48 protein-coding genes are annotated in these 57393 nt (G+C 68.5%); 20 read left to right on the top strand and 28 right to left on the bottom strand.

Features of this window, described 5'->3' with window-relative positions:
* The first annotated feature begins 89 nt into the window (after window positions 1–89).
* Entirely contained in the window at window positions 90–2156 is a 2067-nt protein-coding gene (locus HV701_RS19100; protein WP_175134590.1) for a M3 family metallopeptidase, read from the top strand.
* A 43-nt stretch (window positions 2157–2199) separates the two neighbouring features.
* Here HV701_RS19100 and HV701_RS19095 read toward each other — a convergent pair whose 3' ends face one another.
* Complete coding sequence (locus tag HV701_RS19095; RefSeq protein WP_175134589.1) at window positions 2200–2952, bottom strand: class I SAM-dependent methyltransferase; 753 nt, start codon at window positions 2950–2952, stop codon at window positions 2200–2202.
* Window positions 2953–3200: 248 nt separating this feature from the next.
* On the opposite strand from HV701_RS19095, the gene HV701_RS19090 reads away from it, so the two are divergent.
* Window positions 3201–3815 carry an SCO family protein gene (locus HV701_RS19090; RefSeq protein WP_175134588.1) on the top strand — a complete coding sequence of 205 codons (615 nt, stop codon included), beginning with the start codon at window positions 3201–3203 and terminating at the stop codon, window positions 3813–3815.
* A 142-nt stretch (window positions 3816–3957) separates the two neighbouring features.
* Window positions 3958–4209: a GlsB/YeaQ/YmgE family stress response membrane protein gene (locus tag HV701_RS19085; RefSeq protein WP_175134587.1), complete on the top strand. Its 252-nt coding sequence runs from the start codon at window positions 3958–3960 to the stop codon at window positions 4207–4209.
* A gap of 74 nt (window positions 4210–4283) precedes the next feature.
* Here HV701_RS19085 and adeC read toward each other — a convergent pair whose 3' ends face one another.
* From adeC to HV701_RS19070, 3 genes are read right to left on the bottom strand one after another with little or no spacing between them, the layout of a single operon-like run.
* Complete coding sequence (gene adeC / locus HV701_RS19080; RefSeq protein ID WP_175134586.1) at window positions 4284–5753, bottom strand: AdeC/AdeK/OprM family multidrug efflux complex outer membrane factor; 1470 nt, start codon at window positions 5751–5753, stop codon at window positions 4284–4286.
* Window positions 5750–8932, bottom strand: a complete 3183-nt coding sequence (locus HV701_RS19075; RefSeq protein ID WP_175134585.1) for an efflux RND transporter permease subunit — start codon at window positions 8930–8932, stop codon at window positions 5750–5752. The genes adeC and HV701_RS19075 overlap by 4 nt, the downstream gene beginning before the upstream one ends.
* Window positions 8933–8946: 14 nt before the next feature.
* The gene (locus HV701_RS19070) at window positions 8947–10140 is read right to left on the bottom strand and encodes an efflux RND transporter periplasmic adaptor subunit (RefSeq protein ID WP_236756759.1); all 1194 of its coding nucleotides are present in this window, start codon (window positions 10138–10140) and stop codon (window positions 8947–8949) included.
* Between the two features lie 336 nt (window positions 10141–10476).
* Between HV701_RS19070 and HV701_RS19065 the strand changes: the two genes are divergently transcribed.
* A complete protein-coding gene (locus HV701_RS19065; protein ID WP_175134619.1) occupies window positions 10477–11382 on the top strand; it encodes a LysR family transcriptional regulator in 906 nt (301 codons plus the stop codon).
* 86 nt (window positions 11383–11468) lie between these two features.
* Here the strand turns inward: HV701_RS19065 and HV701_RS19060 are convergent, their stop codons facing one another.
* Window positions 11469–12200, bottom strand: a complete 732-nt coding sequence (locus HV701_RS19060; protein WP_049074441.1) for a pseudouridine synthase — start codon at window positions 12198–12200, stop codon at window positions 11469–11471.
* Between the two features lie 56 nt (window positions 12201–12256).
* Between HV701_RS19060 and HV701_RS19055 the strand changes: the two genes are divergently transcribed.
* Window positions 12257–12877, top strand: coding sequence for a chorismate--pyruvate lyase family protein (locus HV701_RS19055; protein ID WP_175134618.1), 621 nt, complete (start codon window positions 12257–12259; stop codon window positions 12875–12877).
* A gap of 62 nt (window positions 12878–12939) precedes the next feature.
* Here the strand turns inward: HV701_RS19055 and HV701_RS19050 are convergent, their stop codons facing one another.
* The 10 genes from HV701_RS19050 to ggt all read right to left on the bottom strand — a co-directional run bounded on the left by HV701_RS19050 (window position 12940) and on the right by ggt (window position 23993).
* Entirely contained in the window at window positions 12940–14358 is a 1419-nt protein-coding gene (locus tag HV701_RS19050; protein WP_175134584.1) for an MFS transporter, read from the bottom strand.
* A gap of 56 nt (window positions 14359–14414) precedes the next feature.
* Window positions 14415–15113: an SDR family oxidoreductase gene (locus HV701_RS19045; RefSeq protein ID WP_175134583.1), complete on the bottom strand. Its 699-nt coding sequence runs from the start codon at window positions 15111–15113 to the stop codon at window positions 14415–14417.
* Window positions 15114–15241: 128 nt separating this feature from the next.
* On the bottom strand, window positions 15242–15841 hold the full coding sequence (locus tag HV701_RS19040) for a TetR/AcrR family transcriptional regulator (protein ID WP_175134582.1): 600 nt from the start codon (window positions 15839–15841) through the stop codon (window positions 15242–15244).
* 124 nt (window positions 15842–15965) lie between these two features.
* Window positions 15966–16268: a hypothetical protein gene (locus tag HV701_RS19035; protein WP_175134581.1), complete on the bottom strand. Its 303-nt coding sequence runs from the start codon at window positions 16266–16268 to the stop codon at window positions 15966–15968.
* A gap of 79 nt (window positions 16269–16347) precedes the next feature.
* On the bottom strand, window positions 16348–16884 hold the full coding sequence (locus tag HV701_RS19030; RefSeq protein WP_175134580.1) for a YaeQ family protein: 537 nt from the start codon (window positions 16882–16884) through the stop codon (window positions 16348–16350).
* Between the two features lie 108 nt (window positions 16885–16992).
* The gene (locus tag HV701_RS19025) at window positions 16993–18852 is read right to left on the bottom strand and encodes a dipeptide ABC transporter ATP-binding protein (protein WP_175134579.1); all 1860 of its coding nucleotides are present in this window, start codon (window positions 18850–18852) and stop codon (window positions 16993–16995) included.
* A 14-nt stretch (window positions 18853–18866) separates the two neighbouring features.
* On the bottom strand, window positions 18867–19745 hold the full coding sequence (locus tag HV701_RS19020) for an ABC transporter permease (RefSeq protein ID WP_175134578.1): 879 nt from the start codon (window positions 19743–19745) through the stop codon (window positions 18867–18869).
* A complete protein-coding gene (locus HV701_RS19015; protein ID WP_175134577.1) occupies window positions 19742–20686 on the bottom strand; it encodes an ABC transporter permease in 945 nt (314 codons plus the stop codon). Before HV701_RS19015 ends, HV701_RS19020 begins: the two co-directional genes overlap by 4 nt.
* 129 nt (window positions 20687–20815) lie before the next feature.
* Window positions 20816–22330, bottom strand: a complete 1515-nt coding sequence (locus tag HV701_RS19010) for an ABC transporter substrate-binding protein (protein ID WP_175134576.1) — start codon at window positions 22328–22330, stop codon at window positions 20816–20818.
* Between the two features lie 34 nt (window positions 22331–22364).
* The gene (gene ggt, locus HV701_RS19005; protein WP_175134575.1) at window positions 22365–23993 is read right to left on the bottom strand and encodes a gamma-glutamyltransferase; all 1629 of its coding nucleotides are present in this window, start codon (window positions 23991–23993) and stop codon (window positions 22365–22367) included.
* A 111-nt stretch (window positions 23994–24104) separates the two neighbouring features.
* Here ggt and HV701_RS19000 point away from each other — a divergent pair, with 111 nt between their 5' ends.
* On the top strand, window positions 24105–25007 hold the full coding sequence (locus tag HV701_RS19000) for a LysR family transcriptional regulator (protein WP_175134574.1): 903 nt from the start codon (window positions 24105–24107) through the stop codon (window positions 25005–25007).
* 98 nt (window positions 25008–25105) lie between these two features.
* Here the strand turns inward: HV701_RS19000 and HV701_RS18995 are convergent, their stop codons facing one another.
* From HV701_RS18995 to HV701_RS18980, 4 genes are all read right to left on the bottom strand, one after another.
* A complete protein-coding gene (locus HV701_RS18995; RefSeq protein ID WP_175134573.1) occupies window positions 25106–27283 on the bottom strand; it encodes a phosphocholine-specific phospholipase C in 2178 nt (725 codons plus the stop codon).
* A 37-nt stretch (window positions 27284–27320) separates the two neighbouring features.
* The gene (locus HV701_RS18990) at window positions 27321–27491 is read right to left on the bottom strand and encodes a hypothetical protein (protein WP_175134572.1); all 171 of its coding nucleotides are present in this window, start codon (window positions 27489–27491) and stop codon (window positions 27321–27323) included.
* Between the two features lie 20 nt (window positions 27492–27511).
* Window positions 27512–29500, bottom strand: a complete 1989-nt coding sequence (locus HV701_RS18985) for an alkaline phosphatase family protein (protein WP_175134571.1) — start codon at window positions 29498–29500, stop codon at window positions 27512–27514.
* Window positions 29501–29696: 196 nt separating this feature from the next.
* Entirely contained in the window at window positions 29697–31640 is a 1944-nt protein-coding gene (locus HV701_RS18980) for a PhoX family protein (RefSeq protein WP_175134570.1), read from the bottom strand.
* A gap of 253 nt (window positions 31641–31893) precedes the next feature.
* Between HV701_RS18980 and HV701_RS18975 the strand changes: the two genes are divergently transcribed.
* The 11 genes from HV701_RS18975 to HV701_RS18925 all read left to right on the top strand — a co-directional run bounded on the left by HV701_RS18975 (window position 31894) and on the right by HV701_RS18925 (window position 40615).
* A complete protein-coding gene (locus HV701_RS18975) occupies window positions 31894–32340 on the top strand; it encodes a general secretion pathway protein GspC (protein ID WP_175134569.1) in 447 nt (148 codons plus the stop codon).
* A gap of 75 nt (window positions 32341–32415) precedes the next feature.
* Window positions 32416–32844, top strand: coding sequence for a type II secretion system major pseudopilin GspG (gene gspG / locus HV701_RS18970; RefSeq protein WP_336885408.1), 429 nt, complete (start codon window positions 32416–32418; stop codon window positions 32842–32844).
* Window positions 32816–33304, top strand: coding sequence for a type II secretion system minor pseudopilin GspH (gene gspH, locus HV701_RS18965; RefSeq protein ID WP_175134567.1), 489 nt, complete (start codon window positions 32816–32818; stop codon window positions 33302–33304). Before gspG ends, gspH begins: the two co-directional genes overlap by 29 nt.
* Entirely contained in the window at window positions 33291–33680 is a 390-nt protein-coding gene (gspI, locus tag HV701_RS18960; RefSeq protein WP_175134566.1) for a type II secretion system minor pseudopilin GspI, read from the top strand. The genes gspH and gspI overlap by 14 nt, the downstream gene beginning before the upstream one ends.
* Window positions 33677–34291: a prepilin-type N-terminal cleavage/methylation domain-containing protein gene (locus tag HV701_RS18955; protein WP_175134565.1), complete on the top strand. Its 615-nt coding sequence runs from the start codon at window positions 33677–33679 to the stop codon at window positions 34289–34291. Before gspI ends, HV701_RS18955 begins: the two co-directional genes overlap by 4 nt.
* A complete protein-coding gene (gene gspK, locus HV701_RS18950; RefSeq protein ID WP_175134564.1) occupies window positions 34288–35232 on the top strand; it encodes a type II secretion system minor pseudopilin GspK in 945 nt (314 codons plus the stop codon). The genes HV701_RS18955 and gspK overlap by 4 nt, the downstream gene beginning before the upstream one ends.
* Window positions 35229–36221: a type II secretion system protein GspL gene (gene gspL, locus HV701_RS18945; protein WP_175134563.1), complete on the top strand. Its 993-nt coding sequence runs from the start codon at window positions 35229–35231 to the stop codon at window positions 36219–36221. The genes gspK and gspL overlap by 4 nt, the downstream gene beginning before the upstream one ends.
* On the top strand, window positions 36218–36796 hold the full coding sequence (gene gspM, locus HV701_RS18940) for a type II secretion system protein GspM (protein WP_175134562.1): 579 nt from the start codon (window positions 36218–36220) through the stop codon (window positions 36794–36796). Before gspL ends, gspM begins: the two co-directional genes overlap by 4 nt.
* Window positions 36796–37551, top strand: coding sequence for a type II secretion system protein N (gene gspN, locus HV701_RS18935; RefSeq protein ID WP_175134561.1), 756 nt, complete (start codon window positions 36796–36798; stop codon window positions 37549–37551). The genes gspM and gspN overlap by 1 nt, the downstream gene beginning before the upstream one ends.
* A gap of 425 nt (window positions 37552–37976) precedes the next feature.
* On the top strand, window positions 37977–40100 hold the full coding sequence (locus HV701_RS18930) for a TonB-dependent receptor plug domain-containing protein (protein ID WP_254595213.1): 2124 nt from the start codon (window positions 37977–37979) through the stop codon (window positions 40098–40100).
* Window positions 40100–40615, top strand: coding sequence for a TlpA family protein disulfide reductase (locus tag HV701_RS18925; RefSeq protein WP_175134559.1), 516 nt, complete (start codon window positions 40100–40102; stop codon window positions 40613–40615). The genes HV701_RS18930 and HV701_RS18925 overlap by 1 nt, the downstream gene beginning before the upstream one ends.
* A gap of 22 nt (window positions 40616–40637) precedes the next feature.
* Here HV701_RS18925 and gspE read toward each other — a convergent pair whose 3' ends face one another.
* Together gspE and gspD are read right to left on the bottom strand one after the other, a co-directional pair.
* Window positions 40638–42065 (bottom strand): type II secretion system ATPase GspE, encoded by a 1428-nt coding sequence (gene gspE / locus HV701_RS18920; protein WP_175134558.1) that lies wholly within the window; start codon window positions 42063–42065, stop codon window positions 40638–40640.
* On the bottom strand, window positions 42062–44674 hold the full coding sequence (gene gspD, locus HV701_RS18915) for a type II secretion system secretin GspD (protein WP_175134557.1): 2613 nt from the start codon (window positions 44672–44674) through the stop codon (window positions 42062–42064). Before gspD ends, gspE begins: the two co-directional genes overlap by 4 nt.
* Before the next feature lie 173 nt (window positions 44675–44847).
* Here gspD and gspF point away from each other — a divergent pair, with 173 nt between their 5' ends.
* The gene (gene gspF, locus HV701_RS18910; protein WP_175134556.1) at window positions 44848–46053 is read left to right on the top strand and encodes a type II secretion system inner membrane protein GspF; all 1206 of its coding nucleotides are present in this window, start codon (window positions 44848–44850) and stop codon (window positions 46051–46053) included.
* Between the two features lie 198 nt (window positions 46054–46251).
* Here the strand turns inward: gspF and HV701_RS18905 are convergent, their stop codons facing one another.
* From HV701_RS18905 to HV701_RS18895, 3 genes are all read right to left on the bottom strand, one after another.
* Entirely contained in the window at window positions 46252–46590 is a 339-nt protein-coding gene (locus tag HV701_RS18905; protein ID WP_006386376.1) for a P-II family nitrogen regulator, read from the bottom strand.
* A 147-nt stretch (window positions 46591–46737) separates the two neighbouring features.
* Window positions 46738–48804: an NAD(+) synthase gene (locus HV701_RS18900; protein WP_175134555.1), complete on the bottom strand. Its 2067-nt coding sequence runs from the start codon at window positions 48802–48804 to the stop codon at window positions 46738–46740.
* An 83-nt stretch (window positions 48805–48887) separates the two neighbouring features.
* Window positions 48888–50219 carry a mechanosensitive ion channel family protein gene (locus HV701_RS18895; protein ID WP_175134554.1) on the bottom strand — a complete coding sequence of 444 codons (1332 nt, stop codon included), beginning with the start codon at window positions 50217–50219 and terminating at the stop codon, window positions 48888–48890.
* A gap of 214 nt (window positions 50220–50433) precedes the next feature.
* Between HV701_RS18895 and argH the strand changes: the two genes are divergently transcribed.
* Window positions 50434–51855: an argininosuccinate lyase gene (gene argH, locus HV701_RS18890; protein ID WP_175134553.1), complete on the top strand. Its 1422-nt coding sequence runs from the start codon at window positions 50434–50436 to the stop codon at window positions 51853–51855.
* A 91-nt stretch (window positions 51856–51946) separates the two neighbouring features.
* Here the strand turns inward: argH and HV701_RS18885 are convergent, their stop codons facing one another.
* Complete coding sequence (locus HV701_RS18885) at window positions 51947–52366, bottom strand: type II toxin-antitoxin system HicB family antitoxin (RefSeq protein WP_006394354.1); 420 nt, start codon at window positions 52364–52366, stop codon at window positions 51947–51949.
* A gap of 78 nt (window positions 52367–52444) precedes the next feature.
* Entirely contained in the window at window positions 52445–52630 is a 186-nt protein-coding gene (locus HV701_RS18880; RefSeq protein ID WP_175134552.1) for a type II toxin-antitoxin system HicA family toxin, read from the bottom strand.
* Between the two features lie 246 nt (window positions 52631–52876).
* Here HV701_RS18880 and HV701_RS18875 point away from each other — a divergent pair, with 246 nt between their 5' ends.
* Complete coding sequence (locus HV701_RS18875) at window positions 52877–54910, top strand: PEP/pyruvate-binding domain-containing protein (RefSeq protein ID WP_175134551.1); 2034 nt, start codon at window positions 52877–52879, stop codon at window positions 54908–54910.
* A gap of 73 nt (window positions 54911–54983) precedes the next feature.
* Here the strand turns inward: HV701_RS18875 and lpdA are convergent, their stop codons facing one another.
* Both lpdA and HV701_RS18865 read right to left on the bottom strand, forming a co-directional pair.
* Entirely contained in the window at window positions 54984–56387 is a 1404-nt protein-coding gene (lpdA, locus tag HV701_RS18870) for a dihydrolipoyl dehydrogenase (RefSeq protein WP_175134550.1), read from the bottom strand.
* 2 nt (window positions 56388–56389) lie between these two features.
* A partial coding sequence (locus HV701_RS18865; RefSeq protein ID WP_254595212.1) for a dihydrolipoamide acetyltransferase family protein occupies window positions 56390–57393 on the bottom strand: 1004 nt, incomplete at its 5' end.

The following is a 57393-nucleotide window of genomic DNA, read 5'->3' as shown; positions in this document are numbered from 1 at the left end:
TTGCTTTTCAGCGGGCCGCCCCAACCTGAACCTTATGCCTGCCGGCGCGCTCGCATGCCGCCCGCCCCTTTCACGCACTTGGTAACACCATGACCCAGAATCCCCTGCTCGCCCCCGTCTCCGACCTGGTCGACTACCAGGCGGTCAAACCCGCCCACGTCGTGCCCGCCATCGAGGAGCTGCTGGGTATCGCCCGCCAGGCCGTGGACCGCGCCGCCGATCCGGCGCTGGCGCCCACCTGGGAAGCCGTGGTCGAGCCGCTGGATACCGCATCCGAACGGCTGTGGCGCGCGTGGTCGGTGGCCGGCCACCTGAACGCCGTGGTCAACACCCCCGAACTGCGCGAGGCCTACAACGCCGCCCTGCCGCTGGTCACCGAGTTCTCGACCTGGGTCGGCCTGCACGAAGGCCTGTACCAGCAATACCAGCGCCTGGCCGCCGCGCCCGATTTCGCCGCGTGGCCGCCGGTGCGCCGCCGCATCGTCGAGATGGCCCTGCGCGACTTCCGCCTGAGCGGCGTCGAGCTGCGCGGCGCCGACCGCGAACGCTATGCCGCGATTTCCGACCGCGAGGCGCAGGCCTCGCAGAAATTCTCCGAGAACGTGCTGGACGCCATCGACGCCTGGTCGCTGCTGATCGACGACGAGGCGCGCCTGGCGGGCATTCCGGCCGACGTGCGCGCCGCCGCCCGCGCCGCCGCCGAGGAAGACGGCCAGCCGGGCTGGAAGCTGACGCTGAAGATGCCGTGCTACCTGCCCGTCATGCAGTACGCGCAGGACCGCGCGCTGCGCGAGGCGCTGTACCGCGGCTATGGCACGGTGGCGTCCGAACAGGGCGACGCGCAATTCGACAACTCGCCCCTGATCGAGGAACTGCTGGCGCTGCGCGCCGAGGAATCGGCCCTGCTGGGCCTGGGCACCTTCGCCGCGCTGCGCCTGCAGACGCGCATGGCGCGCGACGCCAAGGAGGTCACTACCTTCCTGCGCGACCTGGCCGCGCGCGCCAAGCCCTACGCCGAGCGCGACCTGGCCGAACTGCGCGCCTACGCCGCCGCCGAACTCGGCCTGGCCGAGCTGCAGCCGTGGGACGTGGCCTATGCCTCCGAGCGCCTGCGCGAGTCGCGCTACGCCTACTCCGAGGACGAGGTCAAGCAGTACTTCACCGAGCCGCGCGTGCTGTCCGGCCTGTTCGAAGTCATCGAGACGCTGTTCGACGTGCGCCTGGCGCAGACGCCGGTGTCATCGTGGCATGCCGACGTGCGCGGCGTGCGCGTCGAGAGCCCCAAGGGCGAGCTGATCGGCTACCTCTACCTGGACCTGTACGCCCGCGCCGGCAAGCAGAGCGGCGCCTGGGTCGACAGCGAACGCACCCGCCGCGTGGTCGCCGGCCGCGTGCAGACGCCGATCGCCTACCTGACCTGCAATTTCTCGCGCCCCAACGGCGACCGCGCCGCCGTGCTGACGCACGATGATGTCATCACGCTGTTCCACGAAACCGGCCACGCCCTGCACGCACTGCTGTCGGAAGTGGACGAGCCCGGCGCCGCCGCCTTCGCCAGCGTCGAATGGGATGCCATCGAACTGCCCTCGCAGTTCATGGAGAACTTCTGCTGGGAATGGGCCGTGGTGCAGAAGCTGTCGGCCCACGTCGACAGCGGCGAACCGCTGCCGCGCGCGCTCTACGACCGCCTGGTCGCGGCCCGCAACTACCAGAGCGGCATGCAGACCGTGCGCCAGATCGAGTTCGCGCTGTTCGACATGCTGATGCACGACCGCGCCAAGGGCGCCAGCATCGCTGAAGTGCTGGCGCTGCTGCAGGAAGTGCGCGCCGAGGTCGCGGTGCTGTTCCCGCCGGCCTGGCACCGCCTGCCGCATGCCTTCTCGCACCTGTTCGCCGGCGGCTACGGCGCCGGCTACTACAGCTACAAGTGGGCCGAGGTGTTGTCGGCCGATGCCTACGAGGCCTTCGAAGAAGCCGCCGCCCGCCAAGCCGGCAACGCTCTCGGTACGCTCGATCCGGCCACCGGCGCGCGCTTTCGCCGCGAAGTGCTGGCTGTGGGCGGTTCGCGTCCCGCGGCCGAATCGTTCGCGGCCTTCCGCGGCCGCGCGCCGCGCATCGACGCGCTGCTGCGGCATAGCGGCATGAGCCCGGCCTGAACGGCCAGGCGCGAAACGCGGCCCGCCCTGCGCGGGCCGTTTTTCATGGCACCGTTGCGCCATTGGCGCATCGTGGCGGGCGACGCGCCGACACCACCAGCCAGCGACCGAACACCGCCGCGTCCGAGCCGGCCTGGCGCCAGAAATGGCGGCGGTCTTCGTCCTGCGCCTGCGCCAGGCGGGCCTGGCAATAGCGCCGCGCCGGCCAGGCCAGCAGCCGATCGAGCGCGCCGGGCCGGCCCGGCTCTGCCACGGCATGCAGGGTGATGTCACGCAGGCCGTGATGCGCCAGCAGCTGGTGCACCTGCGCAAAGCCCAATGGAAACAGTGCGCCTTCCGCATGCGCCGCGCCGGACCACGGGTCGGCATGGACGCCGCGCGCCAGCGTCCGCAGACGGGTCCGAACGTGGCCCGCATTGGGCGCGGTCAGTACCAGCGTGCCGCCCGGCCGCAACGCGTCATGCAAGCCGCGCACCAGCGAACCCGGGCTGGGCGCCCGGTGCAGCGCTTCGCTACAGACCACCGCGTCATAGGGCGCGGCCACGGGCAGCGGCGCTTCCAGGTCGTGGGCGGTCAGGCGCCGGTAGCCGCTGGCCGGCGCCATCAACGCGGCCGGGCCGATGCCATCCACCTGGACTTCGCGCCCGATGGCGCGGCGCGCCATGTCGCCCAGCCAGCCTGGGCCGCACGGTGCATCCAGCACACTGTCCGCCAGGCGGCTGCGCAGGATCTCGAGCACCACGGGGTAGTACGGAAAATAGGGATAGCCCAAGGCATGACGGGCCGCGGGATGCATGATGGCCACCTCGACGGTTACTGACACGGTCCTGAAATGTAGCGGGCGCGGCCCCTCTGCGCATGCTGTTTTGCCAGATCTCCAACAATATTCCGACAAAGCTTCACAACCGGGTCCGCGCGCGGCGTCGCGCAAGGACCTGCATGCGTCTTGCGCCAGGACAACTCCGGCCCGGCCGCCCTGCCCGGCCACCTTGCCGCCTGCGGGTAGAATCGATGGGTTTATCCCTGCAACCGGCGATGAAACCCATGCGACACCTGCTTACCGGCCGCGCCTGGCGCGGCCTCTTCCTGGCCTTGTGCATGCTGCTTGCCGCCTGCGGCGAACGCAATGTCGATTGGACCCTCTACAACATCAAGGGCCACCTGCCCGACCTGAAATTCTCGCTGCCGGGCGCGGGCGGCAAGACGGTCAGCAGCGACGACCTCAAGGGCAAGACCGTGCTGCTGTTCTTCGGCTATGCCAGTTGCCCCGACATCTGCCCCACCACCATGGCGCAGCTGACGGCGGTGTTGCACAACCTGGGCGAGAAAGCGCGCGACGTGCGTATCGTGTTCGTCAGCGTCGATCCGCATCGCGACACGCCGGACATCCTGCAGGCCTACGTCAACGCCTTCAACAGCCAGGCCATCGGCGTGACCGGCAACGAAAAGCAGGTGGCCGACCTGGCGCGCCGCTATCGCGTGGCCTACCAGATCGAAAAACCCCGGCCCGGCGACGATGCCGATCAGTACGACGTGACGCACAGCCGTGGCGTGTATATTTTCGACAATCAGGGCCGCGCCCGCCTGCTGGCCTCGGACACCGACAGCATCGAGGCCATGACCAAGGATCTGCGCCAGCTGATCGACCTGACCTCGTAAGGCCGCTTGCAACATTGCTGCATCGGCGATGCACCGCAGCATGTTGCGCGCTTGCGCCACACACCAGTTGTTACAGTGCGCCCGCCGCGCGCATGGGTAATATCAGGGCACTTCGCCCTTTACCCTCGCAAGGAGTATGCGCATGAGCATCATCATCATGATCATCGTCGGTTTCGTCGTCGGGCTGATTGCCCGCGCGATCATGCCGGGAGACCAGAACATGGGGATCATCATGACCACCATCCTGGGCATCGTCGGGTCGGTGGTGGCCGGCTTCCTCGGCCAGACCCTGGGTTGGTACGCCCCGGGCGAACCGGCGGGCTGGATCGGCTCGGTGGTGGGCGCGATCATCGTGCTGTTCGTCGTCGGCATGATCGCCAAGAAGCGCGGCTGACTCGCAGCGCGCCTCATGCAAAGCGGGCCGATCTTTCGATCGGCCCGCTTTTTTCATGCCCGGCGCGGTGACGTTCAGCCCGGCTGGCCGGCCGTCGCGGGAGCCGCCGTGACGGTGCGCTCGGTCCAGCCGCCCCCGAGCACCTTGTACAAGGTGACCAGGTTGGACAGGCGCGACAGGCGGGCGTCGACCAGCGCCTGCTGCGCGCTGTAGAGCGAACGTTGCGAATCGAGCACCGTCAGGTAGTCGTCGATGCCCTGGCGGAAGCGCTGCTCGGACAGGTCATAGGCGCGCTGGTTGGCGGCCACCAGCAGCTGCTGCGCCTGGATCTGCTCGTCCAGCGTGCCGCGGCCGGCAAGCGCGTCGGCCACTTCGCGGAAACCGGTCTGGATGGTTTTCTCGTACTGCGCGACCTGGATGTTCTTCTGCACCTTGGCCAGGTCCAGGCCGGCCAGCAGCGAGCCGCCGGCGAAGATCGGCACCGTGATCTGCGGCACGAAGCTCCAGGCGCCGGAGCCCGCGTTGAACAGGCCGCCCAGGCTGGCGCTGGCGGTGCCGGCGCTGCCCGTCAGGCTGATGGTCGGGAAGAACGCCGCGCGCGCCGCGCCGATGTTGGCATTGGCGCCCTTGAGCTGGTGTTCGGCCGCGCGGATGTCGGGGCGGCGCGCCAGCAGTTCGGACGGCAGGCCGGCCGGCAGCGCGGTCGGCAACATGGCGTCGTCAAGCTTGACGGCGTTGTCCAGCGCCGCCGAGATGTCCGGCGACAGCGGCTGGCCCACCAGCAGCACCAGCGCGTTGCGGTCCTGCGCGGCCTGGCGCGTGTACTGCGACAGGTTGCGCTGGGCCGTGCGCAGCGACACTTCGGCCTGGCTCAGGTCGAGCGCGGTTGCCACGCCCTGGTCATAGCTCTGCTTGGTCAGTTGGTAAGAATCGTCCTGGCTCTTGAGCGTATCGCGCGTCAGGCTCAGCAGTTCCTGGTCGGCGCGCAGCGTCAGGTAGGCGTTGGCCACCTCGGCGATCAGCGTCAGCTGGGTCGCGGTGCGGGTCTCGTCCAGCGCCAGGTACGATTCCAGCGCCTTGTCGCTCAGGCTGCGGATGCGGCCGAACAGATCCAGTTCCCAGGAGGACAGCGCGGCGCCGACCTGGTAGTTGTGGCTGGTGGTGGCCTGTCCGCTGGGCGACAGGTCGGCCGGCGTGCGTTGCGCGGTCTCCTTGCCGGCGATGCCGACGCTGGGCAGCAGGTCGGCGCGCTGGATACGGTACTGAGCGCGCGCGGCCTCGACGTTCAGCGCCGCCACGCGCAGGTCGCGGTTGTTGGCCAGCGACAGCCCGATCAGCTGCTGCAGCAGCGGGTCGGTGAAGAAGTCGCGCCAGCCGATGTCGGCCGTGGCCACCGCGCCGGTGGGATCGGCCTTGTAGGCCGGACCGCTCGGATAGGCCGGGGACACCGGCGCGTCGGGCCGCTCGTAGGTCGGGGCCAGCGAGCAGCCCGCCAGGGCCGCCGCCAGGGAAAGGGAAACCAGGGTTCTCATCTGCAGCTTCATTGCGGTTTTCCTTCGGCGGTCACGTCCTGCGCCTCATTGGCGCTGGGGTCGTGCTTGTCGCGCCGCGCGCTCATGCGTTCCACCTTGAACAGGCGCAGCATGATCACGAAGAACGCGGGGACGAAGAAGATGGCCAGGAAGGTCGCGGTCAGCATGCCGCCGATCACGCCCGTGCCGATGGCGTTCTGGCTGCCCGAACCGGCGCCCGAGGAGATCGCGAGCGGTACCACGCCCAGGATGAACGCCAGCGACGTCATCAGGATCGGGCGCAGGCGCTGGCGGGCGGCGTGGATCGCCGATTCCGTCAGGCTCGCGCCGGCCTCGTAGTGTTCCTTGGCGAACTCCACGATCAGGATGGCGTTCTTGGCCGCCAGGCCGATGGTCGTCAACAGGCCCACCTGGAAGTACACGTCATTGGACAGGCCGCGCAGCATCGTCGCTCCCAGCGCCCCGATGATGCCCAGCGGCACCACCAGCATGACCGCGGACGGGATGGTCCAGCTTTCATACAACGCGGCCAGGCACAGGAATACCACGATCAGCGAGATCGCGTACAGCGCCGGCGCCTGGGCGCCCGACAGGCGTTCTTCGTACGACATGCCGGTCCATTCGAAGCCCACCCCGGCGGGCAGCTTGCTGGCGATGCGTTCCATTTCGTCCATGGCGGCGCCCGAGCTGTAGCCCGGCGCCGCCTGGCCCTGGATGTTGTACGACGGCACGCCGTTGTAGCGGTTCAGCTTCTGCGGACCGAAGCTCCAGGTGGCCTTGGCGAACGCCGAGAACGGCACCATGTCGCCATCTTTGTTGCGCACGTACCATTTATCCAGGTCTTCGGGCAGCATGCGCGCCGAGGCCTCGCCCTGCGCGAACACCTTCTTGACGCGGCCGCGGTCGATGAAGTCGTTGACGTACGACGAGCCCCAGGCGGTCGACAGCGTGCTGTTGATGTCCGACACCGCCACGCCGAGCGCGCGCGCCTTTTCGCGGTCGATGTCGAGCTGGTATTGGGGCGCGTCCTCGATGCCGTTGGGCCGCACGCCCTGCAGGATCTTGCTTTGCGCCGCCTCGCCCAGCAACTGGTTGCGCGCGGCCAGCAGTTTTTCGTGGCCCACGCCGGCGCGGTCCATCAACTGGAAGTCGAAACCGTCGACGTTGCCCAGTTCCATCACCGAGGGCGGCGGCACCACGAACAGCATGGCGTCGCGCTCAGTCTTGCGGAAATGGGCGTTGGCGCGCGCCGCCACGGCGGCCGCCTTGAGCCTCGCGGCGCCACGGTCTTCCCAGTCGCGCAGCTTGATGAACAGGATCGAGGCATTCTGGCCGCGGCCGCCGAAATTGAAGCCGTTGACCGCGAACACCGACGTGACCGCGTCCTTCTCTTCGGTCAGCAGGTAGTGGGTGGCCTCGTCGATGACGGCCTTGGTGCGTTCGGCGGTGGCGCCGGCGGGCGTCTGGATCTGGGCGAACAGGATGCCCTGGTCTTCGGCCGGCAGGAACGCGGTCGGGATGCGGGTGAACATCCAGCCCATGGCGATGACGATGGCCAGGTACACCACCATCAGGCGCTTGGTGCGGCCCAGGCCGCGCGCCACGGTATTGGCGTAGCCGTGGCTGCTGCGGTCGAAGGCGCGGTTGAACCAGCCGAAAAAGCCGCGCTTGGTGCCGTGGTGGCCCTTGGGAATCGGCTTGAGCAGCGTGGCGCACAGCGCCGGCGTGAAGACAATGGCGACGATCACCGACAGCACCATCGAGGACACGATGGTGATGGAGAACTGGCGATAGATCACGCCGGTCGAGCCGCCGAAGAACGCCATCGGGATGAACACCGCCGCCAGCACCATGGCTATGCCGATCAGCGCGCCGGTGATCTGACTCATGGACTTGCGCGTGGCCTGCTTGGGCGTCAGGCCCTCCTCGGCCATCACGCGTTCGACGTTTTCCACCACCACGATGGCGTCGTCCACCAGCAGGCCGATGGCCAGCACCATGCCGAACATTGTCAGCGTGTTGATGGAATAGCCGAACGCCGCCAGCACGCCGAAGGTGCCCAGCAGCACCACCGGCACCGCCAGGGTCGGGATCAGCGTGGCGCGGAAGTTCTGCAGGAACAGGTACATCACCAGGAACACCAGGATGATGGCTTCCACCAGCGTCTTGAACACTTCCTCGATCGACAGGCTGACGAACGGCGTGGTGTCGTACGGATAGACCACGTCCATGCCCGGCGGGAAATACGGCTTGAGGTTGTTGATGGTGTCGCGCACCGCCTGCGCCGTGTCGAGCGCGTTGGCGCCCGGGGCCAGCTTGATCGCCAGGCCGGCGGCGGGCTTGCCGTTGTAGTAGCTGTCGATGGCGTAGGTCTGGCCGCCCAGCTCGATGCGGGCGACGTTGGCCAGGCGCACCTGCGACCCGTCGGAGTTGACCTTGAGCAGGATGCGGCCGAAGTCTTCCGGCTTCTCCAGGCGCGACGGGCCGATGATGGTGGCATTGAGCTGCTGCCCGCGCACCGCCGGCAGGCCGCCCAACTGGCCGGACGAGACCTGGACGTTCTGTTCCTTGATGGCGTTGACCACGTCGACCGTGGTCAGGCCGTAGTTCAACAGCTTGGCCGGGTCCAGCCAGATGCGCATGGCGTACTGCGAGCCGAACAGCTGGAAGTCGCCCACACCCTGCGTGCGGCTGATGGGATCCTGCACGTACGAGGCGACATAGTCGGCCAGGTCGTCCTTGGTCATCGTGCCGTCGGTGGACACGAAGCCCGCCACGATCAGGAAGTTCTTGGTGGCCTTGGTGACGCGGATGCCCTGCTGCTGCACTTCCTGCGGCAGCAGCGGCTGCGCCAGCGACAGCTTGTTCTGCACCTGCACCTGGGCGGTGTCGGGGTTGGTGCCCTGGCGGAACGTCAGCGTGATCGACATGCTGCCGTCGGAGTTGCTTTCCGAGGAGATGTATTCCAGGCCGTAAAGGCCGTTCATCTGCTGCTCGATCACCTGCACCACGGTGTCCTGCACCGTCTGCGCCGAGGCGCCCGGATAGGTCACCGCGATGCCGATGGCCGGCGGCGCGATGTTCGGATACTGCGACACCGGCAGCTTCAGGATGGACAGCGCGCCGGCCATCATCAGCACGATCGCGATCACCCAGGCGAAAACCGGTCTATCGATAAAAAACTTTGCCATGCAAGGCTCCCTGACTACTGCTTGGCCGCCGCGGCGCCCGCTTGCGGTTGCTGCGCCGGCTTGGCGCCGGCTTCGGTGGCAACCACCTCGACACCCGGCCGCACCATCTGCAAGCCTTCCACGATGACCTTGTCGCCGGCTTTCAGGCCGTCCGTCACCAGCCACTGGTCGCCAATGGCGCGGTCGGTCTTGAGTTGCCGCAGTTCGACTTTGTTCTCGGCATTGACCACCAGCGCCGTCGGCTGGCCGCGCTGGTTGCGCGTCACGCCGCGCTGCGGCACCAGCAGGCCGTCGACGGCCACGCCGTCGATCAGGCGGGCGCGCACGAACATGCCCGGCAGCAGGCGGCGGTCCGGGTTGGGGAACACCGCGCGCAAGGTGACCGAGCCCGTGCCGGGGTCGACCGTGACTTCGGAGAATTGCAGCTTGCCCTGCTGGGCATACTGCGAGCCGTCCTCCAGCGTCAGCGATACCAGCGCGGCCTGCTCGCCCTCGGCCTTCTGCAACTGGCCGCTGGCCAGGGCGCTCTGCAGGCGCAGCAGTTGCACACTGGACTGGGTCACGTCGACGTAGATCGGATCGATCTGCTGTACGGCGGCGAGCGCGCTGGCCTGGTTGGCGGTGACCAGGGCGCCCTCGGTGACCGAGGAACGGCCGATGATGCCGCTGATCGGCGACAGCACCTTGGTGTAGACCAGGTTGATGCGCGCGGTGTCGAGCGCGGCCTTGGCCGAGAGCACGTCGGCGGCGGCCTGGTCGCGCGCGGCCACGGCGTTGTCATAGGTCTGCTGGCTGACGGCGCGGGTGGCCACCAGCGGCTTGTAGCGCTCGGCCAGCAGCGCGGCGGTCTTCTGCTGCGCCTGCGCGCGCGCCAGGGCGGCCTTCTGGCTGTCGAGGCTGGCCTGGTAGAGCGCGGGATCGATCTGGTAGAGCTGCTGGCCCGCCTTGACCTCGCCGCCTTCGGTGAACAGGCGCTTCTGCACGATGCCATTGACCTGCGGCCGCACTTCGGCGACGCGGAACGACGCGGTGCGGCCCGGCAATTCAGTGGTCAGGGAAACCGGTTTGGTGGTCAGGGTGACCACCGTCACCTGCGGCTTGCCCGCCTGGGGCGCTTCCTGTTTCTTGCCGCAAGCGGCCAACGTCAGGGCCGATGCCGTCAGCGTGAGCACCGCCGCACCGCGCCACATCGCGCTTTTCTTGTTCATAGATTGCATTCCCGATTTCCAACTAAAAAGGTAGCCCTCGCGCCCGCCCGCCGGGCCGGCGCCCGCAGCGAGACCGCGGTTGCCGCCGGAAACCCGGCGGCAACCGCGGCGTGAGCCGAACCACGCATCGGTTCGGCTCGTGAGGATTGACTGGGGTGTGGTTTCGCCTCAGACATTCAGGCAGGGCTTCGACACTATGCTGCAATGCAGAATCGGCATTTTGCGTTATCCCGCCCGAGAAACAAAGAGGCATATTGAGAAAACATCATTCCAGAAATGGGACAATAATTCAGCCCATCGTGTGACAGAATCCCTGTCATGAAACGCTTACAAGGCATGGAACTCTTCGTGGAGGTGGCCAAGACGCACAGTTTCAGCCGTGCGGCGGCCGCCCTGGGGGTGCCCAAATCGACACTGTCCCGCCAGGTGGCCGAACTGGAACGTTCGGTCGGCCTGCGCCTGCTCAGCCGCACCACCCGCAAGGTGGAGCTGACCGACGCCGGCCGTCTGTACTTCGAACGCTGCCAGCGCATCGTGGCCGAAGCCCAGATCGCCCACGAAGAACTGCAGAAGCTGGTCGACACGCCGTCGGGCCCGCTGCGGGTGAACATGCCGGCGGATTTCGGCACGGATTTCCTGGCTGAATCGTTCATGGAATTTTCGCGCCGCTATCCCGACGTCACCTTTTTCCTGGATCTTGCCAATCCCGACCACGCGCAACGCGTGTTCCAGACCTGCGATATTTCCATCGAGATCGGCGAACTGCCCGACTCGACGCAGATTGCCAGGCTGCTGGGCATGCTGCCGGCCCACCTGTACGCCTCGCGCGAATACCTGGAGAAGCACGGAGAACCGAGGCACCCCAGCGATCTGACCCGCCACGAGTGCATCGAATTCCGCGCCGAAGGCGCCGGGCGCGTGACGCGCTGGCCGCTCAACAGCGGCGACCAGCACATCGAATTCACGCCCGGCAACCGCTTTTCCGTCAACGGCGTGGCGATGGCCCGGCGCCTGGCGATGCTGGGCGCGGGCATCACCGTGCTGGTCGGCGGCCAGACCGCCGAGCAGAAGTCGGGCCAGTTGCGCCGCGTCCTGCCGGACTGGCAACTGGGCCCGTTCCCGGTCTATGCCGTCACCGAGACCCGGCTGCTGCCCGCCAAGACCCGGATCTTCATCGAGTTTCTGATGGAGCGTCTGTGCGGCGGCGGGCAGGCGAAGGATACCGCGCCATTCATGAAATGAAGGGCGGCCGGAAACAGACTGAAAAATTTGTGTATGGCCGGCGGCCGCCGCTGCGCCGGGCGGGTGGCGCATCGCGCCCGCCCCGGTCAGAAGCGTTCGTCGTCGCGCAGATAGCGCCACTGTCCCAGCGGCAGGTCGCCCAGGGCCACGCGGCCAATGCGCACACGCTTCAGGCCGACCACTTTCAGGCCCACCAGTTCGCACATGCGGCGGATCTGGCGCTTCTTGCCCTCGCGCAGCACGAAACGCAACTGGTCGTGATTCTGCCAGCGCACCTGGGCCGGCTTGAGCGCCTTGCCGTCCAGCGACAGGCCATGGTTGAGCAGCGCCAGGCCGTTCTCGGACAGCTCGCCCTGCACCCGCACCAGGTATTCCTTGTCGATGCTGGAGTCCTCGCCGATCAGCAGCTTGGCCACGCGGCCGTCCTGCGTCAGCACCAGCAGGCCCTGCGAATCGATGTCCAGCCGTCCGGCCACGGCCAGGCCGTCCAGGTGGCCGCGCTCGAAGCGCTGCGGACTGCGGTCGCCGGCAAAGCGCGAACGCGCGTCGATCAGGGCGACCGCGGGCGTGTAGCCCTTTTCGGCCTGGCCCGAGACATAGCCCACCGGCTTGTTGATGAGGATGGTGACGCGCGAGGTCTGGCGCGCCTGCGCGGCGCGTTCCAGGGTGATGACCTGGTTCGGGAAGGCGCGCGCGCCCAGTTCGGACACCACTTCGCCGTCGACCCGCACCCAGCCGCGCTCGATATAGCTGTCGGCCTCGCGGCGCGAACAGAGTCCACGCTCGGACATGAGCTTGGAGATTCGTACTTTTTCCATGGGCGGTATTGTATGCGCAGGCCCTGGCGCCGGCCTTGGCATAATACGCAGCCATGATGACCTCAGCAGCAGCACATCGCCCTCCCCTGGCCGCCGGCTGGCTGGCCAGCGCTCCGCCCGTCCTGACCCTTTCCCAGCGCCATTGGCTGTTCCGCCCCGGCGCCCTGACCGCCGGCCTGCGCCAGGTCGGCCAGGTGCGCCTGCGGGTGCTGGCCGAATACGCCGACGGCGCCCCCGCCGACGAGGCGCGGGCCATGCGCATCGCGCCTGGCGCGCCCGTCTGGGTGCGCGAGGTGCTGATGTCGGTGGACGGCGTCGACAGCGTGCCGGCGCGCAGCCTGACACCGCTGCGCGCCTCGCATGGGGCCTGGCAGGGCATGCGGCGGCTTCTCACGCGGCCTCTGGCGGACATGCTGTATCACGACAGCACCGTGATCCGGTCGCCGTTCGCCTGCCGGCGGCTGGCCTGGCCGGTGCCATTTCACGCCACGGCAGCCGCCGCGCTGGCCGCCCATGGCCGCGCGCGCGACGCCGACCGGGTCTGGGCGCGGCGCTCGGTGTTCTGGCGCCAGGGCCAGCCGCTGCTGGTGGCCGAGTGCTTCCTGCCCGATTTCTGGGATCTGGTGAGCGGCCGCGCGGCGCCGCCGCTGGTGCCACACCAACGCACGCCGCGCTAGCCACGAGGCGGCGGCCGGCCGCGCGCCGCACCCCAGCGCCCCCTCGCGCGCCGCGCCGACGCTCAAGCATGGGCGGGCCTCGGCCGCGTATCGACCGCCAGGCACAGCACGCCCGTCAACAGCGCCAGGCCGACATGGCCGATGTACACCGGATCGAAGTCCGCGTGGCTCAATGTGCCCTTGCCCAGCAGCAGCACCGTCAACGCCACCCCCAGCACCGCGCCGATCTGGCGCGTGGCCTGGTTGACGGCGCTGCCCACCGCGTAGTGCTGCGGCGGCAGGCGGTTGACCGCGGCGCCGGCCAGCGACGGCAGCACCATGCCCACGCCCAGCCCGCTCAACAACAGTCCCGGCAGCCAATGCGCCAGATAGGCCGGTTCGACGCCCGGCACCAGCAGAAACCACAGGCCGCTGGTGGCATAGACCAGGGCGCCTCCCACCAGGAACGGGCGATGCCCCATGCGGGCCGCGAGCCTGCCGGTGATGATCGCCGTCGGCATCACCAACAGAGGCCCCGGCGTGACGGCTAGTCCGGCGCGCGGCAGGCTGTAGTGCCAGACGCCGGTCATGTAGAAGAAGAAGGCGAAGAACATCATGGCGAAGGCGATGCCAAAGCTGAACGTCGCCAGGTTCACGTAGCGATAGGTGCGGTGCTTGAACAGCGCCAGGTCCACGAGCGGGTGCGGTGTGGCGCGCGCCCAGCCGACGAACGCCGCCAGCGATGCCAGCCCCAACGCCGCCACCATCCACAGCTCGCCGGGACTCCAGTGCGGTGATTCCGACTGCACGATCGACAGCGCCACCGCGCCCACGCCCGCCATCAGCAGCGCCATGCCAACGCCATCGACGCGCCGCCGCGCTTCGGGCCGCACCGACTCCTTGAGCCGGCCGGCGCCGAACCACAGCGACAGCGCCCCCAGCGGCAGGTTGATGTAGAACGCCCACGGCCAGCCGGCGGCATCGACCACGAACGCGCCTAGGCTGGGGCCGACCGCCGCCGCCAGCGCGGCCACCGCGCCCCACAGGCTCACCGCCACCGAGCGCTGCGAGGCCGGGAACGCCGCCAGCACAATCGACAGCGAGGCCGGCGTCAGCAGCGCCGCGCCGACCGCCTGCGCCACGCGCGCCGCGATCAGCCCGCCCACGCTGCCGGCCAGGCCACAGGCGGCCGAGGCCGCCAGGAACAGCAATACGCCGAGCATGAACATGCGCTTGCGACCATGCGTGTCGGCCAGTCCGCCGGAGGGGATCAGCATGGCGGCGTAGACCACCGTGTAGGCGTTCAACACCCACGACATGTCGGCCGCCGAGGCCTGGGGAAAGCCGGCGCGCATGGCGCCGAACGCGGCATAGAGCATGGTGGCGTCCAGCGAGACCAGGAACACGGCCACGCTGGCGATCCAGAAGACCGGCCAGGGGGATGCGGCCGCGGGGCGCGCGGCGGCGGCATGGATCGCCGCGGGAGGGGTATTGGAATGCATGTCGATCGAACTCGGAGATGAAGTCAGGAAGGCCGCAAAGGCGTGGCGTGCGCGGCTCAAGCCTGCAGGTAGACGGCCGGCTCGGCCGCCAGGCCCTGCTTGACCTGGCGCGTGGCGTCGTCGGCCAGCACTTCCTCGGCGCCGGCCTCGAGGGCATCGAAGGCCTGGCGCGCCACGGATTCAGGGGTGATCTTGGGCGCGTCCAGGCCGCGCGTCAGATCGGTATCGACAAAGCCCATGTGCAGGCCCAGCACCTGCGTGCCCTGCTCGCGCAGTTCGTGGCGCAGGCCATTGGTCAGCGCCCAGGCGGCCGATTTGCTCATGCCGTACACGCCCAGCAACGGCCGGTTGATCCAACTGGCGATCGACAGCACGTTCAGCAGCGCGCCGCCGCCATTGGCCGCCAGCACCGGCGCGAACGCCTGCGCCACGCGCAGCGGGCCCAGCAGATTGGTTTCCAGATGGCGGCGCGCCGACTCGATGCTGCCGTCGGCCAGGAAGCCGCCGGTCGCGGCGATGCCGGCGTTGTTGATGACCAGCGTCACGTCCTTGGCCAGCGCGGCCGCGGCGGCCACGTCCTGGTCGCGGGTGACGTCGAGCCTGATAGCCTGCACGCCCGGCAGCGAGAGGCTGGCCGGATCGCGCGCGCCGGCATAGACCTTGCGGGCGCCACGGGCCAGCGCCTCGCGGGCGAAAGCCAGGCCGATGCCGCGGTTGGCGCCGGTGATGAGGACGGTTGCGTTGTTCAGTTCCATGATGTCTTTCCTTGGGGTGCTGCGTTCAGACGGCGGCCGGCCATGCCGGTCGGGGTGACAAAAATATGATGATCATCATATTTTTAGAATGAAGAAAGGCCGCGCACAGCGGCCCGAAAAAGCGATGCTCAACGGATGGCCGGACGCCCCTCGCTGTCGTATTGCTCCAGGATGGACTGGCGCGCGGCCGCCAGCATGGCCCGGCCCTGCGCATTGTCGCCGAGCGCGCGAGCCAGTTGCATGGCGCCCACCAGGCTGCTGGTGATCGCCATCGCGGCGTGCGGACCCGCGCCGGCTGGCAGCGCCTGCTGTACCACGCCCACCAGACCCGTCACCCGGCTGGCCGATATGTCACGGACCTCGGGCGACTGGCGCGGTATCTCCGAGGCCAGCGCCGAGACCGGGCAGCCGGCTTCGCAATTGAGCAGGTGGGCCTCGGACAGATAGCTTTCGACCAGGGCGCGCAACGGACTGGCGCCCTCGGCCTGGCGCCGCGCCACGCCCTGCGCCATGCGCGCCGCGCCGTCCCGGCCGGCGCGCTCCATCGCCGCCACCAGCATGGCATCGCGCGACGGGAAATGCGCGTAGAAGCCGCCGTGCGTGAGCCCGGCTTCCTTCATGACGTCGGCCACGCCGACGCCAGCGTAACCGACCCGCCGGATCGCGCGCGCGGCCGCTTCCACGATACGGTCGTGGGAAATCTCTTTACGGGAAGCGGGGCCGGCCATGGTCTGGGCTCCTGAATATGATGATCATAATATAAACCCGCCGAAACCGCTTTGCACGTTTTTTTTGTTGCGGCGCACGATCCGTCCCGGGGATGCCTGTCGGCGCGGCCGGAACGCCCCCGTTTCAGGGCGCGCTGAAGCTGTCCAGCACCTTGCGGAACGTTCCGGCCATACGGTCGAAGCCCTCCCTGGCCACGCCAGGATGGTAGGCCCTGGCCGAACACATGAGGGACCAGGTGTAGTCGTCCGCCATCCGCAGCCGCACCAGCGCCACCTGGCGGTCGTCACCCTGGGTCAAGGCCAGCAGCGCCTGGTGCGCCGGCAGCCCGGCCAGGGTGGACACCCCGTTCTCGAGCACGTTCACCTGCTGGTTGGAATAGATCAGGGCCCAGTCGGCTTCAGGCAGGATGGCGGCCTGCTCACCCATCGGCGCCGGCGGATCGATGCTGCGCAGCGTGACCGAACACGTCTGATTGTCGGCCGCGGTGGCGCCTGGCCTGGCGGCATCAGCGCCAGACTTCGGGTTCGATGCTGACCTCGCCCTTGTCAGCGGAGAAATACACCACGCCGTCGGAAATGTTGGCGTTCAGCTGCATGGTGCGTTCGGCCAGCCCGGCCAGCGCGCGGGTCTGCTCGGACGGCAGGTTGATGACCTTGAGATTGCGGGTGCGTTCGAGTTTGTTGCGCACGCCGTCCCACCAGATCTTGCTGGCCGAGCCGCCGTAGCAGTAGACGATGACCTGCTCGGCGCGGCCGCAGGCGCGCAGGATGCGGCGCTCTTCGGGCTGGCCGACCTCGATCCACAGGGTGATGGCGCCGGTCAGATCCTTGACCCACAGGTCCGGCTCGTCGGTGTCGCTCAGGCCCTTGGTGAAGGCCAGTTCTTCCTGCGCGTTCAAGGCGTGGGCCACCAGCCGCACCATCATGCGCTCGTCGGTCTCCGAGGGATGGCGGGCGACGGTCAGCGAATGGCTGCCGTAGTAGTGGCGATCGGTGTCGGCGACGTTGAGCTCGGCCTTGTAGATGGTGGCGCGCAGGGCCATGGCGAAAAATCCGTTGAATGGGGGCAAATGACTGAAGCCCGCCATGATACCGCCTGCGGCGCCAACCGCGTGTCCGTCCACCCGCGAGGCGGGCGGACACGCCGTGCTTCAGTACACGCCGACCGAATGGCGCGCAACGAAGTGCCCTTCCCCGACCTGCACCAGCGGCTCGACCAGCGGATCGTCGCCCAGCTTGCGCATCGGGCTGGGGATCTCGTCGACCAGCAGCGAGCGCTCGCGGTGGCGGCGCTGCGGATCGGCGATCGGCACCGCCGCCATCAGCTTCCTGGTGTAGGGATGCTGCGGATTCTCGAAGATGGCGCGGCGCGGGCCGATCTCGACGATCTGCCCCAGGTACATCACCGCCACGCGATGGCTGACGCGCTCGACCACCGCCATGTCGTGCGAAATGAACAGGAACGACACGCCCAGCTCGCGCTGCAGGTCCAGCAGCAGGTTGACGATCTGCGCCTGGATCGACACGTCCAGCGCCGACACCGATTCGTCGGCGATCACCACTTTCGGGTTCAGGGCCAGGGCGCGCGCGATGCAGATGCGCTGGCGCTGGCCGCCGGAGAACTCGTGCGGATAGCGGTCGATCATCTCGGGCGCCAGGCCACACTTGTCCATCAGCCAGCGCACCCGTTCCTCGGCCTTCGCGCCGCTGGCGACGCGGTGGATCAACAGCGGCTCCATGATGGAGTAGCCGACCGTCATGCGCGGATCGAGCGAGGCGAACGGGTCCTGGAAGATGAACTGGATATGGCGGCGCAGCGTCTGCATGGCGCTGCCGCGCAGCGCGCCGATGTTCTGGCCGTCGAACTCGATCGAACCGCTCTTGCTCTTGACCAGTTGCAGCAGCGAACGGCCGGTGGTGGTCTTGCCGCAGCCGGACTCGCCCACCAGCGACAGCGTTTCGCCAGGGTAAAGATCGAAGCTGACCTTTTCGACCGCGTGCACGCGCTTTTGCACCCGCCCGAAAATACCGCCGGTGATATCGAAGCTGGTGGTCAGGTCACGCACCTTCAGCACCGGGCCATTGTCGCGGCGCACGGTGGAAGGCAAGGCCATCGGCGCGGGCGCCGGCTCGGCCTGGCGCGCGGCGTCCTCGACCTTGAGCAGCGGGAATGGGGCCGGCTCGTCGGTGCCGTGCATGGCGCCCAGGCGCGGCACGGCCGACAGCAGGGCGCGGGTGTAGGCATGCCGCGGCTGTGCGAAGAGTTCGTCGGAACCGCCCTCCTCGACCTTGTCGCCGCGGTACATCACCAGAACGCGGTCGGCCACTTCGGCCACCACGCCCATGTCGTGGGTGATGAAGATGACGCCCATGTCCATTTCTTCCTGCAGCTGGCGGATCAGTTGCAGGATCTGGGCCTGGATGGTGACGTCCAGGGCCGTGGTGGGTTCGTCGGCGATCAGCAGCTGCGGCTTGCATGACAGCGCCATGGCGATCATGACGCGCTGGCGCATGCCGCCGGACAGCTGGTGCGGATAGCGGTCGAGAATGGCGCGGGCCTCGGGGATGCGCACACGCTCGAGCATGCGCAGCGTCTCGGCGCGCGCCGCGGACGCATCCAGTCCCTGGTGCAGTTGCAACGCCTCGGCGATCTGGCTGCCGGCCGTGAAGCTGGGGTTGAGCGAGGTCATCGGCTCCTGGAAGATCATGGCCACGTCGGCGCCGCGCACGCGTTGCAGCGTGCTGTCGGGCGCGTTGACCAGATCCAGCACCTCGCCGTTGCGCCGGCGCAGCAACATGCCGCCGTTGACGATGCGGCCGCCGCCGTATTCCACCAGGCGCATCAGCGCCAGCGAAGTGACCGACTTGCCCGAGCCGGACTCGCCCACGATCGCCAGGGTTTCGCCGCGATCGACGTGGAACGACACGTTGCGCACCGCTTCGACGACACGCTCGGGGGTTTTGAAGCGCACGGTCAGGTCATTGACCTGGACGACGCGTTTGGGGTCCATGGTTGCCATGATGATTACTTGTCCTGACGGGGATCCAGCGCATCGCGCAGCCCGTCGCCCAGCAGATTGAAGCCCAGCACCACCAGGAAAATGGCCGATCCGGGGAAGATCGACATCCAGGGCGCCTGGGTCATGAAGTTCTTGGCGGTGTTCAGCATCGAGCCCCAGGACGGGTTCGGCGGCTGCAGGCCCAGACCCAGGAACGACAGGCTGGCCTCGGCGATGATGGCCGTGGCGATGGTGATGGTGGCCTGGACGATCAGCGGCGGCATCACGTTCGGGAACACGTGGCGGCAGATGATGCGCAGGTCGGAGGCGCCTAGCGCGCGCGCGCTCTGCACGTAATCCTCGCTCTTGACCGCCAGCACCTGGCCGCGCGTGAGCCGGATGAACTTGGGCGCGGCGGATACGCCGATGGCGATCATGGCGTTGGTCAGGCTGGGCCCCAGGAAAGCGGCCAGCGCGATCGCCAGGATCAGGAACGGAATCGCCAGCAGCGCCTCGGTGGCGCGGGAAATGCAGCTGTCGGTCCAGCCGCCGAAATAGCCGGCCGCCAAACCGAACGGCACGCCGACCACCAGCGCGATCAGTACCGACACCAGGCCGGCCATGAGCGAGGCGCGCGCGCCATGCACCATGCGGCTGAAGATGTCGCGGCCGAGTTCATCGGTGCCCAGCCAGTGGGCGGCCGATGGCGCCTTGCGGATGGTGGTGAAGCTGGTCTGGAACGGATCCTGGCTGGCGATCAGCGGCGCCAGCAGCGCCACCAGCACGAAAAACAACACGATACCCAGGCCCAGCATGGCGACGTGGTTGCGTTTGAACTTGCCCCAGGCGCGGTTGCGGCTGCGGGGCGGCGTGACGGCGGCGGCCGTTGCGGGAAGTGCGCTCATGCGTGCCTCAGGCGGGGATTGACCAGGATGTACAGGATGTCGGCCAGCAGGTTCATCAGGATGAAGCCCACCGCGACGCAGAGCACCACGCCCTGCACCACCGCATAGTCGCGCGTGAAGACGGCGTCGACCACCAGCTTGCCGAAGCCGGGGATGGTGAAGACCTGCTCGGTCAGCACCGCGCCGGCCAGCAATTCACCGAACAGCAGCGTCACCAGCGTGACGATCGGCATCAGCGCGTTGCGCAGCGCGTGCCGCAGCACCACCTGGCGCGGCGACACGCCCTTGGCGCGGGCGGTGCGCACGTAATCGGCCGACAGCGCCTCGAGCATGGCCGAACGGGTGTGGCGCATGAGATAGGCGGCAATCGCGGTGGACAGCACCAGCGACGGCATCAGCATGGTCTTGATCGAGAGCCAGAAATCCTCGGCCGGCGACACGTAGCCCGAGGCCGGCAGCAGTTTCCATTGCACCGACACCACCATGATGAGGATGATGCCGAGCCAGAAGTTGGGAATCGACATGCCGGACAGCGCGGCGATATTGGCCCCCATCTCGACCGGCTTGCCCTTGCGCACGGCCGCCACGATGCCCATGGGAATGCCCACCAGCAGCGCGAAGAACATCGCCATCGCCGCCAACTGCAGCGTCACCGGCAGTTTCTGGGCGATCAGCGTGGTCACCGGCACGTCGGTGCGCAGCGACTTGCCCAGGTCGCCCTGCAGCACCTGGCCGGCCCAGGCGGCGTACTGCATCGGCAGCGGATCATTGAGGCGGTACTTGTCGCGCAGGTAATCCAGCACGGCCGGATCGCGCTCTTCGCCGGCCAGCGTCAGCACCGGATCGCCGGGCAGGATTTTCTGCAGCATGAAGACGATCATCGATACCAGTATCAGGGTCGGTATCGCGACGATCACACGGCGCAAGATGAGTTTGAGCATAAGGGAAAAACCGTAGAACGAAAGCGGCGGACGGAACCGGCCCCGAAGGGCACGGCGCGCGGCCGCCGCGGGAAACGGCCGGCCGCGAGGGCGCGGCCGGCGGGCGCGGCGACGAACCGCCGCCCCCGGTCACTTCTGCGCGAACGTCACGCCCTTCAGGCGGATCATGCCGTCCGGATAGGGAACGAAGCCCTTGACCTTCTTGGCCAGCGCGAACGGCCACGGCTGGTAGTAGTCGTACACGCCAGGCAGTTCGTCCTGGATGATGGCCTGCACCTGGTCATAGAGGGCGCGGCGCTTGGCTTCGTCCGGCACCGTGCGGGCCTCCTTGAGCAGCTTGTCGACCTCGGGGTTGCAGTAATGGCCATCGTTCAACGCGCCCTTGCAGGTCACGAAGCTGTAGATGTTGCCATCCGGATCGACCCGGCCCGACCAGCCCAGCATCACCACCTGGAAGTTGCCGCCGGCCGACTCCTTCTGCAGCGCGGCGTATTCGGTGGGACGCAGCGACAGGTCGAAACCGGCCTCGGAAGCCATGGCCTGGACCATCTCGGCCACCGACGAGGTGGTGGTGTTGTTGCCGAACATGACCTCGGCCTTGACGCGGTCGAAGCCGGCCTGCTTGAGCAGCGCGCGGGCCTTGGCGACGTCGCGCTTGGTCACGGGGAACTTGTCGCTGTGATACGGGCTGGCGGGCGGGAACGGCTGCTGCGCCGGTTCGAAGATGCCGCCGCCGGCCACTTCGTTGATGGCGTCGCGGTCGATGGACAATTGGAACGCCTGGCGCACCAGCTTGTTCTTGAAGGGATTGTCTTCGGCGCGCTTGCCGTTGGCGACGTTGAACATGAACTGCTGGAAGCCCAACCCGGCAATCGGGGCGAAGGTCAGGCTGGCGTCATTCTTGACCTGGGGCGCATCGGAAGGATTCAGGCGCTCGAGCATGTCCAGGTCGCCAGCGCGCAGGTTCGACAGGCGCACGGTGGTGTCCGGGATCGGCAGGAAGGTGATGCGCTTGAAGGCGTAATCCTTGGCATCGTAGTACTGGTCGAATTTCTCCAGCACGATGCGGTCGTTCTGGATGCGTTCGACGAATTTGTACGGACCCGAGCAGATCGGCTTGCGGCCGACCGCGGCCACGTCGGCATCGGCGAAGGACTTGGGCGACAGCATCATGCCGGCGCGGTCGGACAACTGCGCCAGCAGCGTGGCGTCGGGCTGCTTGAGCGTCAGCACCAGCGTGGCGGCGTCGGGCGCCTCGACCTTATCGACCGAGGCCAGCTCGCCCTTGCGCAGGCTGTCCGGCAGCGTCTTGGCGCGCTCCAGGTTGGCCTTGGCGGCGGCGGCGTCGAACTTGCTGCCATCGTGGAACAGCACGTCCTGGCGCAGCTTGAAGGTCAGCACCTTGTTGTCGGGGCTGAACGACCACGAGGTGGCCAGCTGCGGCACAAAATGCAGCTTGGGATCGATGTCCACCAGCTTGTCGCACAGCGAGGTGAAGACGATGCGGCCGACGTAGGTGCGCGCGCGGTGCGGATCGAGCACGTCGGGATCTTCCTGCAGGCCGATGCGCAGGTTCTGGGCGCATGCCGCGCCCGCGGCCAGCGCCAGCATGCTGGCGCCGAAAGTGATGGTCAAGCGTTTCATTGTGTTTATTCCCCTTGTGGCTGCAATGCGCGGGTCAGAAGCCGACGGCCTGGCCGTCGCGCCGGCTGTCGCTGGCGGCGACGTAACCCAGTTCGTTGTCGCTTTCGGACATGCGCCAGATGAATTGGCCGGCGCCGAAATCCATGTACGGGTCGTCCACGGACTTCAAAGCATGCCCGAGGTCTTTGAGGCCCGCAATAGTGGAAGCCTTCATATTGGTCTCGATATCCAGCGTGAAATCGCGGTTGACCTTCCAGCGGGGCGCGCAGCAGGCGGCCTGCGGATTCTGGTGGTAATCGATCATGCGCACCACGGTCTGCAGGTGGCCCTGAGGCTGCATGTCGCCGCCCATCACGCCGAAGCTCATGACCGGCTTGCCGCCGCGCGTCAGGAAGCCCGGGATGATGGTATGGAACGGCCGCTTGCCGCCTTCGACCACGTTGGCCGACTTGGGATCCATCGAGAAGCCGACGCCACGGTTCTGCAGGCTGATGCCGGTGCCCGGCACCACCACGCCCGAGCCGAAGCCCATGTAGTTGGACTGGATGAACGAGATCATCATGCCGTTCTCGTCGGCGGCGGTCAGGTAGATGGTGCCGCCTGCGGCCGGACGGCCGGCGCTGAAATGGGTCGCGCCGTCCAGGCGGATCAGCTTGGCGCGGCTGTCCAGGTAGGCGTCCGACAGCATCTGCTCGGGCGTGACTTCCATCGAGCGCGGGTCGGCCACGTACTTGTAGAGGTCGGCGAAGGCCAGCTTCATGGCCTCGATCTGCACGTGCTGCGACTGCACCGAATCGACCGGCATGTCGGCGATGTTGAAGCGCTCGACAATACCCAGCGCGATCAGCGCGGCGATGCCCTGCCCGTTCGGCGGGATTTCGTGCAGCTCGTAGCCGCGGTAGGACTTGGAGATCGGCTTGACCCATTGCGGGCGGTAGCCGCGCAGGTCTTCCAGGGTCATGGCGCCGCCGCATTCCTGGCTGAAGGCGGCGATGCGCTCGGCCAGCTCGCCTTCGTAGAAGTCGCGGCCCTTGGAAGCGGCGATGCGGCGCAGCGTGTTGGCCGCGTCCGGGAAGCGGAAGTGCTCGCCGACCTTGGGCGCGCGGCCCTGCGGCATAAAGGCCTGGGCGTAGCCCGGCTGGTCGCGCAGCTCATCGGCGGCGGCGGCCCACTTGTGCGCCACCACCGGCGGCACCGCGTAGCCACGCTCGGCAATCTCGATGGCGGGCTCGAACAGTTGCTCGAACGGCAGCTTGCCCAGTTTTTCGTGCAGCGCGGCCCAGCCGGCCACCACGCCCGGCACCGTCACCGCGTCCCAGCCGCGCTTGGGCTGGATCGCCAGGCCGTCGGCGCCGACGCCGTACTTGCGCTTGAAGTATTCGACATTCCAGGCGGCCGGCGCCACGCCGGAGGAATTCAGGCCATGCAGTTCCTGGCCGTCCCAGACGATGGCGAAACAGTCGCCCCCCAGGCCGCAGGAGACCGGCTCGACCAGCACGATGGTGGCGGCCGCGGCGATCGCGGCGTCGACCGCGTTGCCTCCCTTGAGCAGCATGCGCAGGCCGGCCTGGGCCGCCAGCGGGTGCGAGGTGGACACCACGTTGCGGGCGAACAGCGGGATGCGGATGGAGGGATAAGGATTGACCCAGTCGAAGGATTTCATGGCGCCTGTCTCATATGTAAGCGGTAAGCAGGCGAAATTACTCCCGTGGTCTAATTAAATCAATTTGATTTTTTGTTCAGTCATGAAAGAAATTTTTGTGATTTATTCCCCATGAGCACCCTCCGATTCCTGCGTACTTTTCTGGCCGTGGCCCACCACGGTTCGTTCTCCGAAGCGGCCGAGCAAGTGGCCCTGACGCAGGCCGCGGTCAGTTTCCAGATGCGCTCCCTGGAGGCGGAATTGGGGCGCGAGCTGTTCGACCGCAGCGGGCGCCTGGCCATCCTCAACGCGGCCGGCCGGGAATTGCTCCCGGAAATCAAGCACTTGCTGGATTCCTACGACCGTTTGCGGCTGCCGCGCACGGTGCCGGGCGAACTGGCCGGCTCGGTCTCAGTCGGCAGTATCGTCTCGTGCATGGGCACCCTGTCCAAGGTGGTGTCGGGCATGAAGAAGGCGCATCCGCGGCTGGATGTGCGCATTCTGTCGGGCAAGGCCAGCGAGCTGGCCGGCAAGGTGGAAGACGGCGAGCTGGACGCCGCCTTCCTGGTCGAGGCCGGCCGCAAGATGGCCAGCACGCGCTGGACCCCGCTCTATGAGGAACCGCTGGTCGTGATCGCGCCGCCCTCGGCCATCGGCCATGACGCGCGCCAGGTGCTGGCCAGCAATCCCTTCCTGCGCTTTGACCGCACCCAGCGCACCGGCCTGCAGATCGACCGGCTGCTGCGGCGCATGGCGGTGCCGCTGGACGAATTCCTGGAACTGAACGCGATCGAGACACTGGTCGAGCTGGTGCGCCAGGAAGTGGGCGTGACGCTGCTGCCGCTGATCAACGGCTCGAATTGGCGCACCAGCGTCCGGCTGCGCATCCTGCCGCTACCCGCCGACCTGGGGCCGACGGCGCGGGCCATCGGCATGCTGGAGCGGCGCGAGCACGCCCGCCAGAACATTACCGCCGCCATCTGCGAGGCCTGCGCCACGGCGTTCCGCACGCGCGACGCGCTGGCCATCGCCTGAGCCGCCTGCCGACCCGGCGCCGCAGCCCCCCCGGCCGGCAAGATGCCGCGCCTGGGCCCGGGCGCGGCCGGGACCGGCCGCGCCGCGGTGGGCGCGCCTTACAGGCCCATCGCCGGATCGGTGACCGAGGGCTTGCCGGTTTCCACCCGGCCGGCAAAGCGGCGGATGTAGGCCGGGTCCTCGTTCAGGCGCGCGGTGAAGTCATACCAGGCGCCGCTGGCCTTGAGCGACCACGACTGCTCGACCTGGCTGCCCGCTGGCACCGTGATCGTCCATTTCTCGTTATTGGTGTAGTAGGCGTTCGGCGTGATGACGAAGGTGCAGGGCTGCTTGCCGCTATTGATGAAGCTGGTGTAGACGTCGCCGTTGGCAATGTCGTAGCAGACCCGGATTTCGGCATCCAGCCCGGCGCTGCGGGCCAGCGCCAGGTCGCCGGCGAAATGGCGCAGATAGCCGTTCGGACCCATCACCCACAGGTCGTACTTGCCGCCGTCGGCGGCCGCGTCCCAGCTGCCTTCCAGCTGCTTGTCCGGTTCGACCGCGTAGCGGCGCGGCAGGCGATCCAGATGCAGCTGGTCATACACATGGAACACGCCGGCGGCGCGGCCGGTGTTGGCGAACACCAGCCACATGGCGCTGGTGCCCGGCTGAGCGCGGCCGCTGGTGTGCAGCTCATAGGGCAGCGCGCGCGAGAAGCGCACCCCGGTCTCCTGACTGGGCTTGGCTTGGGTGGCGGTGTCCGGCAGCGGCACCTGGGCCAGCACCTGCTGGTCGGCGCGGGTCTGGTCGGCCTGGGCTTTGGTCAGCAGGGTCAGGTCGGGCAGCTGCTCGTTGTTGGGCGTGGCAAAGTTGAAGGCCGAAGTCAGGTCGCCGAGCACGGCGCGGCGGTAATCGCTGATGTTGGGTTCCTTGACGCCGAACCGCGCCTCCAGGAAACGCAGCACCGAGGTGTGGTCGAACGACTGCGAGTTGATCCAGCCGCCGCGGCTCCAGGGCGAGACGATGTACATCGGCACGCGCGGGCCGGGGCCGTACACGCGGTTGTCGGCGGCGTCCTGCAGCGACGGCTTGACGTGGCGCTCCAGGTCGGTGTTGATGGTGGATGCGCCCGCCGTCGAACCGTCCGGATTGATCGACGGCGCGGCCGGCGGCGGCACGTGGTCGAAGAAGCCGTCGTTCTCGTCGAAGTTGATCAGCAGCACCGTCTTGCTCCAGACGTCCGGATTGGCCGTCAGGGCATTGAGCGTTTCCTGGATGCACCAGGCGCCCTGCACCGGGCTGGACGGCCCGGGGTGCTCCGAATAGGCCGCCGGCGCCACGATCCACGACACCTGCGGCAGCGCGCCGTTCAATACATCGTCGCGGAATGCCTGCAGCAGGCCGCCGTCGGGCATGGTGTTGGCCACGCCCTTGTACAGCGGGTTGGTGGCGTCGGCCGCGGGCGTCCAGGCCGGCGGGCTGGGATTGCCGGCGGTGGGATCATTGCCGGACAGTTCATAGGCCTTGCGGAATTGCCGGAAGCCCGCCAGCGGATTGTCGGTGAAGTTGTCCGGCAGGTTCTGGTAGACCTTCCAGCTCACGCCGTTTTCCTGCAACCGCTCGGGATAGGTCTTCCAGGTCCAGCCGATGGTGGACGCGCCCAGGCCGTCCCACTGGTTGCGGGTCGACGGGCCATTGCCCTGCGCCAGCGGGTCATTGGTGCCGGTCCAGTGAAACAGGCGGTTGGTATTGGTGCCGCCGTGCGAGGAACAGTGGTAGGCATCGCACAGCGTGAAGGCCTCGGCCAGCGCGTACTGGAACGCCAGTTCCTGGCGCGTGTAGTAGCCCATCGACTGGTTCTGCTTGTAGCGCGGCCACTGGTACAGGCGGCCGCCGTCCCAGGCATTCTGCGCGTCGGGGAAGTCGTGCGGCGTGCCGGACACGCGCTGCGCGTTGCCCTTGGTGCTGTCCAGGTGGTACGGCAACACCACGCGGGTGCCGTTGGTCTGTTCCCAGACCGAGCGGTTCTGCGGCAGCGGCACGGTGATGCGGTCGCCAAAGCCGCGCACGCCCTTGAAGGTGCCGAAGTACATGTCGAACGAGCGGTTTTCCTGCATCAGGATGACCACATGCTCGACGTCGTTGATGGTGCCGGTGCGGTTGTTGGCGGGAATGGCCAGCGCGCGGCGGATGGCCGGCGGGAACATCGACAAGGCGGTCAGGCCGGCGGTCGAGGCGGCGGCGTTACGCAGGAAGCGGCGCTTGCCGGCGTGGATCGGGTCTTGGTGGGACGTCACAGATGCGATTCCTTGGATTCTGAAAAATGGCGCGGCGTCAGGGCGCGCAACGCAGTTGGGGCTTGGCCGGCTGGGTCGGCGTTTCAGGCTGGGCGCCGGTATCGCCGTCGTCATCCTTGTCGCCGCCGCAGGCGGTCAGGACGGCGGCCACCATCAGGGCGGCGCCCATGCGCAGGCAAGCGCGCAAAATCGGGGAAGCAGTGTTCATGTCGTATCTATCCTCGGACATCAGGGGAGCAATTCGGAAACGGACTTGCCGGACATGGCCAGCGACTTGACCTCGGTTTCGGTCAGGGCGCGCGACCAGAAGGCCAGGTCGTCGAAGTACATGGTGTAGGGGCCTTTGGTGCCGGCGCAGCACACGCCGTAGGTGCCCTTGCCGTCTTCGTTCAGGCCCAGGTGCGGACCGAACAGGCCGGCGATCTGGGCGAAGTTGACGCTGCCGGTCGAGATCGAGCGGCTGAACCAGCCCATCTCGCTGTCGTACACATAGGCGGCCATGGTCTTGGCGGTCTTGTCGATGACCATGGCCACGTAGACCGGCTTGTTGGGCGTGAACCTGACGCCATTGATGTCGACGCGGCTGCCGCCGGCCAGGTTGAAGCGCAGCTCGGGGCCGGCCCACTGGGCGATGGTGATGCCGGGATTGCCGCCGGAGTTGTAGTCCTTGTTGCCCAGGATGGAGCGATCGTTGGCGGTGCCGTCCGACTGGTACCAGAAGCCGATGGTGAAGGCCTGGACGCTGTCGAGCAGGCCCGCCGGATAGTCCAGCTTGAAGGCGCCTGTCGGATCGCCGCTGCGTTCGTTCTGGAACATCTTGCCGAACACGCCGTTATCGGCGAAGGCCGGCGCCTGCGTGCCGTCATAGGGCGTGATCGCCCCGCCGCCGGCGGCCTTGTCGGTCAGGTCGCCCTCGAACGGGAACATCATGGTCAGGCCGCTGCCCAGCGATGCCAGCAGCGGCACCGGCGCGGTATAGACCACGGTGGCGCGCACCGCCGTCACGGCGTTGCCGACCGAGACGGCGTAGTTCAGTTCGTGCACGCCTTCGGTGGTGAAAACAAAGCCCGTATCGACATAGTCGGTGGCGGTGCCCGGCAGGCGCGCGATTTCCTGGCCGTCGCGGGTAATCACGATGTCGCCGGTGGGCGTGCCCACGCGGCTCCAGCTCAACGCCACGCTCTTGTTGTCCATCGAGGTGCGGCTGGCGCCCCGGCGCAGCGCGACGGATTCGGACAACGCAGTGCCCGCCATGTCGTACTGGCCCGAAGGCGGCAATGCGCCCAGATGCGCCAGCAGCGTCGGCGCGGCGTCGGCTGCGCTCGGCAGGCTGTACCAGGCGTTGTTCCAGGCGCCGTCGACGGCCTCGTCATCGGCGCTGCCGCCCAGCAGCGAAGAGCGGTTCATCGCCAGCAGCGTGGTCTTGTTGAGCGAGAGCGGCAGGCCATCGCTGCCGCCGGTGCGGTCCAGGCCGTGGCTGGATGCCACCAGCACCAGCCAGTTCTCGTCCGGATGGGCGGCGCGGCGCTCGGCCACCTGCTTGAGCAGCGCGCCGATGGCGTCATCGGTCTGGCGCAACGTGGCGCGATAGCCGTCGCCAAAACCGGCGGTGGCGGCCGCGCGCTCGGCCGCGCCGAACTGCGCCACCACCAGATCGTAACCCTCGGTGATGCGGTCGCGCGCCTGGCTGGCGACGCACGCATCGACCCCGGCGCAATCCGTCAGGCTCTGCAGATAGCCGGCGTCGCGGTCGGCGCCGACCAGGCCGGCCAACAGCGGCGAGTTGAAGGCCGCCGCGGCGCGCATCGCCGGCCTGGCGGCCTTGACGCGCTGGAACAGGGTCGCGGTTTTGGCCGACTGTCCCGGCGCGTTGCTGCGCACGCCGTGCTGATCGGCCCATTGTCCGGTCAGCAGCGTGGCCCAGCCCGGCGCCAGCAGCGTCGGCTGCTGCGTCACGCCGCCGGTCACGCCTCCGGTCCAGGAACGGGTGGCCGTCAGTTGCGCCAGATTCGGCAACGACTTGTCCGCCACGCTCTGGCGATAGGCGTCATACGTCAATCCATCGACACCGATGAACAGCACCTTGGCATGAGCGCCGCTGCCCGGCTGCGCCGCGGGCGCCGTGTCATCGTCATTGCCACCATCGCCGCCGCAACCGGCCAGCGCGCCCAGGGCCGCCAACGCGGCGCACCAGCGCTTCCACTTCAATACCTGCATGTTCTTTCCCTCTCGAAACCCGCTTTGTGGGTGGTCCACATAGTGGCTTCGCAAGGTGAAAGCCCGATGAAGCGAAGAAAGGAATCGCTGATCGACGGATCAGTTTTTTTCTGCTGCGACATAGATGGCAATAAAAGCAAGGGACCGGCTTGCCGGTCCCTTGCCTGGCGCCGGGCCGCGGTCCGCGGCCCGTGGATCAGGCGCCGATCTTGACGCCGGTCAGGTAGCCGACCGCAGCGCCGAAGCCGTCCTTGTAGTTGGCCTTGACCAGCGGCTCCAGCGTCGGCCGCACCACTGCGTGCACAGCCCCCCAATCGGCCGCGTGCTGGAAGTTGCTGGTGATATAGGTCCAGCCGTTGAGCTCGTCGACCGCCTGCAGGCCGGTCGATTCGGCCGCCACCGGGCACGACAGCAGACGCGAGAGCTGCTTGGTGTCGACGTTGTAGGCCCACAGGAAGTTGTTGACGTGGCCGCCGCTGTCCTCGCCCACGAACAGCGTGCGCAGCTTCTCCGAGAACTTGAGATTGTCCGGATTGGAGATCCGGTCGGCGTTGTGGGTGTTGCCCAACGCGTCGGCCGGCGAGATCGGCGCGCCCACCAGTTCGGGCACCGCGGCCATGTCGACCGGCACCCATTCGCTGTCGATGGCCTGGCCGTCGGTATCGACCTGGCCAGCCTTCAGGTGCAGCTGATAGACGGCGCCGGCCGAATTGGCCTGTACCTGCATGCCGGCCACGGTGCCGTCGATCATCGACTTCTCGATGCGCGACATGGCGCTATAGGCGATCTTGTCCTTGGCGTTGACCGTGGTGCCTTCCATCTTGGTGAAACCCAGCGAACCGCCGACCAGCGCGGCATAGCGGTGCGTTTCCAGGAAGGCGGCGGCCTGGCGGCGGCCCGGCAGCAGCTTGACCCAATTGTTGCCGCCGCTGTAGCGGATCCGGGTGAAGCTGTTGTCGGCCGGGTCGGTGGTGCGCACGTCCATGATGTCGGCGGCGGTCAGTTGGTCGGCCAGTTCCTTCACTTCGGCGCTGGTGGCGTGGCCCAGTTTGATCCAGGTCAGCGTGGCCGCGCCCGGGCCGGTTCCCGAGGTCTGGGTCCACTTGGCCACGTACAGCGTGCCGGACGACAGGTCGGCCTTGCGGTCGGCCACGAACATGAACAGGCCGCCATTGGTGGCGTCATCGCCCATCAGCGCGGTGCGCTGGTCGGGCATGATCTGCACCAGTTCGTGCGAGATCCGGCCCATGCAATAGTGCTTCTTGATGCTGCCGGTGCCGTCCGGGTTCACCGTCACTTCGGGTAGATGGCCGTAGTGGTACGGGTTGGCCTTGTTGGGGTCGCCGAACAGATTCTGGCTATAGGCCTGGAACTGCGCGTCGGCGCTGGCGACGGTGGCGTCGGGCTCGTACTCTTCGCTGGACAGGTGCGTGTTCCAGGGCGACAGGCTGGCGCCGCAGGTGATCCACAGGCCGTTGACCGACGACGTATCGACGTTGCTGTACTTGACCAGGCTGAGCTTGCCGGTGGCGGGGTCCTGCGCCAGCGTCAGCACCGCAATGGGCGACGGCAGGCGGCCATACATGTCGGCGCCGGACTGGTCCATCGACTGGTATTCGAACTGCACCACAGCGAACAGGGTATTGCCATTGACGCCGGGCACCGTCGGCGCTTCCAGCTTCAGCAGCGACATGCCGTCCGGACAGTTCGAGAAGAACTGGCGGGCCTGGGCGGGCACCGAATTGTCCATGATCGGCGCGCCGTTGTGATCGAAATAGCCGCCGGCGATGATGCTGCCGCCCTTGCCGTCCGGCACCGAATCGCCCGTCATGAAGAACGACTCGTAGCCCAGTTCGATCTTGCGCGTCGAGCCATCGCTGAACGTCAGCACCATTGCCGAGCCCACGGTGGTGCGCGCCATCAGCTCGGGGGTGGCCAGCGTGGGCGCGGCCATCGAAGTGAAGGCGGCAGAGGTGAACGTCACGCCCGGCGCCGGCGTGGAGGGGCTGTCGTCATCATCGTCACTCGAGTTACAGCCCGCCAGCAGGGCGGTCATGCCGACGCCGCCCAGCGGCAGCATCGGCGCACCGCCCAGCATCTTCAGGAGGCGGCGGCGATTGGCGTGTGTCATGTCTTGCATCGTGGTTTCCTGTGCGAGGGGATCAATGCCGCGAAGCCAGGGCGGGTCGGCGGCCGGACACCATTGCCAGGCGCCTGTGCGTGCCGATACGCGCTGAACCGCGACGTGCCGGCATGCTAGATAGGCGCGATGTAAGCTTGATGACAGTGCGCTGCGCGCCTTCTGAAAGAGGCGCTGCCGCACGATCGCGCAGTTGTCATGATGCGCTGCTAGAGTCGGCCACATTTCCGCCGTGCCGTTTCACGTTTCAGCCATGCCCTTGTCCTTGCGCCTGTCGCCGCCTTCGCCCCCCGCCGCGTGCCGTGTCCTTGCTCTGCTGGCGCTGGCCGCCGGCCTGGGCGTGTGGGGCGCGGTCCTGTTGGCGCCCGCGCCCGCCGCCCTGCCCGCCGCCATCGCGGCGCCCGCGCCGCGCGCCGCCGACAACACGCCGGTGGCCCTATGGTTTGGCCGCGACGAAGTGCTGCACACGCAGATCAGCGTGCTCGGCGTCATCGCCGCCGGCCCCGACGGCGCCGCGGTCTTCAGCGTCGACGGCGGCCCGCCGGCGGCCTGGCGCGTCGGCGACGAAATCGCGCCCGGCATCGTGCTCCAGGACATCGGCGCCGAAGCCGTCACGGTCGAGCAAGGCGGACGCGCCAATCGCCTGGCCGCGCCGGTTGCGCCGGCGCCCGCGGGCGCCATCACGCGTGCCGCGCCATGACGCGCGCGCCTCATATTGCTGTCATATTTCATGTCCACAATCGCACGCTTCTCACTGCAATACCGGAGTCGTGAAGTGCGCCAGTCATCGCGCGGGCTCGCCCGCCAGCAAGGTTTCACCCTGATCGAGATCATGGTGGTCATCGTGATCATGGGGATTCTGGCCGCTCTGATCGTGCCGCGCGTGCTGGATCGTCCCGACCAGGCGCGCCAGGTCGCCGCGCGCCAGGACATCGGCGGCATCATGCAGGCGCTCAAGCTCTATCGCCTGGACAACGGCCGCTACCCGACCACCGCGCAAGGCCTGCGCGCGTTGGTTGAAAAGCCCGAGGGCGCGTCCAGCTGGCGCGGCTACCTGGACAAGCTGCCCAACGATCCCTGGGGCCATCCCTATCAATACCTGAGCCCTGGCGTCAAAAGCGAAATCGATGTGTTCTCGTTCGGCGCCGACAACAAGCCCGGGGGAGAAGGCGGCGATGCCGACATCGGTTCGTGGGAACTCTGAGCGCGGTTTCACGCTAGTCGAAGTCCTGGTGGTGCTGGTGATCGTGGCCATCGCCGCCAGCATGGTCAGCCTGTCCATCGGCAAAGGCGCCGATCCGTTGCGCGCGGACGCGCAGCGTCTGGCCGACGCCTTCACCGTGGCCGAGGGCGAGGCGCGCAGCGACGGCCGCCCGATCCGCTGGCTGCCCGCCAGCGGCGGCTGGTCGTTCGAGCGCCAGGGGCGCTCGGCCGCGCCCACCGCCCAGGACGATACCCCCCTGCCGATGGACACGCTGGAACGCGACCCGGCGCTGCGGCCGCAGACCTGGCGCGCCGGCCCGGTGCGGTGGCGCCTGACACCCGAGCGGCCGCTGGTCTTCAACACCGAATGGGTGGCCGACCCATTCAGCGTGCAGTTGCGCGCGGGCGATTCGCGCGTGACGCTGACGCGCGATGCCGCCGGACACTATGACATCCACTGACTTTCCCTCCCGCCAGCGCCAGCGCGGCTTCACCTTGATCGAGGTGCTGGTGGCCCTGGCCATCATCGCGGTGGCGATGGGCGCGGCGCTGCGCGCCACCGGTGTCATGGCGGCCAATAATCGCGCGCTGCAGGACAAGACTCTGGCGCTGCTGGCCGCGCAGAACGCGCTGACCCAATTGCGGCTGGAACAGACCCTGCCGCGCGCCGGCACCCGCGTCGTGCCCTGTCCGCAGGGCGCCCTGGCGCTGCAATGCGAACTGGTGTTTACCAATTCGCTCAACCGCAGCTTCCGTCAGGTCGCGGTCAAGGTGCGCGACAGCGCCAATGGCGCCGCCCTGCTGCAGCTGGACGGCCTGCTGTCGGGCCTGCGATGATGCCGCCCCACGCCCGCCCCCGCCGCCAGGCCGGCTTCACCCTGATCGAAGTGCTGGTGGCCCTGGCGCTGATGGCGCTGGTCAGCCTGATGGCCTGGCGCGGCCTGGAGAGCGTTTCCCAAGCGCGCGACTGGATCGCGCGCCAATCCGACGATACCGACGCCATCGTCCGCGCCCTCGGCCAGATGGGACGCGATGTGGAGCTGGCCTACAACGGCCCGTCGTTCGCCGCGCCCGGCCTCGACGACCGCGTCTTCACCTCGGGCGTACGGCTGCTGCGCGGCGCCGCCGGGGCGCAGACCCTGGAGATCCTGCGCCCCGACCCGGACGGCGACGGCCGCTGGCAGCGGGTGCAATGGTCGGTGCGCAAGGACGGCCTGTGGCGCGCCAGCGGCCTCGCGGCCGAACAGGGACCGCTGCCGCCGGTCAACGACGGCGTATTGCTGCTGCCCGGCGTGCGCGTGCTGGCGGTGCGCGGCTGGGTGCCGGGGATGGGCTGGACGGACACGCGCTCGCCCTTCTCCGCCACGCCCGCCGGCATCGAGATCACGCTGGAGCGCGCAGCGGCCGGCGGTGCCCGGCGCTACAGCCGCATCCTGGAGCTGCCGTGAAGCCCCGCCCGCCTTGCCAGCGCGGCGCCGCGGTGGTCAGCGCGCTGATCATCGTGGCCATCGTGGCCGCGCTGACCACCAGCCTGTTCCAGCGCCAGACCGCCAGTACCCGCCGCATCGAGAACGAGATGGCGCGCGTGCAGGCGCGCATGCTGCTGGCTGGCGGCATCGACTGGGCCCGCCTGGTGATCCGCGACCATGGCCGGCGCGAATCGACCACGCGCGGCGACCAGATCTGGGCCACGCCGGTGCTCGACACCCGCATCGAACGCCCCGGCGACGACCGCGTCGCGGTGTTCTCCGGCCAGGTGCAGGACGAACAGGGCAAGTACAACCTCAGCAACCTGGCCAGCCATGGCGTGCCGCAACCGGAACAGGAACAGGTGCTGCGGCGCCTGCTGGCGCTGCAGCGCCTGCCGGACACGCTGGCCACGCGCATCATCGGGATCATCGCCGCCAGCCAGCCACCGGCGCAGCCGGCCGACGCCCCCACCCCGGCGCAGGGCGGCCAGACGCCGCAGGCGCGCGCGCCCCTGCCGCGCGGCATTGACGACGTCAGCGCCCTGCTCGGCCTGGAACCGGCCCCGCGCAACGCCCTGCGCCGCACGATGACGGTGCTGCCGGTGGCCACCAACGTCAACGTCAATACCGCGCCGCCCGAGGTCATCGCGGCGCTGGTGCCCGGCCTGTCGCTCAGCCAGGCGCGCGCCTTGACCGGCGAGCGCGATCGCGGCAATTGGTTCAACAACAACGGCGACTTCGCCAACCGCCTGGCCGCCACCGGCGTCAAGACCCCGGCGCCGGCCGTAACTACGGCCAGCGGCTGGTTCCTGGCCAGCGGCGCGGTCGTTTACGAACGGGCCCGCGTCTCGATGCAGGCGCTGATCCGCAGTGCGCCGCCGGCCGCGCCCGACACCCTCTGGACGAGAGAGAATCCTTGAAGAACTCCCTGCGCATCGCGCTGGTCCCCCTGGCCGAACTCGGCCCCGGTTCCCTGCTGCCCTATGCCTGGTTCGACCGCCGCGGCCGTTGCGCGCGCCAGGGCGAACTGAGCCTGCAGGCCCTGGGGCAGGCCTATCCGCAAGCCGCCTGCGAGGCCGTGCTGCATCCTGGCGACGTCATCACCGCCACGGTGCAGGTGCCCGCCGTGGCCAAGGCCCGCTTCGCCGCCGCCGTGCGCGGCGCGCTCGAACCGCTGGTGCTGAGCGACCTGGACGACCTGGCCATCGGCCACGGCCCGCGCGCCGCCGACGGCCTGGTGCCGCTGGCCTGGGCGCCGCGCGCCGCGGTGCGCCACGCCTGGCACCTGCTGAACGCGCAGGGCCTGCGCACCCGCGCCCTGATCGCGCCGCAGACGCTGGCGCCGGACGAGACGGCGCCGCTGCGCGACCCGGCCGACCCACGCTGGCTCGCGCCCTCGCCATCGTGGTCGCTGGCCATGCCCCAACTGGCGCCCGCGCGTGTCTCGCGCTGGCGGCCGGTCTGGCGCTGGGGCGCGGCCGCCGCGGTGGTATGGATCGGCGGCTTGAACCTGCACGCCGCACAATTGCGCGGCGAGGCCCAGACGCTGCGCGACGACATGCGCCGCCAGGTGCAGGCGGCGTTTCCCGCGATCCCCGTGATCCTGGACCCGGCGCGCCAGGCGCAGCAGGGGCTGGACGCGCTGCGCAGCCGCCGCGGCGGCGCCAACACCGGCGACTTCCTGCCCCTGGCGCGCGCCGCTGCCCAGACACTGCCGTTTGCCGCCGACAACGTCGCGCAGCTGTCGTACAGCGACCAGGCGCTGACCCTGCAACTGGCCGACACCGGCGCCCAGGCGCAGCGCGTGGCCGAAACCCCCGCGCTGATCCAGCAGGCCGCCACACAGGGCCTGAAGCTGGAACGGGGCGATACCGACAACACCTGGCGCATCACGCGCAGCCAACCATGACACTGATCGAACGCCTGGGCGCCCGCTGGCGCGCCACCTGCAAACCCCTGGCCCCGGCCGCCGACCGCGCGCGCCAGCGCTACCAGGCGCTGGCGCCGCGAGAACGGCGGCTGGTCACCGGCGCCGGCCTCCTGCTGGCGCTGGCGCTGGTCTTCACGCTGCTGGTCGAACCCGCGCTCGATACGGCGCGCACGCTGCGCGAGGAGCTGCCGCGCCTGCGTGGCCAGGCCGCCCTCGTGGCCGACCTGACCACCCAGGCGGCGGCCCTGCGCAAACATGCCGCCGCGCCCGCCACCGCCCTGCCGACCGCGGCCGATCTCGGCGCCAGCCTGGCACGCGCCGGCCTGCCGGCCGATCACTGGACGCTGGAACCGCCCGGCCAGGGCGACAGCGTCACGCTGGCCGTGACCGAACTGCCGGCATCGGCGTTGCTGCGCTGGCTGGAAGACAGCACCGCCGACTGGGGGCTGGCGGTCAGGCAGGTCGCCTTGACGCGCGCCACCAATGCCAATGGCCGGCCGCTGCCGGGCCTGGTCAATGGCCGCGTCACGCTGGCCCTGCCGGCGCGCTCCTGATGCGCTGGCCTCGTCTGCCCAAGCACAGCGGCCTGGCGCTGGCCTGCGCCGCCAGCGCCGCGATTGGCGCGATCGCCGTCTTGCCGGCGCGCTGGCTGCTGGCCTGGCTGCCCGCCGATGCTCCGGTAACGCTGGCCGATGCCGGCGGCACGATCTGGAACGGCAGCGCCTGGATCGCGCTGGGTCCGCCCGGCGCGCGCCGCATGCTGCCGCAGGCCGTGCATTGGCAATGGCATTGGTCTTCCTTGACGCTGGAACTGTCGCATCCCTGGCTGCAGGGTCCGCTGCGCGCCAGCCTGGACGGCGGCGGGGTCAGCCTGTCGGCGCAATCGCTGCGCCTGCCGGCAACAGTATTGCCGGCGCTGGGCGCGCCCTGGAACACACTCGCCCCCGAAGGCACGGTCGAAGTCCGGTGGCAGGCGCTGCGCCTGGGCGCGGCGCTGCCCGATGCGCCGCTGGCCGAATTGCGCTGGCGCGATGCCGCCACCGCCCTGTCGCCGCTGGCCCCGATCGGCACCTATGTGTTGCGGCTGCGGGGCAATGGCCGCGCCGGCGCCACCTTGGCGCTCAGCACCGAAAGCGGTCCGCTGGCAGTCACCGGCCAGGGCAGCCTCACCGCGCGCGGCGTGCGCTTCCAGGGCCAGGCGAGCTTTGCCGCCTCGGCCAGTCCAGCCGACCGCGCGGCGCTCGATGGCCTCATGTCGACCCTGGGCCGGCGCAGCCGCGACACGGTGGTATTCGGCACCGGCAAGTAACGCCGCCAAGGCCGGCGCCGCGGACCGCGTGTTGCACACCGGCCACGCGCATGCCTTTGCCAGACCGATTCACACGCCCTCATGCGCGGCGGGTGCACGGAATCTCGGACCGGCTCTCGATTGACGCAAAAATTCATAAAACATAACGTTTTGAATGATTTTTGCAGCCGTGGTTTTCCGCCTTTCCTTCATGCCGTACCGCCCCGTTTCCCTCCGGCGCCCTGCGCGCCAACCCCAGCCGGCCGCGCCCGCCGGATCGATGGCGCGCGGCCAGGCGGCCCGCGGTTCCTGTCCCTTCTGAACACGCCATGACCGGGGCAATGCCCCGCGTGCCTGGCGGTGCCTGCCTCCTGGAACCCGCCCATCCGATGCCTTCATCCATGCCTTCCGTCTTTCCTTCCCGCACGCCTGTCCGACTCGCCGCATTGGCCGCGGCCCTGACCGCCGCCTGGGCCGCCCAGGCTCAGACCGCCCCGGCCAGCGCCGCTCCCATGCTGGCCCCGATCACCGTCATCGACCGCTCCAACCAGGCCTCGACGCGGCCCGGCGCGCTGCGCGACGAACTCGTCAAGACCGAATCCATCAGCGAACGCGCCATCGAGAAAGCGGGCGCCACCAACGTCAACGAAGCGCTCGACAAGAATCCCGGCATCGCCGTCCAGGTCGAATGCTCGATCTGCAACGTCCGCAACATCCTGCTCAACAACCTGCCCGGCCGCTACACCACATTGATGATCGACGGCGTGCCGATCTTTTCCTCGGTTTCCTCGGCCTACGGGCTGGACAGCGTCAGCGTCTACGGGGTCGAGCGCATTGACGTGGCGCGCGGCGCCGGCGCCAGCCTGATCGCGCCCGAAGCCCTGTCCGGCTCGGTCAACATCGTCACCAAGCGCCCCACCGAGGCCGAGAACCGCGCCCGGCTGCAGATCGGCAGCTATGGCTCGCGCCAGGGCGATGCCTACCTGGCGCGGCCATTCGCGGGCGGCGCCATCACCGCGACGCTCAACTACAACACGCACGATTCCGTCGATGCCGACCACAACGGCATCTCCGAGTACACCGGCTACGACCGCCGCCTGGGCGGCATCGGCTTCTTCCTGGACGACGCCGGCGGCTTCAAGGTGCGCGGCCGGCTCGACGTGGTCAACGAAAAGCGCGGCGGCGGCGCCCTCGGCACGGATTATTCGGCCATCAAGCACAGCACCACGGGCAATCCCTTCGACTGGCGCGGCGGGGTGCATGGCTCGCCCGACCGCGACGGCTGGGTCAATCCCGCCGACGGCAGCATCCAGGCCTACGACAAAGGCCCCGGCGGCGATCGCGGCGGCCGTGGCGGCATGTCCGAGATCATTTTCACCGACCGCGTGCAGTTCCTCTCCACCGGTGAAAAGCGCTTCGGCGACAGCCTGCTGCGGCTGGCCGTGGGCGCGGCCGAGCACAAGCAGGACAGCTTCTACGAGCTGGCCACCTACATCGCCCGCCAGAAGCAGTACTACGCCGAGGCCAGCTGGCAGACGCCGATCGCGGGCTGGCTGACCACCCTGGGCGCCAACTTCCGCTATGAAGACCTGCGCAGCCACGGCAGCATGGAAGACGGCACCCCGGTAAGCGGCGTCGACGACTACACCTACCGCACCCCGGCCCTGTTCTTGCAGGCCTACCGCGCGCTGCTGGACGACGCGCTCGAGATCAACGGGTCCGTGCGCTACGACCGCCACAACGTCTTCGGCGGCATCACCTCGCCGCGCCTGAACGCGCTCTACCACCATAGCGACCGGCTCTCGAGCCGCTTGAGCGTCGGCAAGGGGTTCCGCGCGCCCACCAGCTTCTTCGAGCAGGAACACGGCATCCTCAACACCATCCGCATCGACCGCCAGATCACCAAGCCCGAAGAATCGCTCAACGCCAGCTACGCGCTCAACTACGCCGACGACCGCCTCGCAGTGACCGGCTCGTACAACTACAACCGCATCAAGAACTTCGCCATGCTCGACCCCGACCAGCACGACGCGGACGGCAACGACATCACGCTGTTCTCCAGCTCCGGCCAGCCGGTCATCGTGCAGGGCGTGGACCTGACGATGTCCTACCTGCTGACGCCGGCCCTGAGCGTGATGGCGGCGGCCGAGGCGTTCAACTACCGCTTCCCCGCCAAGACGCTGACCTTCGCGCGTCCCAACGCCAAGGCCTACCTGGGCCTGGACTACGATCGCGGCAACTTCGACTTCAACGCCAAGCTGGTCTGGACCGGCCCGATGAACCTGCGCAAGTTCCACGACGACGGCTCGGGCCAGCAGAACCGCTACAACCTGGACGGCACGCCCAAGCGCGAGAAAAGCCCCGGCTTCTTCACCCTCGACCTGCGGGGCGAGTACGCCGTCAACAAGCACTTCACGCTCTACGCCGGGGTCGACAACCTGTTCGACTACAAGCAGTCCGACAAGGAAAGCGCCCTGTTCGTCAACGGTGACGGCGACCTCGACGTCATCCAGTTGTGGGGCCCCAGCCGCGGACGCTACCTGTACGCCGGCACCAAGCTGAGCTTCTGATGCGCCGCATTCTCCCGAGGGCCTGCCTGGCGCTGTGCGCGGCGCCCCTGATCGCCGGCGCCGAGTCCTGGCCGGCGGGGCCGGCGTGGGACTTTTCGCTGCCCGCGCTGGACGGCGGCCGCTTCGTGCGGCTGGCAGCCCTGCCCGGGCCGGTGCTGGTCAACTTCTGGAGCCGCGATTGCCCGCCGTGCGTCACCGAACTGCCGCGGCTGCAACGCTTCGCCGACGCCCATCCGGCGTGGACGGTGCTGCTCGTCAGCACCGACAGCCCGGCCGCCGCCACCGAATTCGTGCAACGCCAAGGCGTGCGCCTGCCGGTGCTGCGCCCAGGCGCCAACGTCGCGGCCCTGATGCGCGCCGCCGGCAACCGCGGCGGCGCCCTGCCCTTCACCGTGGCAACCCGGATCGGGCGCATCTGCGCGGGGCAACTCGGCGCCCTGTCCGGCGCGGACCTGCAACGCATCGCCCGCGGCTGTGAGGCGGCGCCGGCCAAGCCGGCCGCGACAACGCGCTGAACCGCCCCGGCGCGCCGCGCACTCACGCGTCGCGCGTCACCCGCAGGATCTCTTCCGGCGACGTTTCCCCGCTTTGCACCCAGCGCGCACCATCCTCGCGCATGCTCAGCATGCCCGCGGCGCTGGCAGCGCGGCGTAGCTCGCGTTCGTCGCTGCCCTCGTGGATCAGGCGGCGCGCCGCGTCATCGACCGTGAACAGTTCATGGATGCCGGAACGGCCCGCATAGCCCGTATGGTTGCAGGCCTCGCAGCCAACCGGCTGGAATACCCGCGCGCCATCCTGCATCGCCGGCCTCTTGCAGGCCGGGCACAGCTTTCGCACCAGGCGCTGGGCCAGCACGCCCAGCAGCGACGACGACAACAGAAAGGGCTCCACGCCCATGTCGGTCAGGCGCGTCACCGCCGACACCGCGTCGTTGGTGTGCAGCGTGGCCAGCACCAGGTGGCCGGTGAGCGAGGCCTGCACCGCGATCTGGGCGGTCTCCAGGTCGCGGATTTCACCGATCATGATGACGTCCGGGTCCTGCCGCAGGATGGCCCGCAGCGCCAGCGCGAAACTCATGTCGATCTTGGCGTTGACCTGGGTCTGGCTGATGCCGGGCAGGTCGTACTCGATCGGATCTTCCACGGTCAGAATATTGCTGGTGGAGGCATCCAGCCGGCTCAACGCCGCATACAGCGTGGTGGTCTTGCCGCTGCCGGTGGGCCCGGTCACCAGCACAATGCCGTGCGGCTGGCGGATCAGGCGGTCGAGCTGGCGCAGCACGCCGGGCGCCATGCCCAGCTTCTCCAGCTGCAGCCGGCCGGCTTCCTTGTCCAGCAGGCGCAGCACCGCGCGCTCGCCGTGGCCGGTGGGCAGAGTCGATACGCGCACGTCGATCGGCCTGCCGCCCACCCGCAGCGCGATGCGGCCATCCTGCGGCAGGCGCTTTTCGGCGATGTCCAGGTGCGCCATGATCTTGATGCGCGAGATCAGCGCCGCGTGCAGCGCCTTGCGCGGCGAGACCACGTCGCGCAGCGTGCCGTCGACGCGATAGCGCACCACCGAGTGGGTCTCGAACGGCTCGATGTGGATATCACTGGCGCCATCGCGCGCCGCCTGCGCGAACAGCGCGTTGATCATGCGGATCACCGGCGCGTCGTCCTGCGCATCCAGCAGGTCGGCCACCTCGGGCATATCCTGCAACAGGCGGTCCAGGTCGATCTCGTTTTCGGCCACGCCCATCACCGAGGCAGCGTCCTCGGCGTGGCTGTAGGCCGCCGCCAGCAGGGTTTCCAGCGCCTCGTCGTCGACCTGCGCGACGGCGATATCGCCATGGCAGCGGCGGATCTCGCGCACCGCCCAGTCCGGGGTGCGCGGGCTGACGGTCAACTGCGCGTGGCCGGCGCGCAGCGACAGTACCGCCCGCTGCGTCCGCGCCCACGCATAGGGCAAGGGATGCGCGCTCATAGATGCGAGACCAGTTCGCCCTTGAAGCCCAGTTCCTTGAGCAGCGCGGTGGCGGTCGAAATGGTGCCGGGGTCGCGCGACACCTGGCTGCGCACCACGTAGCCCATGCCGCCGGGCCCGGGCTGCACGTAGGCCTGCAGGCCGCTGGCCTGGACCCGCCGGGCGATGCCGTCGGCCTCGCCGCGCGTCTTGACCGAAGCGAACTGCAAGGTCGCGCTGCTGGTATCGACCTCTCCATACAGCGAAGCGGGATCGCGCGCCACGCTCACGCCCAGCGGCAGATTGGCGCGGATCGGCAGCGACGGATCGCTGGTCTGGCGCGCGGCCGGATACTGGCGCACCGCGAACGACTCGACCGTGACCGGCGGCGGCCGCCGCATGGTCTCGGCCAGGTGCTCGGGCCGCATGTCATAGGCATTGTTCGACACCGACGGCGCCGCCCCCGGCGGCGGCAGCATCGGCGCCTGCATGTCCGGCAACAGCCAGTGCCCGCCCGGCTGCGCGATGCCCTGGGCACGGCGCATGTAGTCGTAGCGGTCCATCGTCACGCCCGCGCTCTGGCGCGCATCGCGCACCACGTATGGCCGCAGGAACACCATCAGGTTGGTCTTGGTGCGCTTGCGGCTGTCGTACTTGAACAGCGAGCCCAATACCGGAATCGAACTCAGGCCCGGCACATTGTTGGAGGTCAGCGTCACGTTGTCTTCCAGCAGGCCGCCCAGCACGATGATCTGGCCGTCGTCGATCAGCACGCTGGTGTCGATGGCGCGCTTGTTGGTGACGATGCCGGTAGTGGCCGTCGAACGGCTCTCGTCGATGCTGCTGACTTCCTGGTAGATGTCCAGCTTGACCGCGCCACCTTCGGAAATCTGCGGCCGGATGTTCAGCTTCAGGCCGACGTCCTCGCGCTGGATGGTCTGGAACGGGTTGTTGTTGTTGCCGCCGCTGGTGACATACTGCCCGGTCACGAATGGCACCGTCTTGCCCACCAGGATGCTGGCTGACTGGTTGTCCAGCGTCAACAGGTTCGGCGTGGACAGGATGTTGGCCTCGCCGCTGTTCTGCATGGCGCGGGCCAGCACGCCCAGGTTGATGACCTTGTTGCCCAGTACGTCGACCGTGCCCTTGACCAGGCCCAGGCTCAGCCCGCTGCCCAGCGCGTCGATCGAGGTCGGGCCGCTGCCCGACAGGCCGCTGCCGCCCAGGTTGGTGCCGCCGATGAAGCTGGTGCCGCCGCTGTTGATGTTGCCGGCGCCCGTCATCCACTGGATGCCGAACTCGGCCGCCGCCTGTTCGCTGACCTCGACGATCAGGCTCTCGACCAGCACCTGCGCGCGGCGCTGGTCGAGCTGGTCGATCACTTCGCGCAGGCTGCGGTACAGCGGTTCGGGCGCCGCGATGATCAACGAATTGGTGGCCGGATCCGCCTGGATCGTCGCGCCACCGGCGGAATACGACACCGCCTGGTTGCCGGAATCGTCGCGCGCGATGCGGTCCTGATCACCCGACAGGCCGCCCTTGGCGCTGCCGGATGCGTTCGAGTTGGAAGACATGCCCAACCCGGAATTGGCGTTGCCGCCGGACCCTTGCGCCGGCCGGTTGCCGCCGCCCTGGCCGACGGCGCCGCCGCTGCCGCCCGCCGGGTTCGCGCCCGGCGCCGAGTTGGCCTGCCCGGTCAACAGCCCGCCCAGCACTTCGGCGATGCGCGTGGCCTGGGCATTGCGCATGTAGACCACGTGCAGATTGCCGGAGCGGTTCTGCTGCGCGTCCAGCTTCATGATCAGGTCGCGCGCCAGGCGCGTGCGCGCCGGGCTGCCCGCGCGGATCAGCACGCTATTGCTGCGCGGATCGGCCACCACGGCGATGCGCTGCGTCGGGTCGCTGCTCTGCGTATCCAGCAGTTGCGACGCCAGGATGGCGATGTCCGACGCAATGCCCGAGCGCACCGGCACCACATCGGTGTCGATCGAACTGGGCACGTCGATGCGCGCGATCACGGCCGCGATACGCTCGAGGTTGTCGGCATAATCGGTCACCACCAGCGTGTTGTTGCCGGGGTATGCATTGATGGGATTGTTGGGCGGCACCATCGGGCGCAGCACCGGCACCAGGTTGGCCGCGTTCTCGTACTTCAACGGGAATACGCGCGTCAGCATCTCGCCGCTATTGCCGGAACCGCCGCGCGCGAAGGCCGCGACCGGCACCGGTCCCTTGGCCGCGCCGCCCGAGGCGGGCGCGGGCCGCGTATCGCCCACCACCGCGCTGCCCTGCAGCTTGGCATCGGCCTCGGGCACCACGCGCGTCACGCCATCCACATCGACAATGGCGAACCCCTGCAGCCGCAGCGCGCCGGTCAGCATCGACAGCGCCTGGGCGCTGTCGACCGGCCGGTCCGACACCAGCGTGAGCTTGCCCTTCACCCGGGGATCCACCAGGAAATTGCGCTTGGTGAACAGCGACAGCGCACGCAGCACGGCGGGGATATCCGTGTCGACGAAGTTCAGGCTGACGCGATTGTCCGCCTGTTGAGCATGGGCCTTGCCGGCCATGGGTCCGAGTTGGCTTGCCGCGAGCAAGACCGCAAGGCTGAGTTGCGCGATGTGACGCATGACGAGATGTGCCTGAGACGTGAAGTCGTGTGAAAAAACGTGAAAGCGCGTCGGAGTATACGGGGTGACACTGCAACACTACGGTCATAATCGAAAGGCAAGGTGACGGGCTGCAAAGCCTTTATTTATGCGCCTTTGCGCCAACCGGCGCAGGCCCGCCGACCCCTCTCACCATGCCATCCTTTCGTTACGAAGCGACTGACGCGCTCGGCAAAATCGTGCATGGCACGATCGATGCCGACAGCGAGCGCGGCGCCCGCAACCAGCTGCGCGGCCGCGGCCTGCTGCCGCTTTCCACCTCGCCCGCGGCGCGCGCCGAAGGGCTCGGCGCGGCGTTGCGCACGCGCCTGTCGGACGCCGACCTGGCCTGGCTCACGCGCCAGCTCGCCAGCCTGCTTGCCGCGCGCCTGCCACTGGACGCGGCCCTCGGCGCCACGCTGGAACAAGCGGAAAAAAAACACATCGCCACCACGCTCGAAGGCGTGCGCGACGATGTACGCGCGGGCCATCGCCTGTCCGCCGCGCTGGCCTCGCGTCCGCGCGACTTCCCCGAGATCTACCGCGCCTTGATCGGCGCCGGCGAAGAATCCGGCGATCTGGCGCAGGTGATGGAAAAACTGGCGGACTACATCGAAGAGCGCAACACCCTGCGCAGCAAGGTCATGACGGCATTCATCTACCCCGCCGTGGTCGCCTGCGTCTCGGTCATCATTGTGATCTTCCTGCTGGGCTACGTGGTGCCGCAGGTGGTGTCCGCCTTCAACCACGCCAAGCAGCAGCTGCCGCTGCTGACCCGCATCATGCTGGCCCTGTCGGACTACGTGCGCGACTGGGGCCTGGCCACCGGCGCCGCCATCGCGCTGGCCATCATGTTGTGGCGCTACTCCCTGCGCGTGCCCGCCGCGCGCCGCGCCTGGCATGCCCGCGTGCTGCGCCTGCCGCTGGCCGGCCGCTTCGTGCTCGGCGTCAACGCCGCCCGCTTCGCTTCGACCCTGGCCATCCTCTGCGGCAGCGGCGTCGCCCTGCTCACCGCCCTGGACGCCGCCCGCCGCACCCTCGGCAACGACGTGCTGCGCGGCGCCGTCGACGAGGCGGCGGCGCGCGTGCGCGAAGGCGCCTCGCTGTCGGCCTCGCTGGCGGCGCAGAAAGCCTTCCCGTCGCTGCTGATCCACCTGATCGCCAGCGGCGAAAAAACCGGCCAGTTGCCCGAACTGCTGGAGCGGGGCGCCCAGAACCTGTCACGCGACCTGGAACGCCGCGCCATGGCCATGACCGCCCTGCTCGAACCCGCGCTGATCCTGCTGATGGGCGGCTTCGTGCTGTTGATCGTGCTGGCCGTGATGATGCCGATCCTGGAGATGAACCAGTTGATCCGGTAGGCGCGCAAAGAAGGCGCCAACGCGACTGTCCCGGGCGCGCGCCGCGCGCGGCCAAACGCAGGCGGCCACCGCGGCAACGCGTCAATTCTCAAAGGTGGCTGCCCGGCGGGCGGCCCAGGAACGCACCGGCCAACGCAAAAAAACTTCGGGGGGCCATTGCAGCCCCCCGAACGTCAAGCAAGCGATTTCAGGCGCGGATCAAAGCGCCTCTTCGTCGCTCTCCCCGGTCCGAATCCGGATGGCCTGCTCGACCGGCGTCACGAAGATCTTGCCGTCGCCAATCTTGCCGGTGCGGGCGGCCTTCACCACCGCCTCGATCGCCGCCTCGACCTGGTCATCCGGCAGCACCACCTCGACACGGATCTTCGGCAGGAAATCCACCACATACTCCGCCCCGCGGTACAGCTCGGTATGCCCTTTCTGGCGCCCGAACCCCTTCACTTCGGTCACGGTCAGGCCGCTGACGCCGACCTCGGCCAGCGCCTCGCGGACTTCGTCGAGCTTGAAGGGTTTGATGATGGCGGTGACTTGTTTCACGTTGGTCGTCCTGATTGTTCGATCTGTTGCGGCGCCCTGGATGAATTGTCGGACCAGGGCGCGATGATTGAGAGAATACCACCGGCGCCCGGCCCGCCAAGCCCGGCCTTGCCCGTGCCGGGAAAACCCGCAGGCCCGCCGCGCCGTTCAGCCTGGCGGCGCTTGGTCCGGAATCCGGTCGGCATCGCGCATCCACACCACCGACTCGGAATCGCTCGGGGCGCGCCAGTCGCCGCGCGGCGACAGCGACCCGCCCGACCCCACCTTGGGCGCGTTCGGCACGCAGGTACGCTTGAACTGGCTGAGGCGGAAGAACCGGTCCAGAAATATCTTGAGATTGCGCTTGATCGCTGCCAGGTCGTATTGGTTGCGCGCCACATGGCCGCCTTCCGGCCAGGCGCCGGCATCACGGTCGCGCCAGGCCGCCAGCGCCAGGAACGCCACCTTGGTCGGCGCGAAGCCGTAGCGCAGCGTGTAGTACAGGTTGAAATCCTGCAACTCGTAGGGGCCGATGGTGTCTTCGCTTTTCTGGGTCGGCTTGCCGTCGTCGCCGCCCGGCACCAGTTCGGGGCTGACATCCGTGCCCAGCACGTCCAGCAGCACGGCCGCGCCGGCCTCGCCCAGACGGCCGGATTCGGCCACCCAGCGCACCAGATGCGTGATCAGCGTCTTGGGCACGCTGGCGTTGACGCTGTAGTGCGACATGTGGTCGCCCACGCCGTAGGTGCACCAGCCCAGCGCCAGCTCGCTCAGGTCGCCCGTGCCGATGACGATGGCGTTGTTGAAATTGGCGATACGGAACAGGTGGTTGGTACGCTCGCCGGCCTGCACGTTCTCGAAGGTGATGTCGTACACCGGCTTGCCGTCGGCATAGGGATGGCCGAGATCCTTGAGCATCTGCAGGCAACTGGGGCGGATGTCGACCTCGGAGGCCGTGCAACCCACCACCGCCATCAGCTGGCGCGCCTGATGCAGCGTGCGCGTGCTGGTGGCAAAACCCGGCATGGTCACGGCCAGGATATTGGCGCGCGGCAGCCCCAGCGTATCCATGGCCTGGGCGCAGACCAGCAGCGCATGGGTCGAGTCCAGCCCGCCCGAGATGCCGATGACCACCTTGGACATGCCGCTGGCCGACAGCCGCTGCGCCAGCGCCTGCACCTGGATGTTGTAGACCTCCTTGCAGCGCTCGTCCCGGCGCCGGGCGTCGGCCGGCACGTAGGGAAAGCGCGCCACGCGCCGCTCCAGCGGCAGCTCGGTGTCCTCCAGCGGCGCCGCCACCGGCACCCGCACCGGGCGGAACTTGCGCACTTCGTCGCGATGGCGCCGCGCCGAGTGACCGAAGGTGGTCTGGTGCATGCGCTCGCGCGACAGGCGCTCCAGGTCCACATCGGAGAACAACAGGTGCGATTCGTTCAGGAAGCGTTCGGACTCGCCCAGCAGCTCGCCGTTTTCGTAGATCAGGGCCTGGCCGTCCCAGGCCAGGTCGGTGGACGATTCGCCCCGGCCGGCTGAGGTATACATGTAGGCCGCCAGGCAGCGCGCCGACTGCTGCGCCACCAGTTGGTGGCGGTAGGCCGACTTGCCGACCACGATGTTCGAGGCCGACAGGTTCACCAGCACCGTGGCGCCGGCCAGCGCCGCGAACGAGGACGGCGGGATCGGGACCCAGACGTCTTCGCAGATTTCGACGTGGAACTGGAACAACGGCAGCTTTTCCATCTGGAACAGCAGCTCGGCGCCGAACGGCACGGTCTGCTCCAGCAGGCGGATCTCGGTGGCGACGGCGCAATCGGCCGCGCTGAACTGGCGCGCTTCGTAGAACTCGCTGTAGTTGGGCAGGTAGCTCTTGGGCACCACGCCCAGGATGCGGCCCCCGGCGATCACCACGGCGCAGTTATACAGCTGGTGCGCCACCCGCAGCGGCGCGCCGACGATGACGGCGATGTCCAGTTCGGCCGTGGCCCGCGCCACCTGGTCCAGCGCCGCCTCGCAGGCATCCAGCAGGGCCTTCTGGTGGAACAGGTCGTCGCAGGTGTAGGCCGACAGGCCGAGTTCGGGAAACGCCACCAGCACGGCGCCGCCCTGGGCCGCCTGCTGCGCCAGCGCGATGGTCTGCGCGGCGTTGAAGGCGGGATCCGCCACCCGGCATTCGGGCACGCCCACGGCGACCCGGGCGAAGCCGTGGGAATACAGATTGAAAAACGGGTTCGACATCGGATCTATCGCCTGGGGCGCCTTGATACGGAACGGGCCTGCTTCAGGCCCGGGGAATCCAACCGGGCCATTATCTCACGGCGTCAGGCGCCGGACGGCGGCGCCTGGCGCGCCGCATCGGACGGGTGTTGTGCCTGTTCGGCGGCCAGCGCGGCCTGGATGGCGCCGTCGCGCAGGGACCTGCCCATGGCGCCGATATCCGCGCCCGACGGTTGCTGGTACAGCCGCAGCCCCAATTCCGGCAGGATCGCCAGCAGATGGTCGAAGATATCGCCCTGGATGCGCTCGTACTCGACCCAGGCGGTAATCGCGGTAAAGCAATAGACCTCGACCGGGATGCCATCGGCGGTGGGTTCCATCATGCGCACCATCATCGCCATGTCCTGGCGCACCTCGTCGTTCTGCTTCAGGTAGGCCAAGGCATAGGCGCGGAAGGTGCCGATATTGGTCAGCCGGCGGCGATTGGCCGGCACGCTGGCCAGCTCGCCCATGGTCTGGTTGGCCTGGGCAATGTCCTGGGTCTTGACCCGCAGGTAGTCGTGCAACAGCCGGAAGCGCATCAGGCGCTGGGCCTCTTCGTCGCTCAGGAAGCGCACGCTGCCGGCGTCGATGCGCAGGGTGCGCTTGATGCGCCGGCCGCCGGACTCGAACATCTGGCGGTAGTTGCGGTAACTCTCGGAAAACAGCTTGTAGGTCGGCACCGTGGTGACAGTGTTGTCCCAGTTCTGCACCTTGACCGTGTGCAGGGCGATGTCCTTGACGAAACCGTCGGCATTGGACTGCGGCATCTCGATCCAGTCGCCGATGCGCAGCATGTCGTTGCTGGTGAGCTGGGTGCTGGCCACCAGCGACAGCAGCGTGTCCTTGAACACCAGCAACAGCACCGCCGACAGCGCGCCCAGACCGGAGATCATCCACAGCGGCGAGCGGTCGATCAGAATCGACAGCACCAGCACCGTGCATACCGCCATCAGGATCAGCTTGCTGATCTGGATGTAGCCCTTGATCGAGCGGGTCTGCGCCCGCGTGGTGGCCGAATAGGTGTCCTGCCAGGCGCTCAATACCCCGGAAAACGCCACGAACACGCAGATCCAGGCGCCAGCGTGCGCCAGCCGCCCGACCAGGGAGGCGGCCTTCTCGACGTGCGGCACCAGGTCGATGCCCACCGACACCACCGCGAACGGCACCGCGTACCAGAAGTTCTGGTACGCGCGGCGGCGCTGCAGGGCCGTGTCCCAGGCTTCGTGGCCGCTGACCACCAGCAGCCGGTGCGCCAGCAGCAGCACCACCCGCGCGACCACCCACTGGACGAACAGCGCGATCAGGATCAGCACGCCGATGCCGACCAGCGTTTGCGCCCACGGCTGGTGTGGCATGTAGGTATCGAGTTCGGTGGCCAGCTGTTCCCATTCCATGGGCATAGGTCGTGTGCTCTCTTCTGATGTGCGGATGAGGTCGGGCGGCGCGCGGCCCGGCTTGCAGGGGCCCCGGCCGCTGGATATGACCCTGAATTATCCGACAACTCGGGCCGGCGCAGGTTTCCAGCGGCAACAGCGCGCGCCGGGCGCGCGGCCCCGGCCCGCCGCGATTCGTCAGCCGCCCGGGGCAGGCCCTATAATCCCCGCCATCATGGCAAACACTCCCTCCCCCGATCAAGACCAGTTCGCCAACAAGGCGCAGGCCTGGTCCGCCCGGTTCTCGGAACCGGTTTCCGAACTCGTCAAACGCTACACGGCGTCCGTGGACTTCGACAAGCGCCTGGCGCGCGTCGACATCCAGGGTTCGCTGGCGCACGCCGACATGCTGGCGGCCCAGGGCATCATCGGCGCCCAGGACCTGGCCGACATCCAGCGCGGCATGGCCCAGATCCTGGCCGAAATCGACGCCGGCAGCTTCCAGTGGCTGCTCGACCTCGAAGACGTGCACCTGAACATCGAAAAGCGCCTGGTCGAGCTGGTCGGCGATGCCGGCAAGCGCCTGCACACCGGCCGCTCGCGCAACGACCAGGTGGCCACCGACATCCGCCTGTGGCTGCGCGGTGAAATCGACACCCTGATCGACCTGCTGCGCCAGTTGCGCCACGCCCTGGCCACGGTGGCGCTGGACAACGCCGCGACCATCATGCCCGGCTTCACCCACCTGCAGGTGGCCCAGCCCGTCACTTTCGGTCACCATCTGCTGGCGTATGCCGAGATGTTCGGCCGCGACGCCGAGCGCCTGGCCGACTGCCGCCGCCGCGTCAACCGCCTGCCGCTGGGCGCCGCCGCCCTGGCCGGCACCTCGTTCCCGATCGACCGCGAACGCGTCGCCAAGACCCTGGGCTTTGACGGCGTCTGCCGCAACTCGCTCGACGCCGTCTCCGACCGCGACTTCGCCATCGAGTTCTGCGCCGCCGGCGCGCTCATCATGACGCACGTCTCGCGCCTGTCCGAAGAACTGGTGCTGTGGATGAGCCCGCGCGTCGGCTTCATCGACCTGGCCGACCGTTTCTGCACCGGCAGCTCGATCATGCCGCAGAAGAAGAACCCCGACGTGCCCGAGCTGGCGCGTGGCAAGACCGGCCGTGTCAACGGCAACCTGGTTGCCCTGCTGACCCTGATGAAGGGCCAGCCCCTGGCCTACAACAAGGACAACCAGGAAGACAAGGAAGGCCTGTTCGACACCGTCGACACCGTGCGCGATACCCTGACCATCTTCGCCGACATGGCCGCCGGCATCCAGGTCAAGGCCGACAACATGCGCGCCGCCGCGCTGCAGGGCTTTGCCACCGCCACAGACCTGGCCGACTACCTGGTCAAGCGCGGCGTGCCGTTCCGCGACGCCCACGAAGTGGTGGCCCATGCCGTGCGCGACTGCGAACAGCGCGGTTGCGACCTGGCCGACTTGTCGCTGGACGAGCTCAAGGCCTATCACGCGACCATCGGCGATGACGTGCACCAGGTGCTGACGCTGGAAGGCTCGGTCGCCGCGCGCAAGCACGTGGGCGGCACCGCCCCCGAGCGCGTGGCCGAGGAAGCCCGCCGCGTGCTGCAGGAAACGGCGGCGCAGTAAGCCGGCGGCTCCCTGGCAGGAAAGCAGCGGCCCCGGATTACCGGGGCCGTTTTTCATGAATCGCCGCTGTGTGCGACAACGGGGGGAGGCGTCAGACGAGCGAAACCTCCAAACGCCGTCCAAGCTGCTCCAGCGCCGACTCGACCTGCTCGATCCGGGATGCGTGCCGCACATCCAGCAGGCGATCCACTTGCGGCATGTGCACGCCCATGCGGCGAGCCAACTCCGCCTTGCGCACCCCTTGCTGGATCATCTCGTTGGACAGGAACACTTTGCTGGTAACGAGTGCCGGCAAGGTCACCGACGCCTGCCCCGCACGCGCGGAAGACGGCATGGGAATAGGCCGGCGCGCGTCGAAGTAGATTTCGAGCGCCGCCTCGAGCGCTTCGCGGGCGTTGATCCCGGCCTCTCGCTTATCGTCGCCTACTGTGAGGGCTTCCGGGATGTCAGGAAACCGCACGAGCCACGTTCGATTGGAGTCAAGCGTGAGGGTATACGGATAGGTCAGCATTCGAGCCTCCCGGTTACCGAGCTGGGTATAAAGAAGAGAAAGCAGGAGCCGGCCGTCGACCGCATTGAATCCGTCGTTTCATTTCAATCCGAGCTGCTTCTTGATTTCATGTTCAAGGTGCTTACCCATTTCCCTGGAACCAGGGTACGGAAAGATCGTCGTGACACCGTTCAACGTGACCCGGAAATGACTGCTTCCAGAACGATGCGCGACAAAAACCGCGCCTTGCCGCTCGAGCCATTTTTTGAATTCGCTGTATTTCATGGCCCACGCGGCGTACAGACAAGCTTAAACAATAAAGTTGTCTAAGAAAACATAAATGTTGTGCTCGCCAGCTACTGCCATGACGGACTTCCGAAGCGTATCCGCTGGCAAGCCATGCCAGTGGATTAGGCGACGTTTAGCGGAACAAATTACCTGTCACCGCGTGTCATTCCTCGTTGCGGATCTCGCACAAGCGGCGGGGACAGGTTCGCTATGATGGGCGCTTTTCCACTCAGCCCCTCCCCCATGCCAGCCCTGCGCGCGTCCTGGGTCCCGTCGCCCCTGTCCCGTCCGGCCATCCTGGCGGCCGCCTGCCTGCTGGCGCTTGCCGCCCAGCCCGCCGCCCAGGCACAGACGGCGCGCAAGCCGTCGCCGTACGAAAACGTGATCGAACCCGTCAAGGCCCGCCCGCTGACGCCCGCCGAGATCGCGGCGCGCAAGGCCGAGGATGCGCGCCGCGGCGGCCCGGCCTTCATGGCCCGGGTCGAGAACGAAGCCGCCTTCCGCCAGTTGGCCCGGGTCTACAACGCCGGCACGCCGCTGGAAATCCCGCACGTGCTGTTCGTGATCGACCGCCAGCGCGATAACCGCATCTATTACCTGGACACGCCGCGCTACGGGCTGCACGAGACGTTCGCGCGCGAGCGGCGCCTGCTGCCGGGCAAGGACCGGGCGGCACTGACCGCGCAATACAAGGATCCCCACCGCCGCCTGCTGTTCGGCACCCTGAGCTGGCAGCGCGACCTGCCGGGCTACACCTACGAGTTCTGGGAAGGCGACCGCCTCACGCCGGCGCTGCTGAAACTTGCTGACGAGACCGTGGCCCAGAGCTTCTACGCCCCGGTGCGCTTCAAGACCAACTCGACCCTGCACGAACAGGCCGCCACCCAGACCGGACTGACCTTCGTGACCCAGGAAGCCCTGCTGCGCGAACAGACCTTCCTGCCGCTGAACCCCGGCAGCGCGCAGGGCCGGCTGCGCATCGTCGCCTCGGTCGAGGCCACGCCCGACCTCAAGCGCGACGACATCGTGGTGCTGGACGAACTGCCGATCGCCATCCCGCCCGTGGCCGGCCTGATCACGCAGCGCCCGTCCACGCTGCTGTCGCACGTCAACCTGCTGGCCAAGGGTTGGGGCATTCCCAACGCCTACGTGCGCGACGCCGCCAGCGCCCTGCGCCAGTACGACGGCCAGTGGGTCACGTTGACGGTCAGCGGCAACGACTACCAGGTGCGTCCCACCGACAGGCCCGCCACTCAACCGCCGGCGACGCCGCCCAAGCCGCGCGCGCGGCTGCCCAAGCCGGACCTGACCGTGCGGGCGCTCCAGCCGCTGGATGCCCTGGCCGTGCGCGACCGCCGCCATTGCGGCGTCAAGGCCGCCAACCTGGGCGCGCTGCGGTCGGCCCTGCCGCCGGCCGCCAGCGTGCCGGACGGCTTCTGTATCCCGTTCGCGCAATACGCCGCCTTCATGCAGCGGCTGAACGTGGCGCAACGCCTGGCCGCGCTGGAGCAGCGCCCCGACTTCATCGCCGACGCCGACGTGCGCCGCAAGGAACTGGCGGCGCTGCGCCAGGACATCATGCAGGCCGCGCCCGACGCGGCGCAGGCCCATTCCTGGCGCGCGCTGTGGCAATCGCGCCTGCAAGGCCGCGGCGTATTCGTGCGCAGTTCGTCCAATTCCGAGGACCTGCCCGGCTTCAGCGGCGCCGGGCTGTACACCACAGTGCCCAACGTCACCCAGCCCGAGGCGCTGGCCAAGGCCGTACAGACGGTGTGGGCCTCGGTCTACAACTTCGACGCCTACGAGGCGCGGCGCGCGGCCGGCATCGGCCACGACGCGGTGGTGATGGCGGTGCTGGTGCAACTGGCGGCGCCGTCCGACAGTTCCGGCGTCATGATCACGCGCGACCCGTTCGACGCCAGCCGCCGCCATGTCACCTACCTCTCGGCCAAGCGCGGCCTGGGCATCAAGGTGGTGGAAGGCAAGCGCCAGGCCGAACAGGTGATGTATTCCAGCTGGTCCAAGGCGGTGCAGGTGCTGAGCCGCTCGGCCGAGGACACGCAACTGGTGGCGGACGCCAGCGGCGGCGTGCGCGAGGTGCCGATCGCGCCCGACGCGCGCCAGGTGCTGAACGACGCGCTGGTCGCGCGCCTGGCCGCCGTGGGCCGGCAGGTCAAACAGCGCCTGGGCAAGGTCGACCAGGACATCGAATGGGCGGTGGTCGGCGACCGGATCATCATCCTGCAGGCGCGGCCCTACATCGACGCGCGCCGCTAGCGGACGCACAGGAAAAAGCCGCGGCGGCGGGCAAGACGCCCGCCCACCGCGGCCTCGGATTCACCGCCCCGGCTCAGACGTGCAGCGCGTGCCCCAGCGCCTTGAGCGCGGCTTCCTGCACCGCCTCGCCCAGGGTCGGGTGGGCATGTATCGTGCCCGCCACATCCTCCAGCGTCGCGCCCATTTCGAGCGACTGGCCGAAGGCCGTCGACAACTCCGACACGCCCCGGCCCACCGCCTGCCAGCCCACGACCAGGTGGTTGTCGCGGCGCGCCACCACCCGCACGAAGCCGTCGGTGGATTCCAGCGTCATGGCGCGGCCGTTGGCGGCGAACGGGAACGACGCCGCCAGGCAGTCCAGCCCGGCCGCCTCGGCCTCGGCCGGCGACAGGCCGGCCACCACCACTTCGGGATCGGTGAAGCACACCGCCGGGATCGCGGCCGGCTGGAAGTGGCGGCGCTTGCCCGCCACCAGCTCGGCCACCATCTCGCCTTGCGCCATGGCGCGGTGCGCCAGCATCGGCTCGCCGGCGATGTCGCCAATGGCCCAGACGTCGCGCATGGAAGTGCGGCACTGGTCATCGATGCGCAGCGCGTTGCCCTTGCGGTCCAGCTGCAGGTTTTCCAGGCCCCAGCCTTGCGTGCGCGGACGCCGGCCAACGGCGATCAGCACCCGGTCGGCGGGCAGCGCGGTTTCGGCGCCGCTGGCGTCCTGGATCCGCACCGCCGTGCCGGCGCCATTGAGCCCCAGCACCTTGCGGCCCAGGTGCAGCTCGACGCCCAGCCGGGCCAGCGCGGCCGCCACCGGCTTGGTGAGCTCGGCGTCGTAGGTCGGCAGGATGCGGTCCTGCGCCTCGACCACGGCCACCTCGGCGCCCAGCTTGCGGTACACCGTCCCCAGCTCCAGGCCGATGTAGCCGCCGCCCACCACCACCAGCTTCTTCGGAATGTCGGCCGGCGACAGCGCCTCGGTCGAGGACACCACCATGCCGCCGAACGGCACCGACGGCAACGGCGTCGGCTCGGAACCGGCCGCCAGCAGCAGATGCTCGCACTGGATGCGCAGGCGGCTGCCGTCGGCGCTTTCGACCTCGGCGGTCTTGCCGTCCAGCAGGCTGGCCCAGCCGTGCACGACCTGCACGCCGTTCTTCTTGAGCAGCGCGCCCACGCCGCCGGTCAGCTTGCCGACGATGCCGTCCTTCCAGGCCACGGTGCGGCCGATGTCGATGGCGGGCGCCGACACCGAGATGCCCAGCGCCGACTGGCCGGCGTAATGGCGCGCCTTGTCGAATTCCTCGGCCGCGTGGATCAGCGCCTTGGACGGGATGCAGCCGATGTTCAGGCAGGTGCCGCCCAGGCGGTCGCCTTCGACCAGGATGGTGGGCACGCCCAGTTGCCCGGCGCGGATCGCGGCCACATAGCCGCCAGGTCCGCCGCCGATCACCAGCAGGGTTGTCGTCTTGGTAGTCTGGCTCATGCTTACTCCACGAAAAGCAGCGCGGGTTGTTCCAGCAGCGCGCGCACGGCCTGGATGAAGCGGGCCGCGTCCATGCCGTCGACCACGCGGTGGTCGAACGAGGACGACAGGTTCATCAGCTTGCGCGCCACCACGGCGCCATTGCGGAAGGCGGGCCGCTCGACGATGCGGTTCACGCCCACGATGCCGACCTCGGGATGGTTGATGACCGGCGTGGTGACGATACCGCCCAGCGGTCCCAGGCTGGTGATGGTGATGGTCGAGCCCGACAATTCATCGCGCCCGGCGCTGCCGGCGCGCACCGCCTGCGCCAGCCGGCCGATCTCGGCCGCCATCGACCACAGGTCGCGGGTTTCGGCGTGGCGCATCACCGGCACCATCAGGCCGCCGTCGCTCTGCGTGGCGATGCCGATGTGCACTGCGCCGTAACGCGTCACCTGGCCGGCCTCGTCGTCATAGCGGGCGTTGATCTGCGGAAAGTCGCGCAGCGCGATCACCATGGCCCGGGCCAAGAGCGGCAGCAGCGTCAGCTTGCCGCGCGACTCGCCGAACTTCGCGTTCAGGCTGACGCGCAGGTCTTCGAGGTCGGTGACGTCGATTTCCTCCACGTAGCTGAAGTGCGGAATGCGGCGCTTGGATTCGGCCATCTTCTGCGCGATCTTGCGGCGCAGGCCGATCACCGGCACCTGCTCCTCGTCGTTGCGCTCGGCGTAGGCCGGGCCGCGCGCGGCCGTGGCCGCGCCCTGCCCTTGCAGGTAGGCGTCCAGGTCTTCGTGCAGAACGCGGCCGGCCGGGCCGCTGCCATGCACGAAACGCAGCTCGATGCCCAGGTCCCAGGCGCGCTTGCGCACCGCCGGCGAAGCCAGCGGCTTCTCGCCCGGCTGGCGCGCCGCGGTGGGGGCCTGGCGCGTGGCGGCCGCGGGGCGGGATGGCGCGGATGGCGCAGCGGCGGGCGACTGGAGCGACGCGGCGATCTGGCCGGCGACGCCGCCAGCCGGCGCCTTGT

This window comes from Achromobacter pulmonis (assembly GCF_902859765.1).
Lineage (GTDB): Bacteria > Pseudomonadota > Gammaproteobacteria > Burkholderiales > Burkholderiaceae_B > Achromobacter > Achromobacter pulmonis.
The sequence above is the reverse complement of the archived record's forward strand: the minus strand, read 5'-3'. Positions and strand labels throughout refer to the sequence as shown.

What these genes read in the sequence shown, in the direction of transcription:
- HV701_RS18895 (WP_175134554.1), bottom strand. Translation starts at nt 50,219, where the DNA reads ATGGAATGGGAACAGCTGGCCACCGAACTCGATACCTACATGCCACAC.
- HV701_RS19075 (WP_175134585.1), bottom strand. Translation starts at nt 8,932, where the DNA reads ATGGCAAAGTTTTTTATCGATAGACCGGTTTTCGCCTGGGTGATCGCG.
- adeC (WP_175134586.1), bottom strand. Translation starts at nt 5,753, where the DNA reads ATGAAGCTGCAGATGAGAACCCTGGTTTCCCTTTCCCTGGCGGCGGCC.
- HV701_RS18985 (WP_175134571.1), bottom strand. Translation starts at nt 29,500, where the DNA reads ATGCAGGTATTGAAGTGGAAGCGCTGGTGCGCCGCGTTGGCGGCCCTG.
- HV701_RS18900 (WP_175134555.1), bottom strand. Translation starts at nt 48,804, where the DNA reads ATGTCGAACCCGTTTTTCAATCTGTATTCCCACGGCTTCGCCCGGGTC.
- HV701_RS19040 (WP_175134582.1), bottom strand. Translation starts at nt 15,841, where the DNA reads ATGGCCGGCCCCGCTTCCCGTAAAGAGATTTCCCACGACCGTATCGTG.
- HV701_RS18975 (WP_175134569.1), top strand. Translation starts at nt 31,894, where the DNA reads ATGCCCTTGTCCTTGCGCCTGTCGCCGCCTTCGCCCCCCGCCGCGTGC.
- HV701_RS19020 (WP_175134578.1), bottom strand. Translation starts at nt 19,745, where the DNA reads ATGAGCGCACTTCCCGCAACGGCCGCCGCCGTCACGCCGCCCCGCAGC.
- gspF (WP_175134556.1), top strand. Translation starts at nt 44,848, where the DNA reads ATGCCATCCTTTCGTTACGAAGCGACTGACGCGCTCGGCAAAATCGTG.
- HV701_RS18925 (WP_175134559.1), top strand. Translation starts at nt 40,100, where the DNA reads ATGCGCCGCATTCTCCCGAGGGCCTGCCTGGCGCTGTGCGCGGCGCCC.
- HV701_RS18955 (WP_175134565.1), top strand. Translation starts at nt 33,677, where the DNA reads ATGATGCCGCCCCACGCCCGCCCCCGCCGCCAGGCCGGCTTCACCCTG.
- gspD (WP_175134557.1), bottom strand. Translation starts at nt 44,674, where the DNA reads ATGCGTCACATCGCGCAACTCAGCCTTGCGGTCTTGCTCGCGGCAAGC.
- HV701_RS18980 (WP_175134570.1), bottom strand. Translation starts at nt 31,640, where the DNA reads ATGCAAGACATGACACACGCCAATCGCCGCCGCCTCCTGAAGATGCTG.
- HV701_RS19100 (WP_175134590.1), top strand. Translation starts at nt 90, where the DNA reads ATGACCCAGAATCCCCTGCTCGCCCCCGTCTCCGACCTGGTCGACTAC.
- HV701_RS19050 (WP_175134584.1), bottom strand. Translation starts at nt 14,358, where the DNA reads ATGCATTCCAATACCCCTCCCGCGGCGATCCATGCCGCCGCCGCGCGC.
- HV701_RS18990 (WP_175134572.1), bottom strand. Translation starts at nt 27,491, where the DNA reads ATGAACACTGCTTCCCCGATTTTGCGCGCTTGCCTGCGCATGGGCGCC.
- HV701_RS18875 (WP_175134551.1), top strand. Translation starts at nt 52,877, where the DNA reads ATGCCAGCCCTGCGCGCGTCCTGGGTCCCGTCGCCCCTGTCCCGTCCG.
- HV701_RS19010 (WP_175134576.1), bottom strand. Translation starts at nt 22,330, where the DNA reads ATGAAACGCTTGACCATCACTTTCGGCGCCAGCATGCTGGCGCTGGCC.
- HV701_RS19090 (WP_175134588.1), top strand. Translation starts at nt 3,201, where the DNA reads ATGCGACACCTGCTTACCGGCCGCGCCTGGCGCGGCCTCTTCCTGGCC.
- HV701_RS19025 (WP_175134579.1), bottom strand. Translation starts at nt 18,852, where the DNA reads ATGGACCCCAAACGCGTCGTCCAGGTCAATGACCTGACCGTGCGCTTC.
- gspI (WP_175134566.1), top strand. Translation starts at nt 33,291, where the DNA reads ATGACATCCACTGACTTTCCCTCCCGCCAGCGCCAGCGCGGCTTCACC.
- HV701_RS19060 (WP_049074441.1), bottom strand. Translation starts at nt 12,200, where the DNA reads ATGGAAAAAGTACGAATCTCCAAGCTCATGTCCGAGCGTGGACTCTGT.
- HV701_RS19085 (WP_175134587.1), top strand. Translation starts at nt 3,958, where the DNA reads ATGAGCATCATCATCATGATCATCGTCGGTTTCGTCGTCGGGCTGATT.
- argH (WP_175134553.1), top strand. Translation starts at nt 50,434, where the DNA reads ATGGCAAACACTCCCTCCCCCGATCAAGACCAGTTCGCCAACAAGGCG.
- ggt (WP_175134575.1), bottom strand. Translation starts at nt 23,993, where the DNA reads ATGAAATCCTTCGACTGGGTCAATCCTTATCCCTCCATCCGCATCCCG.
- HV701_RS19000 (WP_175134574.1), top strand. Translation starts at nt 24,105, where the DNA reads ATGAGCACCCTCCGATTCCTGCGTACTTTTCTGGCCGTGGCCCACCAC.
- HV701_RS19015 (WP_175134577.1), bottom strand. Translation starts at nt 20,686, where the DNA reads ATGCTCAAACTCATCTTGCGCCGTGTGATCGTCGCGATACCGACCCTG.
- gspN (WP_175134561.1), top strand. Translation starts at nt 36,796, where the DNA reads ATGCGCTGGCCTCGTCTGCCCAAGCACAGCGGCCTGGCGCTGGCCTGC.
- HV701_RS19030 (WP_175134580.1), bottom strand. Translation starts at nt 16,884, where the DNA reads ATGGCCCTGCGCGCCACCATCTACAAGGCCGAGCTCAACGTCGCCGAC.
- gspM (WP_175134562.1), top strand. Translation starts at nt 36,218, where the DNA reads ATGACACTGATCGAACGCCTGGGCGCCCGCTGGCGCGCCACCTGCAAA.
- HV701_RS19070 (WP_236756759.1), bottom strand. Translation starts at nt 10,140, where the DNA reads ATGAACAAGAAAAGCGCGATGTGGCGCGGTGCGGCGGTGCTCACGCTG.
- lpdA (WP_175134550.1), bottom strand. Translation starts at nt 56,387, where the DNA reads ATGAGCCAGACTACCAAGACGACAACCCTGCTGGTGATCGGCGGCGGA.
- HV701_RS19045 (WP_175134583.1), bottom strand. Translation starts at nt 15,113, where the DNA reads ATGGAACTGAACAACGCAACCGTCCTCATCACCGGCGCCAACCGCGGC.
- HV701_RS19065 (WP_175134619.1), top strand. Translation starts at nt 10,477, where the DNA reads ATGGAACTCTTCGTGGAGGTGGCCAAGACGCACAGTTTCAGCCGTGCG.
- HV701_RS19095 (WP_175134589.1), bottom strand. Translation starts at nt 2,952, where the DNA reads ATGCATCCCGCGGCCCGTCATGCCTTGGGCTATCCCTATTTTCCGTAC.
- HV701_RS19055 (WP_175134618.1), top strand. Translation starts at nt 12,257, where the DNA reads ATGACCTCAGCAGCAGCACATCGCCCTCCCCTGGCCGCCGGCTGGCTG.
- HV701_RS18885 (WP_006394354.1), bottom strand. Translation starts at nt 52,366, where the DNA reads ATGCTGACCTATCCGTATACCCTCACGCTTGACTCCAATCGAACGTGG.
- gspE (WP_175134558.1), bottom strand. Translation starts at nt 42,065, where the DNA reads ATGAGCGCGCATCCCTTGCCCTATGCGTGGGCGCGGACGCAGCGGGCG.
- HV701_RS18880 (WP_175134552.1), bottom strand. Translation starts at nt 52,630, where the DNA reads ATGAAATACAGCGAATTCAAAAAATGGCTCGAGCGGCAAGGCGCGGTT.
- HV701_RS19035 (WP_175134581.1), bottom strand. Translation starts at nt 16,268, where the DNA reads ATGGGTGAGCAGGCCGCCATCCTGCCTGAAGCCGACTGGGCCCTGATC.
- gspH (WP_175134567.1), top strand. Translation starts at nt 32,816, where the DNA reads ATGCCGACATCGGTTCGTGGGAACTCTGAGCGCGGTTTCACGCTAGTC.